Raw genomic sequence first — 45,669 nt, 5'->3', positions numbered from 1 at the left:
AACGAAAAACGTCGCGCATCCTGCGCGCCGCCCTTCGGGTATTCGCCCGCCGGGTCTGCCGCGCTGAGGGGGCCCGGCAGATCAAACGCAAAGCAACAGCAACAGCTGGCGACTGCAGCCTTCTCGATCCGCCATCGCAAACAAGGGCTGACTCACACGTTCAACAACAGGAACTCCCGCTCCCACGAACTGATCACCCGGAAGAACGTCTCGTATTCCTTGCGCTTGACCGAAATGTAGGCGCGCACGAAACGCGGCCCCAGCATCTCCTGCAGCGGCGTACACCGCTCCAGCTCGTCCAGCGCCTCGCCCAGCGAACGCGGCAACTGATAGCCCATCTCCTTGCCGTTGCCGCTGATCGGCTCGGTCGGCTCCAGCTTCTCGCGAATGCCCAGCAACCCGCAGGCCAGCGTCGCCGCCATCGCCAGGTACGGATTGGCGTCGGAGCCGGCGAAACGGCTCTCCACCCGCATGTTCTCGATCGTGTCGATCGGCACCCGCAGCCCGCAGGTGCGGTTGTCGAAACCCCACAGCACGTTGCTCGGCGACACCTCGCCGAACATCAGCCGGCGGTAGGAATTGACGTTCGGCGCCAGCACCGCCATCGCCATCGGCACGTACTTCTGCAGGCCGGCCAGATAATGCGCGAAGGTGCGGCTGTACTCGCCGGCGCGGCGCCCGCTGAACACGTTCTTGCCGTGCTTGTCGACCAGGCTCTGGTGGATGTGCATCGCGCTGCCTGGCTCGTTCTCCATCGGCTTGGCCAGGAACGTGGCGTAGACGCCGTGGCGCATCGCCGCCTCGCGCATCGTGCGCTTGAACAGGAACACCTGGTCGGCGCGCGACAGCGCATCGGAATGGGTGAAGTTGACCTCCAGCTGCGCCGCGCCGGATTCGTGGATCAAGGTGTCCACGTCCAGTTCCATCGCGTCGCAGTAGTCGTACATCAGGTCCAGGATGGGGTCGAACTCGTTGACCGCGTCGATCGAGTACGACTGCCGCGCCGTCTCCGGCCGCCCCGAGCGGCCGGCCGGCGGCAGCAGCGGAAAGTCCGGATCGGTGTTCTTCTGCACCAGGAAGAACTCCAGCTCCGGCGCCACCACCGGCTTGAAGCCGATCGCCGCATACGCCTGCAACACGCCGCGCAGCACGTTGCGCGGCGCCAGGTCGTGCGGCTGGCCGTCCTTGGTGTAGCAGTCGTGGATCACCTGCGCGGTCGGGTCGGTGGCCCACGGCACCATCCGCACCGTATCCGGGTCCGGGCGCAGCTGCATGTCCGAGTCCGACGGCGAGGTCAGGTCGTAGTAGTCGTCGGGATACTCGCCGGTGACGGTGGTGGCGAAGATGCCCTCGGGCAGGCGCGTGCCGTAGTCGTGGGAGAACTTGGCCGCGGGAATGATCTTGCCGCGCGCGTTGCCGGTGATGTCCGGCACCAGGCACTCGACTTCGGTGATGTGGCGATCCTTCAGCCAACGGCGCAGCGAGCTTTCCTGCTGTTCGGGGGTGTTCTTGCGGGAGCGCGGTCGGCTGGCCATGGGGGAATTCGATTCAGTGCGTGCGGCGAGCCGCGTAGTGGCGACAGGCATCGCCGAAGGATTGGAAGATGCCCAGGTAGAACGGGTCGTCGAGGACGCGCCATTCCGGATGCCACTGTACGCCCAGCAGGAAGCCGGGACCGATACCGCGGAACGCCTCGATCAATCCGTCCGGCGCGCGCGCCTCCACGATCAGGTCGCCGCCGAGCCGCGCCACGCCCTGCCCGTGCAGCGAATTGACCCGCACCCGCTCCCTGCCGGCGATGTCCGCCAGCCAGCCGCCTTCGCTCAGGGTCACCTCGTGCACCGGCGCGTACTGCAGGTCCAGCGCGGCCTGGGTGTCCTCGCGATGGTCGGACAGGCCGGGCACCGCATGTACTTTCTGGTGCAGGCTGCCGCCCAAGGCCACGTTGACTTCCTGGAAGCCGCGGCAGATCGCCAGGATCGGCAGGCCGAGCGCGATCGCCTGCGGGATCAGGTCCAGCGTGTTGGCGTCGCGCGCCGGATCGTGCGGATTGCCGAGCCAGCTGGGTTCGTCGCCGTAGTGATGCGGTTCGATGTTGCTGACCGCGCCGGTCAGCAACAGGCCGTCCAGCCGCGCCAGCCAGTCGCGCGGTGCGACCGGCGGCTGCAGCGACGGCAGCAGCACCGGCGTCACGCCGGCGCCATCGACCGCGGCACGCAGATACTTTTCTCCAGCGACCAGGAACGGATGCTGGCCGATGAGCTTGCGATCGGTCGACAGGCCGACCAGGGGCGATACAGCCATGCGAAGAACTCGTGTGGCGTCGTCGCAAGTTACCCCGGGCGTTTTATTTTTACAACACGCCACGGCGGCGCACGGCAGCCAGCACGGACGCACGGCCACTGCCCGTATCCGGCGCAGCGCGCTTTGTTACAGGATCGGGACGGCGGGCGCGCAGACGCGGCGCCCGTCGCGTCCACGCTGCCGGCGCATCGGCCTGTTGAGTATTCTTGACGCGAACCCGGCTCTGCTAAGCTCGTCGCACTCCCGCAGGCCGCCACCATGACCCGCACCCACGACGCTCCGCCCCTGCCCCCGGACGCCGCCCAGGCCCTGCAACGCGTCCCCGGCTGCGAACAGATCGACCTGCTGCTGCCGGACAGCAATGGCCTGCTGCGCGGCAAGCGCATCGCCCGCGACGCGCTGGAAAAGGTCTATCGCGACGGCGTATGCCTGCCGATGTCGCTGATCGCCACCGACATCACCGGCAATACGGTCGAGGAAACCGGCCTGGGCTACGACATCGGCGACGAGGACCGGCTGTGCTTCCCGGTCCCCGGCACGCTGCAGCCGGTGCCGTGGGCCCCGGTGCCCTCGGCGCAGCTGCTGCTGGCGATGCGCGACGGCGCCGGCGACCCGCTGGACATCGCCCCGCGCGAAGTGCTGGCGCGGGTGCTGGCGCGGCTGCGCGCGCGCGGGCTGACCCCGGTGATCGCGGTGGAGCTGGAGTTCTACCTGTTCGATCCGCGCGCCGACGCCGACGGCCGGCCGCAACCGCCGCTGCAGGCGCACACCGGGCTGCGCAACGACAGCACCCAGGTCTACTACATGCAGGAGCTGGACGACCAGCGCGGCTTCACCGACGCGGTCGCGCAGGCCTGCCGCGCGCAGGGCATCCCCGCCGATACCGCGGTCGCCGAGTACGCGCCCGGCCAGTTCGAGATCAACCTCAAGCACCGCGGCGACGCGCTGGCCGCCTGCGACGACGCGCTGATGCTCAAGCGCGCGATCAAGGCGATCGCGCAGCAGCAGGGCCTGCTCGCCAGCTTCATGGCCAAGCCGTTCGCCGCGCAGTCCGGCAGCGGCCTGCACCTGCACGTGAGCCTGCTCGACGACGCCGGCGACAACGTCTTCGCCGGCACGCCGCAGGCGCCGGCCGACGCATTGCGCCATGCCATCGGCGGCCTGCAGCGCAGCGCCGACGACTGCCTGCTGCTGTTCGCCCCGCACGCCAACAGCTACCGCCGCTTCGTGCCCAATGCGTTCGTGCCGCTCAACGACAGCTGGGGCTTCAACAACCGCACCGTGGCGATGCGGGTGCCGTACAGCGATCCGGCCAATACCCGCATCGAGCACCGCATCGCCGGCGCCGACGCCAATCCATACCTGGTCGCCGCGGCGGTGCTGGCCGGCATCGAGCACGGCCTGCAGCATGGCTTCGACCCGGGTCCGCCGGTACAGGGCAACGCCTACGCACAGACCGAGATCCGCCATCCGGACTGGCGCGGCGCGATCGCCGGATTCCTCGCCAGCGACTTCGTCGCCGAGCGGTTCGGCGCCCGCTTCCGTCACGTCTACGGCCAGCAGAAACGCCGCGAGATGCTGGATTTCCATGCGCAGGTGAGCGATCTGGATTACCGGTGGTATTTGCGTACGGTGTGAAAAGCCGGGAATGGGGAATCGGGAATGGGGAATCGAAAAAGCAAACGCCAAGCATCCGGAGGCTGCCCCCCATGATCCCCCTTCCCAGCAACTCGCCACCATGACCCGCTCTTCCACGCTTCCCGATTCCCGACTCCCGATTCCCGGCTCTTCCTGGTACACCGACAGCGCCACGCCACTGCCGCCGCAGCCGCCGCTGCGCGGCCAGGTGCGGGCCGACGTGTGCATTCTCGGCGCCGGCTATACCGGGTTGAGCGCGGCGCTGGCGCTGGCCGAGGCCGGTTATCAGGTCGCGATCGTGGAAGCGCAGCGTGTGGGCTGGGGCGCGTCCGGGCGCAACGGCGGCCAGGCCATCGTCGGCTACGGCTGCGAGCAGCACACGCTGGAAACGCTGCTCGGCAGCGCCGAGGCGCGGCTGCTGTTCGATTTCTCGCGCGACGGCATGCAGCTGCTGCGCGACCGCATCCAGCGCCACGCCATCGCCTGCGACTGGCGCGACGGCCATGCGCACGTGGCGATCAAGCCGCGCCAGGTGCGCGCGTTGCAGGCAGGCATCGTCGAGATGGCGCAGCGCTACGACTATCCGCTGCAGTGGTGGGACCGCGACCAGTTGCGCGCACACCTGCGCAGCGAGCGCTACCTGGGCGCGATGTACGACCCGGCCAGCGGCCACCTGCACCCGCTCGAATACGCGCACGGGCTGGCGCGCGCGGCGCTGGCCGCCGGCGTGCGCATCTACGAGCACTCGCCGGTGACCGCGCTGGTGCGCGGCGCGCAGCCGGTCCTGCGCAGCGCGCACGGCGAGGTGCAGGCCGATTTCGCGGTACTGGCCGGCAACGCCTGGCTGCGCGGCATCGCGCCGGAACTGGAATCGCGGATCATGCCGGTCGGCACCTACATCGGCGCCAGCGCGCCGCTGGGCGCGGCGCTGGCGCGCGAACTGATCGGCAACGACATGGCGGTGGCCGACGTGAACTGGGCGCTGGACTATTTCCGCCTCAGCCGCGACCACCGCCTGCTGTTCGGCGGCCGCGCCAGCTATTCCTCGCTGCCGCCACCGGGCCTGCGCGGGGTCATGACCCGGCGCATGCGCCGGGTGTTCCCGCAGCTGCGCGAGGTCGCGCTGGACTACGTGTGGGGCGGCTATGTCGACATCACCCGCAACCGCGCCCCGCACTGGGGCCGGCTGACCCCGAACGTGTACTTCGCGCAGGGCTTTTCCGGCCATGGCGTGGCCGCCACCGGCCTGGCCGGCGACGCCATCGCCGCGGCCATCGCCGGGCAGTCGCAGCGCCTGGACCTGTTCGCCAGGATTCCGCACGCGCCGTTCCCCGGCGGCCGTGCGTTGCGCACGCCGCTGCTGGTGGCGGCGATGTCCTGGTACAAGCTGCGCGACGCGCTGTGGTGAGCGCGCCGCGGCGGCGGCATGTCCGCGCCGCCGGACGGCCTAAAGTTGCCTGCGGCACGGCCGCTAACTGAGGTCTACTCCCCAAGGGCGCCTTGCGCGGCTCGCATGCTGCAACCGTTGCCGGCCTACCCGATCGCCAGCGAAAGCGCGGCCGTCCAGCAGCGCATCCTGCTGGTGGAGAATTCGCGCACGTTCACCGGCCTGCTGCGCGAAGCGATCGAGCAGCGGGTGGAACTGCCGGTCACCGTGGTCTCGACCCTGGCCGAAGCGGCGCACGCGCTGGACGACGGCGGCTCCTGGTTCCTGGCCCTGACCGGACTGGTGCTGGCCGACGGCGACCGCGACACGGTGGTGGATTTCTTCGTCGCCCGCGGCCTGCCCACGGTGGTGGTCAGCGGGGTCTACGACGAGAGCCTGCGCAAGCGCGTGCTGACCCAGCAGATCATCGACTTCGTGCTGAAGAACGCGCCCGGCAGCATCGACTACCTGGCCTGGCTGGTGCAGCGGCTGGCGCGCAACCGCAGCATCGCCGCGCTGGTGGTGGACGATTCGCGCTCGGCCCGCGCCTACGCCGCGAGGCTGCTGGCGATGTACGGCTACCAGGTGGTGGAAGCCGCCGATGGCGCCGCCGGGCTGAAGGCGGTGGAGGCCAATCCGGCGATCCGCCTGGCGGTGGTGGACCAGGAAATGCCGGGCATGGAAGGGGTGGAATTCACCCGCCGGCTGCGCGCGATCCGCGCCCGCGACAAGCTGGCGGTGATCGGCCTGTCCGGCAACAGCGACCCGTCGCTGGTGCCGCGCTTCCTCAAGAACGGCGCCAACGATTTCCTGCGCAAGCCCTTCTCGCGCGAAGAGTTCTTCTGCCGCGTGTCGCAGAACGTGGACCAGCTGGAACTGATCGGCACGCTGCAGGACCTGGCCACGCGCGACTTCCTCACCGGCCTGCCCAACCGCCGGCATTTCCTGGAACAGAGCCAGCGCCTGCTGCCGCAATGGCTGGCGCGCAGCGACACGGTCAGCGTGGCGATGCTCGACATCGACCACTTCAAGCACATCAACGACAGCTGGGGCCACGAGGCCGGCGACGACGCGCTGCGCGCGGTGGCGGCGACGGTGGCCGCGCATGCGCGCCCGCAGGATCTGGTGGCGCGCTTCGGCGGCGAGGAATTCTGCATGCTGGTGCCGGGCCTGGACGCGGCCGCGGCCGGCGCCTATTTCGAGACCCTGCGCCAGCGCATCGATACGCTGCAGGTGCAGGTGGGCGGGCAGGCCCTGCGCATCACCATCAGCATCGGCGTATGCACCAGCGACGAGCGCCGCGATGCGCTGCATCCGCTCTTGGCCGAGGCCGACAAGCACCTGTACCTGGCCAAGGCCGGCGGCCGCAACCGGGTCGAGCACGCCGCCTGAGCGCGCGCGTGCGGCCTCAGCGGCGCCTGGCGCCGATCACCAGCAGCGCCAACAGGCTCAGCGCCGCGCCGGCACTGAGGTAGTAGCCGACCCATGGCAGGCCGTAGTGCTTGGCCAGCCAGCTGGCCACGTACGGCGCCGGCGCCGCACCGATGATGCCGGCCAGGTTGAACGACATCGAGGCGCCGGTGTAACGCACCGGCACCGGATACAGCTCGGCCAGCAAGGTGCCGCAGGGCCCGTAGGTCAGGCCCATGAACAACGACCCCAGCGACAGGAACGCCAGCAGCTGCCACGGATGCGCAGCGCTGAACAGCGGCGCGAAGCCGAGCCCGAACAGGACGATGACGAGCCCGGCCGCGATCATCGCGCGGTGCGTGCCGTAGCGGTCGCCGTAGTGCGCCGACAGCGGAATGCCGGCGGCGAAGAACAGGATGCCGACCATCTGCAACAGCAGGAACTGCTCGCGGCCGTAGCCGAGCACCGCGGTGCCGTAGCCCAGCGCGAACACCGTCATCAGGTAGAACAGCATGAAGGTCGCGAACACGCCGAAGGTGCCGAGCAGCAGCGCGCCGGCATGCCGCGACAGCACCGTCCACATCGGCAACGCCACCCGCTCCTTGCGTTCCAGCGCCTTCTGGAAATCCGGGGTTTCGTGGATGCGCAGGCGCACCCACAGCCCGGTCACCACCAGCAGCGCGCTGGCCACGAACGGGATGCGCCAGCCCCAGCCCATGAACTGCGCATCGTCCAGCACCGCATCCAGCAGCAGGAAGATCCCGGAGGACAGCAGGAAGCCCAGCGGCGCGCCCAGCTGCGGGAACATGCCGTACCAGGCGCGCTTGCCCGGCGGCGCGTTCTCGGTGGCCAGCAACACCGCCCCGCCCCATTCGCCGCCCAGGCCCAGGCCCTGGCCGAAGCGGCACAGCGCCAGCAGCGCCGGCGCCCACATGCCGATGCTGGCGTAGCTGGGCAACAGCCCGATCACCACCGTGGACAGGCCCATGGTCAGCAGCGCCGCGACCAGCGTCGCCTTGCGCCCGATGCGGTCGCCGAAATGGCCGAACAGCGCCGAGCCGACCGGCCGCGCCACGAACGCCACCGCGAACGTGGCCAGCGACTGCAGCCGCGCCGCGTCGGCGTCGCCCTCGGGGAAGAACAGCTTCGGGAACACCAGCACCGCGGCGGTGGCGTAGATGTAGAAATCGAAGAACTCGATGGTGGTGCCGACCAGGCTGGCCAACAGCACGCGGCGCGGCGAATTGACGGGCGAAGCGGGAAGCGCGGCAGCGGTCATGGAAGCGGCATCGACGGGAAACCGCCCGATTCTGGCAGATCGGCCGCGGCGCCGCAGCGCCATGCCGCTTCGCGCTCAGCGCGGCAGTTGCGCGCGACCGGCGGCGGTCAGCACCGCCACCTCGCGCTCGCCGCGCGTCTCCACCCGGATCCAGCCCGGCCCCGCGTGCCCGTCGAGGGTGGCCTCGCCCAGCCAGGCCAGGGTCCGCAGCAGCACGCTCATGCGCACGCCGAGGCGCTTGCACAGCCGCGCCAGGGCGATCCCCTCCGGCTCCGGCGCCAATGCCTCGAACAGCGCCCGGGTCAGCGCCGGATCAGCGGACAAGCGCCACGCCGATGTCGCGCGGTGCCGCGTCGGCGGCCTCGGCCAGGTGCGGCGTCACCACCACCGGGATCGACTTGGAGGTCGGCGTGCGCGCCTCGTCGGCGAAGCTGGACAACGGCACCAGGCCGTTGGTTTCCGGGTAGTACGCGGCCAGGCAGCCGCGCGGGATGTTGTACTCGACCAGCAGGAAGCGCTTGGCCCGGCGCTGCACGCCATCCTCGACGAGGCTTTCCAGGTCCACCCAGGCGCCGGCCTGCAGTCCCAGGTCGGCGATGTCGGCGGCGTTGATGAACAGCACCCGGCGCTCGCCGAACACGCCGCGGTAGCGGTCGTCCAGGCCGTAGATGGTGGTGTTGTACTGGTCGTGCGAGCGCGTGGTGGCCAGGGTGAACACCGGTTGCTCGGGACGCTGGCGGCGCGCGCGGTGGATCGGGTTGTCGGTGGGCACCGCGTGCGCCTTGAACACTGCGCGCCCTTCCGGCGTCTCCCACACGCGGTCGCGTGCGGTGTTGGACAGGCGGAAACCGCCGGGCACCCGCACCCGCGTATTGAAGTCGGCGAAATCCTCGAACACCTGCGCGATCAGGTCGCGGATGCGGTCGTAGTCGGCGACCAGCCAGCGCCAGCGGATCGCGCTGCGCGTGCCGAGCGTGGCCTCGGCCAGGCGCGCGACGATCGCCGGCTCCGACAGCAGCTCCGGCGACGCCGGCGGATTGATGCCGGCCGACAGGTGCACCATGCTCATCGAATCCTCGACGCTGACGCTCTGCGGACCGCCCTCCTGGATGTCGATCTCGGTGCGCCCCAGGCACGGCAGGATCAGCGCGTCGCGGCCGTGCACCAGGTGGCTGCGGTTGAGCTTGGTGGTCACGTGCACGGTGAGGTCGCAGCGGCGCAGCGCGCGATGCGTGGCGTCGGTGTCGGGGGTGGCGGTGGCGAAGTTGCCGCCCATGCCGAAGAAGGTCCTGGCGCGGCCGTCCAGCATGGCCTCGATCGCGCCAACGGTGTCGAAACCGGATGCGCGCGGCGGATCGAACCCGAACACCGCCTGCAGCCGGTCCAGGAACGCGGCCGGCGGCTTTTCGTAGATCATCATCGTGCGATCGCCCTGCACGTTGCTGTGGCCGCGCACCGGGCAGGCGCCGGCGCCGGGGCGGCCCAGATGGCCGCGCAGCAGCAGCAGGTTGGCGATCATGTGGATCGTGGCCACCGAATGCTTGTGCTGGGTGATGCCCATGCCCCAGCAGGCGATCAGCCGTTCGGATTTCAGGTAGATCTCGCCGGCGCGGCGCAGCTCGGCCTCGCTCAGCCCGGACTCCTCGACGATGGTCGCCCACGGTTCGGCGATCACGTCCGCGGCGAAGGCGTCGAAGTTGGCGGTGTGCTGGGTGATGAACTGCAGATCCAGCAGGCGCGGTTGCGCCGCGCGCGCGGCCTCGGCATCGCGCTCGAGCACGTGCTTGATGATGCCCTTGACCGCGGCCAGGTCGCCGCCGATCTTCAGCTGGAAATAATCCGACGAAATCCGCGTCGAACCGTTGTGCAGCATCTGCAGCTTGTCCTGCGGATCGGCGAACTTCTCCAGGCCGCGCTCGCGCAGCGGATTGAACGACACGATCGCCGCGCCGCGCTTGGCCGCCTGGCGCAGCTCGCCGAGCATGCGCGGGTGGTTGGTGCCGGGATTCTGGCCGAAGATGAAGATCGCGTCGGCCAGCTCGAAGTCGTGCAGCGACACGGTGCCCTTGCCGACCCCGATCTGCGACTTGAGCGCGGTGCCCGACGGCTCGTGGCACATGTTCGAACAGTCGGGGAAGTTGTTGGTGCCGAACTCGCGCACGAACAGCTGGTACAGGAACGCGGCCTCGTTGCTGGTGCGCCCGGAGGTGTAGAAGATCGCCTCGTCCGGCGAGGCCAGGGCGTTGAGGTGCGTGGCGATCAGCGCGAACGCCTCGTCCCAGCCCACCGGCACGTAGTGGTCGCTGGCGCTGTCGTAGCGCAGCGGATGGGTCAGCCGGCCCTGCCCTTCCAGCCAGTAGTCGCTGTACTTGGCCAGCTGCGCGACGCTGTGCTGCGCGAACAGTTCCGGCGTGGCGCGGCGCGCGGTGGCTTCGGCGGCCACCGCCTTGGCGCCGTTCTCGCAGAACTCGAAGGTCGAGGTGTGGTCGCGGTCGGGCCAGGCGCAGCCGGGGCAGTCGAAGCCGTCGGGCTGGTTGGCATGCAACAGGGTCTTGGCTCCCTGCACCGCCACGTCCTGCTGCAGCAGGTGGGTGGCGACGGCGCGCAACGCGCCCCAGCCGCCGGCCGGCTGCGTATAGGGTTGGATGGTTTTCTTGCTCATGCGGGCTCTCCGGCGTGCTCGGCCTGGTGCAGGCGCTGCGGATGGCTGTAGACGACGTAATCGTGGTCGCGGGCGAAACCGATCAGGGTCAGGCCGGCGCTGTCGGCCAGCGCGATCGCCAGCGCGGTGGGTGCGGAAATGGCGGCCAGCAGCGGGATGCCGGCCTGGGCGGCCTTCATCGCCATCTCGTAGCTGGCGCGGCTGGTGACCACGGCGAAACCGCTGGCCGGGTCCAGGCCGGCGCTGGCCAGCGCGCCGATCAGCTTGTCCAGCGCGTTGTGCCGGCCCACGTCCTCGCGCGCCAGCTGCACGCATCCGTCGGCGTCGGCCCATCCGGCGGCGTGGGTGGCGCCGGTGATCGCGTTGAGCGGTTGCTGCTGGCGCAGCTCGCGCAAGGCCCGCGCCAGCGCCGCCGGCGCGATCGCGACGCCGGCCGGCAACGGCCGCGGCGCGCGCAGCACCGCCTCGATCGATTCGCTGCCGCACACCCCGCAGCCGCTGCGGCCCTGCAGGTTGCGGCGCCGCGACTGCAGGGCCGCGGCATGTGCGGGCGGGATCTGCAGTTGCAGCGAAACCCCTTCCAGGAAGGTATCCACGCTGGCGATCCGCAACTGCGCCGGATCCTCGACGATGCCCTCGCTGAGCGAAAAGCCCAGCGCGAAGTCGTGCAGGTCTTCCGGAGTGGCCATCATCACCACGAACGGCTCGCCGTTGTAGGCGAACGCCACCGGCACCTCGGCCGCCACCAGGTCCTGGGTGAGCGCGGTGCGCCCGTCGCGATGGCGGCGCACGCCGCGCGCGACGGCGCCGGGCCGGGAAGACGCACGCGAGTACATGGTGACGCCTCCCTTCCGCAAATTCAGTGGAACAGCACGAACGCCTTCTGCAAGGTGACCCAGATGCCCCACAGCATCGGCACCCCGACCGCCAGCCAGGCCAGCGCCACCAGCAGCGGATTGCCGCCGTGGCCGACCTGCGCCAGCTGCGCCGCATCCAGCGCCGCGCCGCCGTTGCTGCCGACCTTCTCGTGCGCCAGCTGCTTCTCCGCAGCCAGTTCCTGCGCGGTCATGAAGTGCCTGGCGGCCACCGGCCGCACCAGCAGGTTGCAGATCAGGCCCAGCACCAGCATCCCGGCCAGGATGTACATGGTGGTGTTGTACACCTGTGACGGCGGCACGCCCAGGCCCAGCTGGTATTCGCGCATGTAGCCCACCACCACCGGGCCGAGGATGCCGGCGGTGGCCCAGGCGGTCAGCAGGCGGCCATGGATCGCGCCGACCATCTGGGTGCCGAACAGGTCGGCCAGGTAGGCCGGGATGGTGGCGAAGCCGCCGCCGTACATCGACAGGATCACGCAGAAGATGCCGACGAACAGCGCGCTGCCGCCGACCTTGCCGGCCCACGGCGCCGCCGCGTACAGGGCGATGCCGAGCACGAAGAACACGCTGTAGGTGTGCTTGCGGCCGAGCTTGTCGGACATGCTGGCCCAGAAGAAGCGCCCGCCGATGTTGAACAGGCTGAGCAGGCCGGTGAAGCCGGCGGCGATCGCGGCGATGGCCGCCAGCTGCGCGGTGTCCAGGCTGCCGAAGCCGGCGTCCACGCCGATCAGGCGTCCGCCGAACACTTCCTGCAGCATCGGCGAGGCCATGCCGATCACGCCGATGCCGGCCGACACGTTCAGGCACAGCACGCCCCACAGCAGCCAGAACTGCGGGATGCCCCAGACCTTCTTCACGTGCACGTGGTGGGCGGTGATCATCGCGTTGGCGCTGGCCGCCGGCGCGGTCCAGCCGGCCGGCGTCCAACCGCTCGGCGGCACCCGGTAGCCGAACGCACCGGCCATCATGAACACGAAATACAGCGCCGCCATGACCAGGAAGGTCTCCTTCACCCCGACCGAGTCGGGGCCGGCGAAGTGGCGCATCAGCGCATCGGCCAGCGGGCTGCCGATCATCGCACCGCCGCCGAAGCCCATGATCGCCATGCCGGTGGCCATGCCGCGGCGGTCCGGGAACCACTTGATCAGGGTCGACACCGGCGAGATGTAACCCAGCCCCAGGCCGATGCCGCCGATCACGCCCGAGCCCAGCCACAGCAGCCAGATCTGGTGCAGGTGGATGCCCAGCGCCGAGATCACCAACCCGCCGCACCAGCACAGCGCCGAGACCACGCCGGCCTTGCGCGGCCCGGCGCGTTCCAGCCACCCGCCCCACAGCGCCGCCGAACAGCCCAGCAGCACGAAGAACAGCGTGTACATCCACTGCAGCTCGCTGATCTTCCAGTCGCAGCTGGCCGACACGATCCGCGCCAGGAAGCCCATGTCCGCCGGGCACGCCACCGCTTCGGTGATCCCCAGCGCCTTGGACAACGGCAACCAGAACACGCTGAAGCCGTAGGCCATGCCGATGCACAGATGAATCGCCAGCGCGGCCGGCGGCACCAGCCAGCGGTTGAAGCCCGGCCCGGCGACGATGCGTTCCTTCGCCAGCAGGCCGGTATGGGCCGTGTGCGCGGCGCCGGCCGCGCTCCTCGAGTCGCTCATTCGATTCCCCTCCGGTGCAGCGGCGTCTTATGTGATGGAGCGCATATCGGCGATCGGACATGGCCTCTTCGGCGGCACGGCCGGCGCAAGGCGCGCGGCGAGCGTAGTACGAAAGCACGATGGCGCCGAGCGTCGGATGGTCTAATAATCGGCTGTAGAAAGCCTATTGCGAGCCGCAACCCGCGTGTACAAGGTGACCATCCAGCCGCAATGGGAACTGCACACCGAGGATGGGCAGCGCCTGCCGCCGCGGCTGGCGGAACTGCTGCTGGCGATCCGCGACACCGGCTCGCTGGCCGCGGCCTGCCGCCAGACCGGGCTGTCCTACCGCTATGCCTGGGGCACGCTGCGCGAGGCGCGGCGCCTGTTCGGACAGCCGCTGCTGCGCGCCACCCGCGGCCGCGGCGCCAGCCTGGCGCCGATCGGCGAGCGCCTGGTGTGGGCCGAGCAGCGCATCGCCGCACGCCTGGCGCCGACCCTGCAGAGCCTGGCCAGCGAGCTGGAGACCGAACTGGAGCGCGTGTTCCGGCAGGAAGCGGCGCCGCTGCGCCTGCACGCCTCGCATGGCTTCGGGGTGGAGACGCTGCGCCGCTGCATGGTCCTGGCCGGCGCGCCGCTGGAACTGAAATACCGCAGCCCGGACGATGCCCTGGCCGCGCTGCGCAACGACGCCTGCGACCTGGCCAGCCTGCACCTGCCGATCGGCGAACTGGAGAACGAACTGCTCGCGCACTACCGCGACCGGCTCGATCCGCACGGCGATTGCGTGCTGCACCTGGCCACGCGCACCCAGGGCCTGGTGCTGGCGCCCGGCAATCCCAAGCGTATCCATGCCCTGCCCGACCTGTTGCGCGCCGACGTGCGTTTCATCCATCGCCAACCCGGCTCGGGCACGCGCCTGCTGCTGGAATGCCTGCTGGCGCAACAGGGCCTGCCGCTGAGCGCCCTGCATGGCGCCGACATGGAGGAACTGACCCATGCCGCGGTCGCCGCCTACGTCGCCAGCGGCCTGGCCGATGCCGGCTTCGGCCTGGAACCGCCGGCGCGGCGCTACGGCCTGGACTTCATCCCGCTCGCCAGCGAGCGCTATTTCCTGCTGTGCCGCCGCGAGGCGCTGGACAGCGGCCGCCTGGCGCCGATCGTGGACCTGCTGCGCAGCGACACGTTCCAGCACGAACTCGGCCTGCTGCCCGGCTACGACGCGCACGATTGCGGGCGGGTACAGGGAGTGGCGGAAGCCTTTGCCGGGCTGGTGTGATTCGGGATTCGGGATTGCGAAGCAGGCGGCGGGGCGCCTGCGCCCGGGCCGTTCGGCGCTTCTTGGGGGAGGGACTTCAGTCCCGACGCTCTTGCCGGCCACGCCTGCTCGGCACCAGGACGCTGCGGCAGATCCGCGCAGGAAACGACATCGCGCAGCGGCGCGCTGGCGGCGCCATCCGGCCGTTCGCGTGCCGCGTCGGTTAGGCTTTGCGCCCCTCAACATCCGAAACGCTCCCATGCCAATGCCGATGTCGCTCCGCGTCGCCGCAGCTGTCGGCCTCCTGCTTCTCGCCACGCACGGCGCCCGCGCCGCCGACCTGCCCGCCGACCTGCTGCGCCAGTTGCCGGCCGGCTACCTGCCGCTGGAACAGCTGCGCACCGACCTGGACGGAGACGGCCGCACCGACTACCTGGTGGCACTGCAGCAACGCGGCGAAGCCGAGCGCGAACCGGCGCCGGCACGGCCGCTGCTGATCTTCGTGCAGCAGGCCGACGGCCACTACCGGCTGGCCGCGCGCAACGACCACGTGGTGCTCAAGCGCGACGATGGCGGCCAGTGCGATCCGTTCACCGACAGCGACGATCCGTTCGCGGCCAAGGGCCGCTACTTCACCGTGCAGAACGGCGTCTCCTGCGGGCAGCACTGGACCGACTTCATCACCTTCCGCTACGTGCCCGAGCGCAAGACCTGGCTGTTCCACAAGCGCATCCAGCAGAGCTGGCAGCTGAATTCGGATCCGTCGCCGGACGCCGACGCGCTGAAGAAATCCGCGGACAAGGTGCACGCCGCCGATCCCAAACATCCGCTCACCTTTGCCGAGTACGTGCCGGACTGAGTCCGCACGCGACCGCCACGCGTGCCCCTGTCCGCGCTCTTTCGCTACCGGCTCGGGACGCAGCGATGGCGCAGCTGCGACCGGCATCGTGCCCGATCGAGGCGCTCGCGTGCGGCGGCCGCTGCCGTGTCCGAATCCGGCCGGCGCGGCGCCGCGGCGGCGCGCACGCTATGCGCCCGATCTTCTCTTGGAGCGCATATGTCCAGCTTCGTCTGCGTCGGCCTGCCCGCCGCACCGTTCGCACCGCTGTTCGACCTCGACGATGCGCAGTTGCACGCGCACGGCGCGCGCCGCGTCCGCGCCGACCAGACCCCGGGCTTCCCATGCCGGATCAGCCTGGAAGACGCGCAGCCCGGCGAGGACCTGTTGCTGCTGCACTACCTGCACCAGCCGGCCGACACGCCGTACCGTGCCGCCGGGCCGATCTACGTACGCCGCCACGTGCAGACCGCGACGGTGGCACCGGGCCAGGTGCCGGACGCGATCCGCAGGCGGCTGATCTCGCTGCGCGGCTACGATGCGGCCGACATGATGATCGCCGCCGACGTGCATGCCGGCGAAACGATCGCAGCCGCGATCGTGCAAGCCTTCGCCGATCCGCACGTGCGTTATCTGCATCTGCACAATGCGCGCCAGGGCTGTTTCGCCTGCCGCGTGGAGCGGGTTTCCGAGCCGGGATTTCGGGAGTCGGGAGTCGGGATGTGACCGGCCGCGTCCTGCAGGAGGGGCTTCAGCCCGACGCGTTACCGGCAAGGCGTCGGAGCTGAAGCCGCTCCTACAGAAAAGCGCAATGCTGCGCACTTGCCAATCCCCACTCCCGAATCCCCAATCCCGGCTCAAACCGCCAGATTGATCCAGGTCGCCTTCATCTCGGTGTACTTGTCGAAGGCATGCAGCGACTTGTCGCGGCCGTTGCCCGATTGCTTGTAGCCGCCGAACGGCGCGGTCATGTCGCCGCCGTCCCAGTAGTTCACCCACACGCTGCCGGCACGCAGCTTGCGCGCCACCCGGTGCGCGCGGCCGATGTCGCGGGTCCACACGCCCGCGGCCAGGCCGTAGTCGCTGTCGTTGGCCATGCGCAGCGCGTGCGCCTCGTCGTCGAAGGCGATCACCGACAGCACCGGGCCGAAGATCTCCTCGCGGGCGATGGTGTGCTCGTGGCCGACCTCGTCGAAGATGGTCGGCTCCACGTAGCAGCCGCCGGCGACCACCTCCACGCGCTTGCCGCCGAGCAGCAGCCGCGCGCCTTCCTCGTTGCCGCGCGCGATGTAGTCGAGCACGCGGTGGGTCTGCGCCTCGTCCACCAGCGCGCCCATCGCCGCGTCGTCGTCGAACGGATGCCGCGGCTGCAGCGCGCGCCCGGCGGCGACCACGCGGGCCACGAACTCGTCCTTGATCGAGCGCTCCACCAGCAAACGCGAGGCCGCGGTGCAGACCTCGCCCTGGTTGTAGAAGATCGCGCCGGCCGCGGCCTGCGCCGCCTGCTCCAGGTCCGGCGCGTCGGCGAACACCAGGTTCGGGCTCTTGCCGCCGCATTCCATGTAGGCGCGTTTCATGTTCGACAGCCCGGCGCATTGCAGCAGGCGCTTGCCGACCGCGGTGGACCCGGTGAACACCAGGCCGTCCACGTCCATGTGCAGCGCCAGCGGCTCGCCGGCGCCCTTGCCGAAGCCGGGCACCACGTTGAACACGCCGTCGGGGATGCCGGCCTCGGCCACCAGTTCGGCCAGGCGCAGCGCGCTCAGCGGCGATTTCTCCGAGGGCTTGAGCACCACCGAATTGCCCGCCGCCAGCGCCGGGGCGATCTTCCACGCGGCCATCAGCAACGGGAAGTTCCACGGCACGATCGCGCCGACCACGCCCAGCGGTTCGCGGGTGATCAGGCCCAGTTCGTCCTGCCCGGTCGGCGCCACCTCGCCGTAGAGCTTGTCCAGCGCCTCGCCGGTCCAGGCCAGGCAGCGCACCGTGGCCGCCACGTCCACGCTGCGCGCATCGCGCACCGGCTTGCCCATGTCCAGCGACTCCAGCAGCGCCAGCTCGTCGGCATGCTGCTCGACCAGCTGCGCCAGCTTGATCAGGGTTTTCTTGCGCTGCGCCGGCTTGACCTGCGACCAGTGCCCGGCATCGAAGCTGCGCCGCGCCGCGGCGACCGCGCGCTCGATGTCCTCGGCCTCGCCCTCGGCGACCTGGCCGAGCACGCGGCCGTCGATCGGGCTGATGCAGTCGAAGGTCTTGCCGCTGGCCGCAGCGACATAGCGGCCGTCGATGAAGGCCTGGGTGCGCAGGTGCAGCGCGTCGGCCATCGCCTGCCAGGCGTCGCGGGTGCGGGGTGCGGTCATCGGAAGCTCCGGGTCGGGAGGAAGGAACGGATCGGCGGGTCGTACGGTCGCGGCGAGGCGGGCGCGCGCGCCGCGGCGCAGGCGGCGCTCAGAACGTGGCCGGGGTGTTGGCGCTGACGATCACCACCGCCTCGCTGCCGACGTTGCGGAACCGGTGCGGCACCCGGCTCTCGAAATAGTACCCCTCGCCGGCGCGCAGCACGCGCACCTGCGTGCCGACGGTGATCTCCACTTCGCCCGCCACCACCACGCCGCCTTCCTCGCCCTCGTGCACCAGCATCGCGGTGCCGGTGTCGCTGCCCGGCGGCATCACCTCGCGCAGGATGCACATCTGCCGCTGCGGGCGGTGTTGCCCGACCAGGTAGTAGTGGATGCCGTCGCTGCCGACATCGGGCAGTTCGTCGGCGGCATAGAACGGCGCGTCGGCCGGCCCGATCTGCAGGTCCTGGGTGAAGAAATCGGCCAGCGAGATCGGAATGCCGTCCAGCACCTTTTTCAGCGAACTCACCGAGGGGCTGACCTTGTTCTGTTCGATCAGCGAGATGGTGCTGTTGGTCACGCCCACCCGCTTGGCCAGCTCGCGCTGGCTCAGTCCGTGGGCGGTGCGAACCCGATGCAGGCGGGCGCCGATATCCATCGCGTGATCAGGAAGGCCTTGGCGGTGTTGCCGGATACTTTACACAGCCGGCCCTCGCGGTCAATTTGCCGGTCGCCGCGCGAGGCGGCCGGCATGCGCGCCTGCACGGGCCTGTCGTGGCGCCGTTTCGTGCGTTCCGGCGCTGTGCAGCCGGCGGCGGCACGGCGGAGAGGCGCCGGCGCCGCGGCGGAGGCCCGCCCGCCACCACACGCCCGGTTGGTGTAAAGTTTTTTCAACACTTCTCTCGCGTGGAGCCTGTGATGAGCACCGAGTCGCCCCCCTCCTCCCAGGCGCTGGCCGATCGCTACGCCACTCAGGCCACGCAGGCGCCGGACGGCATGGACGCGTTCTGGATGCCGTTCACCGCCAACCGCCAGTTCAAGGCGCGGCCGCGGCTGCTGGCCTCGGCCGAGGGCATGTACTACCGCAGCGTGGACGGGCGCCAGATCCTCGACGGCACCGCGGGGCTGTGGTGCTGCAACGCCGGACACGCACGGCCGCGCATCGTCGAGGCGGTGTCCAGGCAGATCGCCACGCTGGATTTCGCGCCGACCTTCCAGATGGGCTCGCCGCTGCCGTTCGTGCTCGCCGAACGCCTGGTCGCGCTGGCTCCGCCCGGCCTGGACCGCGTGTTCTATACCAACTCCGGCTCCGAGTCGGTGGACACCGCGATGAAGATCGCGCTGGCCTACCACCGCGCCCGCGGCGAGGGCCAGCGCACCCGCTTCCTCGGCCGCGAGAAGGGCTACCACGGCGTCGGCTTCGGCGGCATCTCGGTCGGCGGGCTGCCCAACAACCGCAAATGGTTCGGCCCGCTGCTGCCGGGCGTGGACCATCTGCGGCATACCCTGGACATCGAGCGCAACGCGTTCTCGCAAGGGCTGCCGGCGCACGGCGTGGAGCTGGCCGAGGACCTGGAGCGGCTGGTCGCGCTGCACGACGCCTCGACCATCGCCGCGGTGATCATCGAGCCGATCTCCGGCTCGGCCGGCGTGGTGCTGCCGCCGCTCGGCTACCTGCAGCGCATCCGCGAGCTGTGCGACAAGCACGGCATCGTGCTGATCTTCGACGAGGTGATCACCGGCTTCGGCCGCGTCGGCAAGGCCTTCGCCGCGCAGCGCTTCGGCGTCACCCCGGACCTGATGACGACCGCCAAGGGCCTGACCAACGGCTGCGTGCCGATGGGCGCGGTGTTCGTCTCGCACGCCATCCACGATGCGTTCGCGCACGGCCCGGCCGGCGCCATCGACCTGTTCCACGGCTACACCTATTCCGGCCATCCGCTGGCCTGCGCCGCCGCGCTGGCCACGCTGGACACCTATGCCGAAGAGAAGCTGTTCGACAAGGCGATCGAACTGGGCGACTACTGGCAGCAGGCGATCCATGCGCTGAAGGGCCTGCCGCACGTCGTCGACATCCGCAATTTCGGCCTGATCGGCGCGATCGAACTGGCGCCGCGCAAGGATGCGCCCGGCGCCCGCGCCTACGAGATCTTCGAACGCTGCTTCCACGACGCCGGCCTGCTGATCCGCGTCACCGGCGACACCATCGCGCTGTCGCCGCCGCTGATCGTGGAGCGCGAGCACATCGACCGCATCTTCGCGGTGCTCGCCGACATGATCCGCAGCACGCCCTGATCCCCGCCCTCACCCCAACCCGCTCCGCGCTCCCCACGCGCGCCGCATGCCTGGAGAACCGCTCATGCTGGTCGGCGTCCCGAAAGAGATCAAGAACCACGAATACCGGATCGGGCTGACCCCGGCCGGGGTCCGCGAACTGGTGCTGCACGGGCACCAGGTGCTGGTGCAGCGCGACGGCGGCCAGGCCATCGGCCTGACCGACGCCGACTACGCACGCGCCGGCGCGCGCCTGGCCGACGACGCGGCCAGCGTGTTCGCGCAGGCCGACATGATTGTCAAGGTCAAGGAACCGCAGCCGGACGAATGCGCGATGCTGCGCCCGGGGCAATTGCTGTTCACCTATCTGCACCTGGCGCCGGACCCGGCCCAGGCCGGCGCGCTGCTGCGCTCCGGCTGCACCGCGATCGCCTACGAGACCGTCACCGACGGCCACGGCGGCTTGCCGCTGCTGGCGCCGATGAGCGAGGTGGCCGGGCGCATGGCGATCCAGGCCGGCGCGCATGCGCTGGAAAAGGCGCAAGGCGGTTCCGGCGTGCTGCTCGGCGGCGTGCCCGGGGTCAAGCCGGCCGAAGTGCTGGTGATCGGCGGCGGCGTGGTCGGCATCAACGCCGCGCGCATGGCGATGGGCCTGCATGCGCGGGTGACGGTGCTGGACCGCTCGCTGGAACGGCTCAAGTATCTCGACGAACTGTACGGGCACCAGCTGACCACCCTGTATTCCACCCGCGATGCGATCGAGCAATGCCTGCCGCACACCGACCTGGTGATCGGCGCGGTGCTGATCCCCGGCGCCGCCGCGCCCAAGCTGGTGTCGCGCGCGCAGCTGGCGCTGCTGCGGCCGGGCTCGGTACTGGTGGACGTGGCGATCGACCAGGGTGGCTGCTTCGAGACCAGCCACGCCACCACCCACCAGCAACCGACCTACGAGGTCGACGGCATCGTCCACTACTGCGTGGCCAACATGCCCGGCGGCGTGGCGCGCACCTCCACCTTCGCCCTGACCAACGCCACCTTGCCGTTCGTGCTGCAGCTGGCCGAACACGGCCTGCAGGCGCTGCGCGACGACCAGGACCTGCGCAACGGCCTCAACGTGCACGCCGGCAAGCTCACCCACCGCGCGGTGGCGCAGGCGCTGGGCGAGGATTTCGTGCGGCCGCTGGATGCGCTGGGCTGAGCTTTTCCTTCGAGGAACACCGACCATGACCGACTCCCTGTCCCACTACATCGGCGGCCGCCGCGTCGATTTCCGCGGCGGCGACTACGCCGAGGTGTTCGACCCGGCCAGCGGCGCGGTGGCGCGGCGCGTGCCGCTGGGCGGCGCGCATGCGGTCGACATGGCGGTGACCGCCGCCGCACAGGCGTTCCCGGCCTGGGCGGCGACCCCGCCGCTGCAGCGCGCGCGGGTGATGTTCCGTTTCCGCGAACTGCTCGAACGGCATGCCGACGCCCTCGCCCGCTGCATCAGCGCCGAACACGGCAAGGTGGTGTCCGACGCGCGCGGCGAGGTCACCCGCGGCATGGAGGTGGTGGAATTCGCCTGCGGCATCCCGCACCTGCTCAAGGGCGAGCACTCGGTCGATGTCGGCCGCGGCGTGGATTCGTGGAGCGAGTACGCGCCACTGGGCGTGGTCGCCGGCGTCACCCCGTTCAACTTCCCGGCGATGGTGCCGCTGTGGATGCTGCCGGTGGCGCTGGCCTGCGGCAACAGCTTCGTGCTCAAGCCGTCCGAGCGCGATCCGTCCGCCTCGCTGCTGCTGGCCGACTGGCTGCACGAGGCCGGCCTGCCGGACGGCGTCTTCAACGTGGTGCACGGCGCCAAACCGGCGGTGGACGCGCTGCTCGCGCACCCGCAGGTGCAGGCGCTGAGCTTCGTCGGCTCCACCCCGGTCGCGGCCGACCTGTATGCGCGCGGCAGCGCGCTGGGCAAGCGCGTGCAGGCGCTGGGCGGGGCCAAGAACCACCTGGTGGTACTGCCCGACGCCGACCTGGACGACGTGGTATCCGCCCTGCTCGGCGCCGGCTACGGTTCGGCCGGCGAACGCTGCATGGCGATCTCGGTGGCGGTGTGCGTGGGCGATACGGTGGCCGATGCGCTGGTCGCCAGGCTGGCGCCGCGCGTGGCCGCGCTGCGCCTGGGCGCCGGCGCCGACGAACCGGACATGGGCCCGCTGATCAGCGCCGCGCATCGCGAACGCGTGCGCGGCTACATCGACAGCGGCGTGGCCGACGGCGCCACGTTGGTGGTCGACGGCCGCGCCGCGCACACGCCGGCCGCGGCCGCTGGCTTCTTCCTCGGCGGCAGCCTGTTCGACCACGTGCGTGCCGACATGCGCATCTACCGCGAAGAGATCTTCGGCCCGGTGCTGTGCGTGGTCCGCGTGGCCGATGCCGAGGCCGCGCTGCACCTGATCGACGCGCACGAATACGGCAACGGCGCGGCGGTGTTCACCCGCGATGGCGGCGCGGCGCGCGCCTTCGCCCGCCGCGTGCAGGCCGGCATGGTCGGGATCAACGTGCCGATCCCGGTGCCGATGGCGTTCCACAGCTTCGGCGGCTGGAAACGCTCGCTGTTCGGCCCGCTGCACGTGCATGGCCCCGACGGCGTGCGCTTCTACACCCGGCTCAAGACCGTCACCGCGCGCTGGCCGGCGGCCGCGCGCGACGCCGAGTTCGCGATGCCGACGATGCGGTAACAGCGCACCCCATGCCGAAGAACTTTTTTGTTCGCGTTAAAGGCGCCGGAATTATCGACGAACGCCATGACGGAATCACCGGGCGCATTCCCCTGCCAGATGGCTGCGCATCGTGCTACGGTCGGATTCGTTCGCCCGCCAAACTGCCCCTATGTCCATCGTTCACGTATTCGTATCCAGTGGCAGATTCGCCACCATGGAAGAATTGCGAGGCTACATCGATCGGACCTACACCGAGGATGGCGACGGCGTAGCGTCGCCATTCATGCGTGAGATCGGGCTGAGCCGTTGCGAACCCGCTTGCATCGAGGCGGTCATTTCCGCGTCGGGAAGTCCGGAAGCATTGAACGAACTGCTGTCCGACGCTTCGTACTGGGATCAATGGCGGCACGAAGTGGATGGCACCCTCCTGGCGGATGCGGCGATCTGCGTGTTTGCGCCAAACCAGCCGCACCATCCCGCTGGCGCCTCGGTGAGACATATCGGTTCGTTCGACTACGCAGCCACCTGACCATTCGGGCCAGCGCGGCGCCTTGGCCGGATTCGATCCTGCGCGAAATTTTGGGCGAGTCTTCGTTTCGACGACGCGCAGCCGCAAGACGACATGGCACACATGCGATCGTCGAGGCAGATCGCAGGGCCAGGTGATCGCAGCAGCATGCCATCGCTGAAGCTGCTGGCCATGAGGCGCAGATGGACCGGTTGGATGCCGCGCTCTACACGAATGGAGACGAACTTTCTTTGCCGATCAATGCCGATGTGGCCCGGCAGCGGCATCCCGATGCATCCATTCGGGCCTGAGCGTCCTGACGCGAGGACGCGACAACGGTGACGGCCGAGGCGGCGAATCCCGCAGCGCAGCACGGGCGTACAGTGCGACGGTGTAGCCTGGCGCGACTTACGGAGCATGCCCCCTTTCCGCCGCAGCCACAGGAGTCGTTCCATGATCAAGGTCAGCGTGATGTACCCGTATACGCCCGGCGCCCGTTTCGACCACGCCTACTACCGCGACACGCACATGCCGCTGCTGCAGGCGCGCATGGGCGCGGCCTGCAAGCGCTACACCGTGGACAAGGGCCTGTCCGGCGGCGCCCCCGGCACCGACCCGACCTATGTCGGCATGTGCCACATCTTCAGCGACTCGGTGGAAGCGTTCCAGGCCGGCTTCGGCCCGCATGCCGACGAGATCCTCGGCGACATCAAGAACTACACCGACCTGACCCCTGTGATGCAGATCAGCGAAGTAGTGGTCGACTGAGCGCTGCGGCCGCTTCGCGCCGGCGCGTCGGCCCTCCCCTTGCGGTCACCGCTCGGGGGTTCAGGCACTCGTGGAACAGCGCGAGTTTCCTGGGGTTTGCGGCGCGTTGCGGCAGGGATGCGTATCCATGCATTGTGAAGCCGGCGGCCACAGCGTCGGTGATGGCTTTCCGCGGATCCTGGCCCGCGTTCACCGGCGCGTGCAGCGCAGGTCGAGCCATGCGCCGGCGGTGACGCCCACCGCGTAGGCAAGCAGGTCCATCCACACGAACGTGGACCCCAAGGCCAGGTGCCCCAGCGTGGTGGCGCGCAGCGCGTCGAGCCAGGGCGCACGGTACAGCTGCGAAGCTTCCACCAGCCAGCATATGGCCAGTGCCAGCGCCGCCAATCGCAACGGCCGCGCGCGGGGTGCGAGCCACGCCAGGCCGAGGTAGACCATCAGCGCCCACAGCGTATCGCCGGGAAACTTGCCCAGCCACGACGGCAGCAACCATGGGAACTGCCGCGACGCCAACCCGGCGGCGATCGTCGCCACGATGGCGGCGCTCAACCACAGACGGCGGCGTCCAGTTGCGGAAACGGGCATGGCGAAGTGTCGGCGGCAGGGCCGAGCATTACAGCAGAACTGGCGTGGCGCTGACGACGGCAGCCTGGCGCGACCGCTAGGCGCTGCTACCGTGCAGCAGTACCGCCACAGCGATCAGCACCGCCAGCACCAACATCACCAGCCACCCCCAGCGCTGGTGGAACGGGATCGGCACGGCCTGCAGCTTGCTCTCGGCGCTGGCCTGGTTCAGCAGCCAGCCGTGACGGCACACCGGACACACCAACTGGTACTGCTTTTCGCGCACCCAGCCGAACAGATGGTAGAAGTGCCCATACGAGTAGTGCAGGCGCATCGCAAACGCCTGCTCCTGTTCGCAGTTCCTGCAGAACTCGCGTTCTTCCACGCCACAGGCGACGTTGCGCTCGCCCCAGCCCCACAAGATCATCGTCGCGCCTCCATCGGCCGGGCCGCGATCCCCCGATCGCCAGGCCGTGCGGATTCTGTGCCCGCTCCGGGGCAGCGTCAACGACGCCTGCTGCCAGGCGCGACCGCGCGCAAGTCTCTACAATGCCGGCCCCCTCGCAACACCGTGCCGCGCCCCGATGAACATCGTCGTCAAAGAAGACCTCAAGGCCTACATCGATCCGCTCACCGCCGACGAATACGCGGCGCTGGAGCGCAGCCTGCTCGCCGAAGGCTGCCGCGATGCGCTGGTGCTGTGGGGCGACATCCTGGTCGACGGGCACAACCGCTACGGCATCTGCCAGAAGCACGGGCTGCCGTTCCAGACCGTGCAGAACACCCGTTTCCAGTCGCTGCAGGACGTGCACCTGTGGATGATCGACCAGCACCTGGGCCGGCGCAGCGTGTCCGATTTCCAGCGCGGCGTGCTGGCGCTGCGCAAGCGCGAGATCCTGGCCGAGCGCCGCAGCCGCGCCGCCGCGCCGGCCGCCGAATCCGCCGAATCCGCCGACGGCGCCGCTGCCGCAGCGAGCGATGCGCACGACGATGCCGCGCCCTGGGCCGATGCGCCGGCCGGCGCGGACGGCGCCAGCGTCGAGGCGATGCCGGCGCCGCTGAGCCGCGCCGACCTGGCGCGTGCCGCACGGCTCAGCAACAGCCAGGTACTGCAGATCGAGAAGATCCAGAAACAGGCCACCGCCGAAGTGGTGGAAGCGGTGAAATCCGGCGCGATCTCGATCAACGCCGCCGCGGCGGTGGCCAGCCTGCCCGAGGACGAACAGCGCGCCGCGGCGATCGCCGGCAAGGACGAACTCAAGCAGGCGGCCAAGCGCGCCCGCGAATCCAAACGCAAACCGCGCGAGACACCGGCCACCGAGCAGGACCGCGATGGCGACGCCATGCGCGGCGACACCGAACTGGCCGCACTGCGCCAGCGCGTGGCCGAGCTGGATGCCGAGAACCAGGCGCTGCGCGAGGAAGTGGCGGCCCTGCGCGCGCGGCTGCAGGGCTGATCCGGGCGCTGCAGCTCGCGCGATCCGGCCCGTTGCGCAGGCCGCGGTGCCGACACGCCTCAGGCGTGCTGGGCAAGCGACAGGGTGTTGCCGTCCGGGTCGCGGAACCAGGCCACCCTGTCGCCGTTCGGCGCGGTCCAGATGCCTTGCGCGTCCTGGCTGTCGGCGAAGAACGGGTAGCGGATGAACGCAACGCCCTTGGCCGCAAGGGCGGCCACATCGGCACCGATATCGGCGCTCTCCCAACCGAACACGGTGTAGTCGGCGGCGACGCGCGCCGGCGGCTTGACGATGCGCAGGTTGATCGGACCGGCCGCGAATTTCAGGGCGAAGCCGTCGAAGCCCTGGCAGCGCAGGCCCAGGATGCCCTCGTAGAAGGCGCGCGCGCGGTCGATGTCGTCGACGGCGATGAAACCGGCAGGGGTGTGATCGGCGAGCATGGCGCGCGTCCGGCAAGTGGCCCGGAGGCGACCCTAGCATGCCGTCCAGCTCCCGCCCATGCCGCGCGACGGCGCCGTGTCGGAGCGGCGCGCTGGGCATGCCGGCGTTGGACGATCGCACTCACGCCGGTGGCGGCCGCTCCGATGAAACCGTCCTAACCGCGCGCTGCGTAAACTCGCCCACATGAGCGCGTCTCCCGAACCGACCATGCCGCCCGATCCGCGCCGCGCACAGCTGCGGCGCATGAAACTGCTGGCCGCGCTGCTGCTGCTGGCGATGCTGGCCGGCTTCCTGCTCAGCCACGTCATGGGCATGCACGGCGCCTGGGCCTGGATCGGCGCGTTCTGCGAGGCGGCCACGGTCGGCGCGCTGGCCGACTGGTTCGCGGTGGTGGCGCTGTTCCGCCATCCGCTGGGGCTGCCGATTCCGCACACCGCGATCATCCCGCACGGCAAGGCGCGCATCGCCGACAGCCTGGCGGTGTTCGTGCGCGATCATTTCCTGGAACCGGCGGCGCTGCTGACCAAGCTCAGCGCGTTCGATCCGGCCAAGCGGCTGGGCCAGTGGCTGGCCGAACCGGCGCAGGCCGGCAAGCTGGCCGAGCTGGCGCGCGGCTGGGCGCTGCAGGCACTGGACCTGCTCGACGAGGCCGCGGTGCGGCGCCGCATCCATGGCTTCGTGGTGGCGCGCCTGCGCGAATGGAACGCGGCCGCGACCGCCGGCGAGATCCTCGGCCTGCTCACCGCCGATGGCCGCCACCAGGCCCTGCTCGACGAAGCGCTGACCCGGCTCGGGCGGCATCTGGACGATGCGACGGTGAAGCAGCGCGTGTCGGCGATGATCGTCAAGTACGCGCGCCGCGAATGGCCCAAGCTGGTCGGCACGGTGGAATGGGTCAAGCCGGTGGAAGGCATCGCCGACACCCTGGCCGAGCGCCTGGCACATGCACTGCTGGACGAACTGCAGGACGTGCTGTCGCAACCGCAGCACCCGCTGCGCCAGGACTACGAACGCTGGCTCGGCGGCTACGTGCAACGCCTGCGCAGCGACCCGGCCACCGCCGACAAGCTGCAGGCGATGAAGCAGCGGCTGATCGAGCATCCCGGCGTGCAGGACTACGTGCAAGGCCTGTGGGACCAGATCCACGCCAGCCTGCGCGAGGACCTGTCGCGCAGCGACGGTGTGCTGGTGCAGCATTTGCAGCGCTCGCTGGCCGCGCTCGGCGAATCGCTGTCCCAGGACAGCGCGTTGCGCGACGCGCTCAACCAGCACCTGCTGGGCGGCGCGGAGAAGCTGACCCAGCGCCTGCGCAGCGGCGTCACCGACCACATCGCGCAGACCGTGAAGGGCTGGGACGAACGCCATCTGGTGGAACAACTGGAATTGAGCGTCGGCCGCGACCTGCAGTACATCCGCTTCAACGGCACCCTGGTCGGCGGCCTGATCGGGGTCGCGCTGCACGCAGCCGTCACGCTGATTCCATGAAGGTCGTAGACGGTCGCTCCCGCAATACGCCGCGGGGGCTGGTGCGGCCGCAACGATCGCGCTAGCGTGGGATGCGCGGTCGGGGCAGGACCGTCGCTTCAATCGTGAAAGCCATCCCGTACGGACCGGAGGGACGCCGATGCCGGTGCATCGCCAGCGTTCGCCAAAGGAAAGGGGCGCATGTCGAAGAACCGCTGGACACCCGCTGCCGGCCCTGCACGGTCGGCGCTCGGCGCCGCGTTGGCGGTGCTGCTGCTGGGGTTGCTGGCCGCGGCGCTGCTCGCCCGCGGCCTGCACGAGCGCAATCGCCAGCAGGCCAGCGACCGCTTCCAGCAACTGACCACGCACGTCACCGGCGAGCTGCAGCAACGCCTGAATGTCTACGAACACGGCCTGCGCGGCGCGCGCGGCGCGGTCATCGCCGCCGGCGGCGTCCATATCTCGCGCGAGCGCTTCGACCGCTACAGCGCTTCGCGCGAGTACAAGCGCGAATTCCCCGGCGTGCGCGGCTTCGGCTATATCCGCCGGGTGGCGCCGGCCGACGAGGCCGCGTTCCTGCAACAGGCACACAGCGACGGCGCGCCGTCGCTGCAGATCCACCAGCTGACGCCGCACGACGGCGAACGCTTCGTGATCCTGTATATCCAACCGCGGCGGCTCAACAATCCTGCGCTGGGATTCGACATCGCCTCCGAGCCGGCGCGGCGCGCGGCGGCGATCGCCGCCGCGCGCTCCGGCAACCCGACCATCACCGCACCGATCCGCCTGGTGCAGACGCCGGGAGTCGGCAACAGCGGTTTCCTGCTGTTGCTGCCGATCTACCGCGAAGACCTGCCGCTGCAGACCCCGGAGCAACGCTGGCAGGCCACCACCGGCTGGGCCTATGCGCCGCTGAACATCGCCGAAGTGCTGGTGGCCTCGCCCAACCACGCCCACGAGCTGCTGCTGACCCTGGCCGACAGCGAAAACAGCACCCAGCCGTTCTATCGCGGCGACGGCAATGCCCAGGCGGCGGCCACCGGGCTGCGCGCCGAACGCAGCATGCCGATCTACGGCCGCCGCTGGCTGCTCAACGCGCAGGCGACGCCGGGCTTCGTGCGCTCGCTCAACCAGACCTCGCCGCTGCTGGCCGGCGGCCTGGCCGGCGGCATCTCCGTGCTGCTCGCCGCACTGCTGTACCTGTACCTGACCGGCCGCCACCGCCGCGACCTGATCCTGCGCGAGCAGAGCCAGCTGGCCGCGCTGGTCGGCGGCTCCAGCGAAGCGATCGTGGCCGAGGACCCGGATGGCCGCATCACCCACTGGAATCCGGCCGCCGAGCGCATCTTCGGTTACCCCGCGGCGCAGGCCATCGGCCAGCCGTTGCAGGAGCTGCTCGGCAACCAGATCCGCGACGCGGCCGGCAACGGCACGCAGGTGCGGGAACTGCGCCATCGCGACGGCCATCGCGTCAGCGTGCTGGCCAGCGCCTCGCCGATCCTGGACAACGACGGCGACATGGTCGGCCACTCGCACCTGCTGCACGACGTGTCCGAACGGGTGCGCGCCGAAGCGCGGGTGCTGGAACTCAATGCCACCCTGGAACAGCAGGTGGCGCAGCGCACCAGCGAACTGGTCACCTATTCGGCGCTGCAGCGCGCGATCCTGGCCAACGCCGGCTACGCGATCGTGGCCACCGACCCGGACGGCACCATCACCCTGTTCAATCCCGCCGCCGAAACCATGCTCGGCTATCCCGCGCACGAGATGATCGGGCGCAAGGCCACCGGCCTGTTCCTGGATCCTGAGCAACTGGCCAGCCGCGCCGAAAGCATGGCCGCGCAATCGGGCATGGCGGTGGCGCCGGCGTTCGAATCGGTGGCAGCGCTGTCCACGCTGGGGCGCAGCGACACCCGCGAATGGACCTACATCAGCAAGGACGGCCGCCCGTTCCCGGTGCTGCTGACGCTGAGCACGCTGCGCGACGACAACGACCAGGTGATCGGCTACCTCGGCATCGCGGTGGATCTGACCGAGCAGAAGCGCCACGAGCGCGAGCTGCGCCTGGCGATCGACGCGGCGGAAACCGCCAACCAGTCCAAGAGCGATTTCCTGGCCAATATGAGCCACGAGATCCGCACGCCGATGAATGCGATCCTGGGCATGCTGTACCTGCTGCAGCACAGCGAACTGCCGCAGGCGGCCAAGGACATGATCCAGAAGAGCGACGCGTCGGCGCGCGCGTTGCTGGAGATCATCAACGACATCCTCGACTTCTCCAAGATCGAATCCGGGCGCATCGACCTGGAATCGGAACCGTTCGACCTGAACCAGTTGCTGGAGAACATCGCCGCGCTGATGACCTCGGCGATCAGCGCCAAGCCGGTGGAGATGATCGTCGAACCGTTGCCGGCCGGCTGCCGCTGGCTGCGCGGCGATGCGCTGCGCCTGAACCAGGTGCTGATCAACCTGGTGGGCAATGCCATCAAGTTCACCGAACAGGGCGAAGTGGCGCTGTCGGTGCGCAGCTTCCCCAGCGGCGAACCGGGCAAGATCAAGCTGTTCTTCTCGGTCCGCGACACCGGCATCGGCATCGCGCGCGACAAGCAGAGCCTGATCTTCTCGCCGTTCCTGCAGGCCGACACCTCCACCAGCCGCCGCTACGGCGGCAGCGGCCTGGGCCTGACCATCAGCCGGCGCCTGGTGGAACTGATGGGCGGCCAGCTCGAGGTGCAGAGCACGCCGGGCCGCGGCAGCGATTTCTATTTCGCGATCAGCTTCCCGGTGTTGCCGGCGCCGGCCGCCGAGGTCGAACATCCCGAAGCGCGGCGGGTGCTGATCGCCGACGACCACGACCTGGTGCGCAGCAACCTCAGCAGCATCGCCAGCGGCTTCGGCTGGCAGGTGGAAGCGGTGGCCAACGGCACCGACGCGATCGCCGCGGCCGGCCCGGAACGCGAGGGCTTCGACGTGATCCTGCTCGACTGGCGCATGCCCGACCTGGACGGGCTGCGCGTGGCGCAGCGCATCCGCGCGCAATCGGCGCCGGACCGGCAACCGATCATCGTCATGGTCACCGCCTACGAACGGCGGCTGCTGGAAGAGCAGCACTACGCGCCCAGCGACGTGGACGCGGTGATGACCAAGCCGGTCACCGCCTCGGCGCTGTACCGCACCATCGCCACGCTGCTGGCGCGACGCCGCGGCGACGGCCCCTCGCCCTTGCTCAGCGGCGACGGCACCCCGCGCCTGGCCGGCGCTCGGCTGCTGGTGGTGGACGACAGCGAGATCAATTGCGAGGTCGCGCAGCGCATCCTCGAAGGCGAAGGCGCGCTGGTGGAACTGGCCCACGACGGCGAGCAGGCACTGCAGCGGCTGCAGCGCGATCCCAGCCGCTTCCACCTGGTGCTGATGGACGTGCAGATGCCGACCCTGGACGGCTACGAGGCCACCCGCCTGCTGCGCGAGGACCCGCGCCTGGCCGGCCTGCCGGTGATCGCACTGACCGCCGGCGCCTACCGCCAGCAACAGGAGCTGGCGCTGTCCAGCGGCATGAACGGCTTCATCGCCAAACCGTTCCAGGTCGAGGAACTGATCGCGATCATCCGCCAGTTCCTGCCGCTGCGCCTACCGCTGCCGCTGGAGCCGCTGCCGGCCTTCGCCGGAGAGGTCTGGCCCGACGCCGATCCGCAGTTGCTCGACGCCGCGCAGGCGCAGCGCCTGTGGAACGAGCGCGTGCCCTATCAGCGCTACCTGCTGAAACTGCTGCAGGACAACCCCGACCCGGCGGCGACGCTGCAGACCCTGCTGGATGCGCAGGCGCCGGCGGCGGCGATCTCCTACGTGCACAAGCTGCGCGGTTCGGCCGGCTCGCTGGCGCTGCCGGCGCTGGTCGCGGCCAGCGCCGCGCTGGAGGAACGGCTCGGCGATGCGCCGGGCCAGGCCGAGGCCGCGATCGCGGCCTTGGGCACGGCCATGAGCGCCACCGCCACGGCGATCCGGCGCTTCGTGGCCGAGGCCGAGGCGTTGCCCGCGGCGGTGCCGCCGGCCGCCCCCGCCGCGGACGCCGGCGCCGCGGCCGCGGTCCCGCTGCAGCAACGGCTGCAGCACCTGCTGCAGGCCCTGGACAGCGACGACCCCGACCGCGTGGAGCGGGTGCTGCACGACCTGGCGCCCTCGCTGCCCCCGGCGCTGGCGACGGAACTGCGGCAACTGGTGGAGAGTTTTTCCTTCCGCGAGGCCGAAGCTCAAGTCAGGCGCTGGCAGGCCGATGCATCCCCATAGCATTCGCCGCGCCGGCCCTGGAGGCCGCCGCGGGTGAACCCGACAAGGAACCACGATGGTCCAGCCTCCCATCCTGTGCGTAGACGACGAAGCCAGCAACCTGGCGCTGATCCGCCAGATCCTGCGCGAGGACTACGCCCTGGCCTTCGCCAAGAACGGCGCCGAGGCGCTGCGCGCGGTGGTCAAGCATCGCCCGGCGCTGATCCTGCTCGATGTCGACCTGCCCGACCTGGACGGCTACACCATCGCCCGCACCCTGAAACAGGACCCGCGCACCGCGGCGATCCCGATCATCTTCGTCACCGGCAAGGACAAGGACGCCGACGAGAGCATCGGCTTCGAGGCCGGCGGCGTGGACTACATCACCAAGCCGTATTCGCCGAGCATCCTGCGCGCGCGGGTGCGCACCCACCTGTCGCTGGTCACCGCCGCCAGCCTGGCCAGCAGCCACCGCGACGCGATCCAGATGCTGGGCATGGCCGGCCACTACAGCGACTCGGACACCGGCACCCACATCTGGCGCATGGCCGCCTATGCGCGCGCACTGGCGATCGCCGCCGGCTGGTCGCGCGAGGACGCCAACCTGCTCGAGCAGGCGGCGCCGATGCACGACACCGGCAAGATCGGCATCCCCGACGCGATCCTGAAGAAGCCGGGGCCGCTGGATGCGGACGAATGGGCGGTGATGAAGCGGCATCCGCAGATCGGCTACGACATTCTCAGCCGCAGCAGCGCGCCGCTGTTCCGGCTCGCCGCCGAAGTCGCGCTGTACCACCACGAGCATTGGGACGGCAGCGGCTACCCGGCCGGCCTGGCCGGCGAACGCATTCCCGAGTCGGCGCGGATCGTGGCCCTGGCCGACGTGTTCGATGCGCTGACCACGCAGCGCCCGTACAAGGACGCATGGCCGCTGGCGAAGGTGATGAACCTGTTCCAGCAGCAGGCCGGCACCCAGTTCGAGCCGCGCCTGGTTGGCCTGTTCACCGAGATCCTGCCGCAGATCCTGCAGATCCAGGACTACTGGAGCGAACGCGAACCGGGCGACGACGTGCCGCACCGCGCCAGCGCGCAGGCCTCGACGCGGCATCGCGATGGTTGAGCCGTCCGCACGCTGTCCGCACCAATGTAGGAGCGGCTTCAGCCGCGACAGAGCCTATCCGTAGAGCCTGTCGCGGCTGAAGCCGCTCCTACAACGAGCGCCGCGGCGCGCGTCGCCCCCTCAGCGCCGCTGCAACCGCCAGGCGCGATGGATGCGCGGATTGCGCTCGAAATCCGGCGCGATGGTCTGCGCGGTGATCTCCTCGCACGACGCGAAGTCGGCCAGCGCGTCCTCGTCCAGCTTGAAGCGGCGGAAATTGTTGGAGAAGTACAGCACGCCCTCCGGCATCAGCCGCGCCACCGCGGCGCGCAGCAGCCGCACGTGCTCGCGCTGCAGATCGAAATCCTCGGCGCGCGCGGAATTGGAGAAGGTCGGCGGATCGCAGAAGATCACGTCGTAGCGGTTCTTCTCCGCCTCCAGCCAGGTCAGCGCGTCGGCCTGCACCAGCCGGTGCTGGGCACCGCCCTTGCCGTTGAAGCCCAGATTGTCCGCACACCACTGCAGGTAGGTGCCGGACAGGTCCACGCTGGTGGTGGAATCGGCGCCGGCCACCGCCGCCTGCACGCTGGCCACGCCGGTGTAGCAGAACAGGTTGAGGAAGCGCTTGCCGCGCGCCTGCTGCGCCATCGCCCCGCGCAGCGGGCGGTGGTCCAGGAACAGGCCGGTGTCCAGATAATCGAACAGGTTCACCCGCAGCAACGCGTCGTGTTCGCGCACTACCAGGAACTCGCCGCGCTGCTCGAAGCGCCCGTATTTGCTGCCGCCCTTGCCGCGCTCGCGCGACTTCAGCGCCACCCGCTCGGCCGGCACTTCGAACACCTCGCGCGCAGCGGCCAGCAACTCGTTGCGGCGGCGGCGCACGTCGGCATCGGGAATCTCCTCCGGCGCGGCGTATTCCTGCACGTGCAGGTAGGTGCGGGCCTGGCCGCCGTCTTCCTGGTACACGTCGATCGCCGCCGCGTATTCGGGCAGGTCGGCGTCGTAGGCGCGGAAGCAGCTGACCTGTTCGCGCGCGCGCCAGTTCTTGAACTTGCGCAGGTTCTTGCGCAACCGGTTGGCGACCATCTGCGCGCCGTCGCTGAGCGCGCGCGGCGCCTCGGCCGGCTCGCGCTGCGCGACCGCGATCGGGTCGCAGACGATCAACGGACATTCCAGCGCGCCATTGAACATCTGGTATTTCTTCGCCGCGCGCAGGCCGGTGGCATAGGCCAGGTCGGCATTGCCGCACAGCAGGCTGGCGCGCCACTGCGGCACCGCGCGCTTGAGCGCCTCGCCCAGGCGCCGGTACAGCGCGGTGTCGGCGGCCAGACGCTCGTCGTACGGCGGATTGCACACCACCGTGCCCAGCGCCTGCGCCGGCGTGCGCAGGTCGGCGACATCGCGCACCTCGAACACGATCGCCGCGGCAACCCCGGCCGCCTGCGCGTTCTCGCGCGCGGCGCGGATCGCATGCGGATCGATGTCGCTGCCATGGATCACCGGCCGCAGCGCGGCGCGGCCGGCCGCCTCGCGCTGCCGCGCCTCGGCCAGCAGGGCGCGCCAGGCCTCCTGGTCGAAGCCCAGCCAGCGGCTGGGCGCGGCACTGAATTGCAGCGGGCCGGCGTCGCCGCGGCGTGCGGCGGCCAGATCGCCGCGCAGCAGCCCCGGGGCCACGTCGGCGGCCATCAGCGCACCTTCGATCAGCAGCGTGCCGCTGCCGCACATCGGATCCAGCAGACCGCCGCCCTGCGCGTACAGCTGCGGCCATTGCCCGCGCAGCAACACCGCCGCGGCCAGGTTCTCCTTCAGCGGCGCGGCGTTCTGCACCTGGCGCCAGCCACGCCGGTGCAGCGAGCCGCCGCCCAGGTCCACCGACAGCGTCGCGCGGCCCTTGCGCAGCGACAGGTTCAGGCGCAGGTCCGGATCCTCCACGTCCACCGACGGCCGCTCCAGGCCTTCGCCGCGCAGCGTGTCCACCACCGCGTCCTTGACCCGCTGCGCGGCATAGCGCGCATGCGTGATCGCGGTGCCGGACACGTGCGCGTCCACCGCCAGGGTGTGCTGCGAGGTCAGGTGCTCGCGCCACGGCAACGCCGCCACGCCGGCATACAGCGCGGTCTCGTCGGGGCAGTCGAACTCGTCCAGCGGCCACAGCACGCGGCTGGCCAGGCGCGACCACAGCACCGCGCGCTGTGCATCGCGCAGCGTGCCTTCGCTATTGACCCCGGACACGGTGGCGGTGGCTTTGGCAACGCCGAGCGCGAGCAGCTCGTCGACGAGCAGGTATTCCAGGCCCTTGGCGCAGGAGACGAAGAATTTCACGGGAATGCGGACCACACGAAGAAGGAGGGATGCGCGGGCGGGCGCCAGGCCCGCCCCGCGCGTATCGCGGCAGCGCGGCCCACGGCGGGCGGGCGGCGGCAACGGACGGGAAGACGCGAATGGTCGGCCATCGCGCCCGCCATTACCAGCCCGGGGCGCGGTGCACGCCCGGCGCTTGGCACCCACGGCGCGCGGCGCGCGCTCACCACGGCGCCAGCCGCCAGCCGTCCGGATCGGCCTGCAGGCGCGCGTCCAGGCGCAGGCCGTCGAGGAACGCGGCATCGTGCGACACCACCAGCAGCGCGCCCGGGTACTGCAACAGCACCTGCCGCAGCGCCTCGCGCGCGTCCAGGTCCAGGTGGTTGTCCGGCTCGTCGAGCAGCAACAACTGCGCCGGCGGATCGCGGTAGAACGCGCAGGCCAGCGTCGCCTTCAGGCGCTCGCCGCCGCTGAGCCGGCCGCTGGGCACGCCGATGCGCTGCGCGTCCAGGCCGAGCAGGGCCAGCCGCGTGCGCAGGTCGGCCACGTCGGCCACCGCATTGGCCGCCTGCAGCTGCGCCAGCGGCGGCTGTGCCGGATCGAGCAGCTGCAACCCCTGGTCCAGGTAGGCACTGGGCACATGCACCTCGCAGCGTCCGGCCAGCGGCGCCAGTTGGCCGTCCAGCACCCGCAGCAGGGTCGATTTGCCGCTGCCGTTCGGCCCGACCACGCCGATCCGCTGGCGGCCGCCGATGCACAGCTCCAGCGCGGCGCGCGCCGGCGGCGCGTGCGGCAGCCGCAGGCCACGCAGTTCGGCGACCCGGCGCCCGGCCGCCGCAGCCGGCATCGGCGCGAACAAGGCGACCGGCGCCGCGGCCTCGACCGCGTGCGCGGCCTCGCGCACCTGCGCGGACAGCCGTGCGTGCGCGGCGGCCGCTTGCTGCCGGTGCCTGCCGGCGCTGTGTTCGCTGCGCTGCTTCTGCCGGCCGAGCAGGATCGGCGCCTGGTTGGCGTCCTGCGCCTGGCGGCGGCCATGCGCGCTGCGCCGCTGCTGGCGCGCCTGCTGCTCGCGCAGCGCATCGCCCTGGCGCCGGCGCTCGTGTTTGCAGCGTTCCAGCTCGGCCAGCGCCTGCTGTCGCTCCTGCGCCTTGCACTGAGCGTAGAACGCGTAACCGCCGCCATAGTCGCGCAGGCCCAGCGACGACAGTTCCACGATGCGCTGCATGTCCTGCAGCAGCGCGTGATCGTGGCTGACCACCAGCAGCCCGTGCGGCCAACGCCGCAGTTGCTGCTGCAGTTGCCGGCGCTGCTCACGGTCGAGATGGTTGCTCGGTTCGTCCAGGATCAGCACATCGGCGTCGGACAGCCAGGCGCCGAGCAGCGCCACGCGCATCGCCTCGCCGCCGCTGAGTTCGGCCGCCGGCCGCTGCGGCGTCACATGGCCGAGTCCGCACAGTTCCAGTTCGGCGCGCAGGCGCTGGGCGATATCCCAGCGCTCGCCGAGCGCGTCGAAGTCGGCCGGATCGGCGCTGCCGGCCTCGATCCGCGCCAGTGCGTCCAGCGCCGGGCGCACCCCGGCCAGCGAGGCCACCGTGGCGTCGGCGGCGCGCACGATCTGCTGCGGCAGGTAATGGATGCGGCCGTGGCGCTGGCAGTGCCCGGCGCTCGGCGCCAGCTGGCCGGCGAGCAGGCGCGCGAACACGCTCTTGCCGACGCCGTTGCGGCCGACCAGGCCGGTGCGGCGCGCATCGAGTGCGAAATCGAGATCGGAAAACAGGGTCCTGCCGTCGGGCAGGACATACGACGCGCTGTCCAGCGCGAGCAAGGGATGCGTCATGGGAACTCCACAGATGCCGGTCACGCCCGCCGCAGTCGGCAGGAACGGACAAGGCCGTCGAAGACGGCGGCATCAATGGCGCATCGGCGGAATCCTCGGCTCGCGGATCTGAAGCGCGATGGTAACCCGCGTGTCCGCGGCCCGGCAAAGGCGCGGCGGCGGCGCTCAGCCGCCGGCCAGGAACGCGTCGTGGTATTCGGCTTCCGCCACCGGCGGCAGGCGGTCGCCGAAACCGATCGCCTGGAAGTACCCGGCCGGCACCCCGGGCAACACCAGTCCCGGTTCCGGCGCGAAGCCGAAACGCGCGTAGAACGCAGGCTCGCCGAGCACCACGCAGCCGGCCGCATCCAGCGCCTGCAGCTGCGCCAGCGCCTCGCGCACCAGCCGCGTGCCCAGCCCCTGGCGCTGGTGGCCCGGCCCCACCGACAGCGGCCCCAGCGCGTACCAGCCGCGGCTGCCATCGGAGAGCCGCACCGGCGACACCGCCACATGGCCGACGATGTAGCCGTCGTGCTCGACCACCAGCGACAGGGTCAGCGCGCCGTCCGCGCGCAGCCGTTCGATGATCTGCTGCTCGTCGTGGCGGCTGTGCGCGACGCGGAAGAACGCGACCAGGGTCAGCGCCTCGATCGCGGCGTGGTCGGCCTGGGTCTCGGCGCGGATGTTCAGTTCCATCGGGGGCTCCGGTTGATGCGGCCTGCTGCGCGCGACACGCCGCTCACAGCGTTTCCAGCAATTCGGCGAACGCGCGCGCCGAGGTCTCGACGTGGTCGCCCAGGCGGTGCAGGTCGTCGACCAGCAGCAACCGCGCCGCGCGCGCCTGCGCCCAGGCGATCACCTCGGCCGCGGGGATCAGTTCGTCGTGCCAGGCATGCACGATCGAGATCGGCACCGGCGCCGCATCCAGCGCCGGCATCCAGCCCATCCGCGTCGGCGGCACCATCAGGAACAGGCCGCGCACCGGCACCTGCAGCGACACCTGCGCGGCGATGTAGGCGCCCAGGCTGGAGCCGGCCAGCACCACCGGCCCGCGCTGCGCGGCCGCCTGCGCCAACCCGAGCAGACGCTGCAGCCGCGCCGGCACGTCGCCGAGCTGGCTGACCTCGCGGCGCGCATCCAGGTCGGTGAAGTCCGGGCGCTCGTGGCTCCAGCCCAGGCGCTGCGCGACCTCGGCCAATGCCGCGACCTTGATCGCGTCCGGGCCGCTCTCGAAGCCGTGCGCGAGGATGCAGTGGCCGCGGCTCACAGCGCCACCACCGCATCGCCGAGCCGCAGCGTGCCGCCGTGCACGATCCGCGCGCACAGGCCGCCATGGCCGCGCATCGCGTTGTAGCCGCCCGGGCCCAGCGCGTCCTCCATGCGCGAGCACGGATCGCATGGCGCGATGCCTTCCAGCTCGACCTCGCCGATGCGGAAACGGCGCCCTTTCAGCGCGATCAGCGGGATGCCGGAGACGACCAGGTTGCGCCGCAGCGTCGCCGGCGCCACCTGCGCATGGCCGGCCAACGCGGCGATCGCCGGCAGGTGCTCGGCCTGGATCAGGGTCAGCCCGCGCATGCCGTTGCGGCCGGCGTAGCGGTCGCCGAACAGGCCGCCATCGGCGCGCGCCACCGCCTGCGCCACTTCGAGCATCGGCACGTCGCGCGCCGGGCGCAGGCCTATCCAGTCCACGCGTCCGGCGCGCGGCAACGTGGCGAGCAGCGTCGCCAGCGGGCTATCGGGATTCAGAGTCATCGGCGAATGCTAGCATCCGTGCATGTCGCAGACCCCGCCGTTGCCGATCCACGATGCGCCCCTGCCCTACGTCGAACGGCTGCAGGCGCGCACCCTGGATGCGATCGATCTGGCGGTGATCCATTGCACCGAACTGCCCGACCTGGCCAGCGCGCGCGCCTACGGCGAACGCGTGCTGTATCCGTCCGGCACCGGCAACAGCGGCCACTTCTACATCGACCGCGACGGCAGCGTGTACCGCTACGTGCCGCTGCAGCGGGTGGCGCACCACGTGCGCGGCTACAACCCGCGCTCGCTGGGCATCGAACTGGTCAACCGCGGCCGCTATCCGCATTGGCTGGATTCGCGCCACCAGGCGCTGGACGAAGCGTATCCGCCGGCGCAGATCCAGGCGCTGATCGCGCTGCTGCACCAGTTGCAGGCGCAGTTGCCGCAGCTGCGCCACATCGCCGGCCACGACGCGCTGGACCGCAGCCGCGAAACCGCCAGCGACGATCCGGCGCTGCAGGTGCAGCGCAAGCTCGATCCCGGCCCGCTGTTTCCGTGGGCGCAGGTGCTGGAGGCGGTCGCGCTGGCGCCGTATGCGCCCTCGGCAAATGAGCTTTCAGACCGCTGACACCGCCCCCTGTAGGAGCGGCTTCAGCCGCGACAGGCACCCTGATGGCGCGTGTCGCGGCTGAAGCCGCTCCTACAAAGGCAGCAGCCACGCCGCGCCCCACTGCGCCAGCGCCGCAGGCTCAGCGCGGACCGACGTAGTTCTTCTCGCCTGCGGTCACCGCCAGTTCCAGGCGATTGCCGACCGGCGCCAACGGGCACACCACGTGGACGGTGAACGCGCACGGCGGGTTCTGCGCCAGGTTGAAGTCCAGCACGATGCGCTCGCCCTGCGGCGGCTCCACGAACAGATAGCGCGCGCCGCCATAGCTCTCGCGGCCGCTGGTGCGGTCGGTGAACGGGAAGAACAGCCGCTTGCCGTCGTCGTCGCGCAGCGCCTGCAAGCGGTAGCGGCGGCCGTCCAGGGTGAACGCGGCGCTGCCCGCCAGCGCCAGCGGCTGCGGCGTGCCGATCGAGGTGAGCAGTACGATCGCGCGCGGCAGCGGGGCCGGATGCCAGTCGGCGACCACGCGCCAGCGCGGATCGATCGGGAAATAGTCGATGCCGCGGAAGCTGCCGCGCGCGGCCGCATGCGGATCGCGGAAGCGCCAACCGAACAGGTTGCCGGTGCGCACCACGTAGAACTCCTGCTCGCCCAGCGCCAGCCGCGTCTCGCTGCCGTGCGCCGCATCGGTGCCGAGGCGGCCGGCGCGGAACGGTTGCCCGCGCACCGTCGGCGCGGCGCCTTCGGCAGCTTCGAACGACACGCCGGCATCGGCATCGATGCGCAGGCTGCCCAGGTGCGCGGGGCCGGCCGGCAGCTGCACGTCGTTGCCTGCGGCGCTGCCCACCTGGTGCACGCCGCTGCGCAGCCGGCCGGAACCGGTATAGCTGAGCCAGCCGCCCGGCGCGCGCAGCCGCGCCACGCGTTGCGCGCGGCGCTGTTCCACCGCCATCCGGTAGTGCGCGCCGGACTGCGAGCGCGGCGAGGCATCGGCGCCTGCGGCGCGCGGCCGCTCGCCGCAGGCGGCCAGGCTCAGCGCCGCTGTCAGCATCCACATCCCACGCCAGCGCATCGCCTCAGCCCCTGTAGTTGCCACCCATGTCTCCTCCACGCCACGCCGACGCGCCACGGCGCCCCCGCGGTGGCGGCTAGCCGCTGGCGCGCGGCAGCGCCGGATCGGCGATCCAGCCGCTCCACGATCCGGCATACACGCGCGCACCGTGCAGGCCGGCATGCTCCAGCGCCAGCAGCAGATGGCAGGCGGTCACGCCCGACCCGCACATCAGCACCACCTCGCGCGGATCGCGCCCCTGCAGCAGCGGCTCCAGCTCGGCGCGCAGCTCCTGCGGCGGACGCAGGCGCCCATCGCGCAGGTTCTGGCCCAGCGGGCGGTTGATCGCGCCGGGCACGTGCCCGGCGACCGGATCGATCGGTTCGACCTCGCCGCGGAAGCGCTCGCCGGCGCGCGCATCCAGCAGCCAGCCCGGCGCCTCGTGCAGGCGCGCGGCGATTTCCTCGGCATCGGCGATACGGCCGGCGTCGAAGCGTTGCGGATACGGCGGCTGCGGCGCATGCGTTGCGGCGGCATCGGTTTCCGGCAGGCCGAGCCGGCGCCATTCGGCCAGGCCGCCGTCGAGCACGGCGACGCGGCGATGCCCGAGCAGGCCCAGCATCCACCACAACCGCGCCGCGGCCATGCTGCCGTCGCCGGCGTCGTAGACCACCACCTGGGTGTGCGGCGCGATGCCCCAGCGCCCCAGCGTCTGCGCGAACGCCTCGGCGTCGGGCAAGGGATGCCGGCCCAGGCCGCGGCGGCCGAGGTCGGACAGATCCGTGTTGAGATCGGCGTACACCGCACCGGGCAGATGCGACTGCGTGTAGGCCTGGCGCGCGAGCTGCGCGGCCTGCGGATCGGCGAGCGCGGCAGCGGCGAAACGCGCATCCACGAGGCGCAGGTCGGGATGACCGAGCGCGGCGGCCAGCGCCGGCGCATCGACCAGGTGCTTCCACTCGGGGAAGGGTTCGCTCATGCGGTTTGCTCCAGTCGTCGGCGCAGGTTGAGCAGGATCGCCGCGGTCGCGCCCCAGATCCGCTGCCCCGGCCAGCCGTATTCCAGCACCACCCGCGGCCGTCCGCGGTAGTCGGTCTCGATGCTGCGAAGATTGTCGGGCGCCATCAGGTAGGCCAGCGGCACGTCGAACACGTCCGCCACTTCGTCGGGATGCGGCTGCGGCACGAACGCCGGATCGATCGCGGCCACCACCGGCATCACCCGGAAACCGCTGATGGTCACGAACGGATCGAGGTAGCCCAGCGGTTCCACCTGCGCCGCGGACAGCGCGATTTCTTCCTCGCTCTCGCGGATCGCCGCGGCCACCGCATCGGCGTCGTCGGCTTCGATGCGGCCGCCGGGAAAACTGACCTGGCCGCCATGGTGGCGCAGGCTGTCGGTACGCCGGGTCAGCAGCACGTGGGTGCCGTCGGCACGCGGCAGCAGCCCGACCAGCACCGCCGCTTCGGCCAGTGCGCCGTCGGGCAGCAGGTCGTGCAGTTCGTGGTGGTTCCAGCCGGGGCCGTCGGGCGGCAGCTGCAGCGGATGCAGCGCGCGCAGCAGCCGCGTGCGCTCGGCCAGGCGCTGGCCCGGCGTCGGCGACCAGCCGCGTGCCGGCAGCACCTCCTGCATGTAGCGCTGGCGCTCGGCGTCGCTCATGCCGCGCCAGCGCGCGATCTCGTCGCCGCTGCGCAGGCAGCCCGCGCAGTAGCCCTGCGCGTCGAGCGTGCACAGACCGATGCAGGGCGTGAGCAACGCATGGGGGACGGGATCCATCGGATTCGACACCTGCTCAGACTAGCGCGATTCGCGGGCAGCGGCACTTTCCCCGCCGCAAAAAAAATTGCGCCGGCGTTGCCGCCGGCGCAATCGTCATGCACTGGACAGCGCGCTTACTTGACGCTGATCAGCTTGATCTCGAACTGCACCGCCACGTTCGGCGGGAACGGCGTGCGCGGGTCGGCGCCATAGGCCTTGTCCGGCGGCAGGGTCACTTCCCACTTGGAACCGGCCGGCATCTGCAGCAGCGTGTCGCGCATGGCCTGCATCTCGACTTCGCTGACCTTGATCGACGGGATCTGCTGCGCCGGACGCGCCTGCGCCGGGCGCTGGCCGAACGGGTACGGACCGGCCACTTCCAGCTGCACGGTGCTGGCCTGGGTCGGCTTGGCGCCCTTGCCGGCTTCGATCACGCGGTACTGCACGCCGCTGGGCAGCGTCTGCACGCCGGCCTTGGCCTTGTTCTGCGCGATGAACTGGTCGCTCTTGGTCTTGTTCTCGGCAGCGGCCTTCTCGTAGTCGGCCTTGGCCTGCTGGGCACGGGCCTGCTCGCGCTTCTGGAACGCTTCGACGGCCGGCTTCAGCTGGTCGGCGGCGACCGCCGGCTGCTTCTTGGCGTAGGCATCCTGCAAGCCCTTCACCACCGCATTGATATCGAGCTGCTCGCCGCGGCCGGACAGTTCGGCAAGGTTGTTGCCGTAGTCGTAACCGAAGTAATAGCTCAGCTTGCCCTTCTCGGACGAGGTGTCCTGGGCGAACGCATTGCCGCTCAGGGCTAGGGCCGCCACGGCGACCGCAATAGAACGCAACTTCATCAAACAATTCTCCAGGGTGGTGGCACAGGACGGCCTGTGCCGCCTGAGATGACGCGTTAGGATAGCCGCCGCGGCGCATAACCGCTACCGACGACGCAACTCTGACAAACCAGCGCCGCCGGAGTTCCCTTCACTCTTTTTTTACATCTCAGGAATGGCCATGTCCGGCACGCCGGTCGTCACCACGACCCAGGATGCGATCCGCATCGTCACCGTGAACCGCGCTGACAAGCTCAACGCGTTGAATCGCCAAACATTACAGGCGCTGGATGCGGCCTTCGCCGAGGCCGAGGCCGACCCCGGCATCCGCGTCGTGGTGTTGACCGGCGCCGGCGAGAAGGCCTTCGTGGCCGGCGCCGACATCGCCGAAATGAACGAACTCACACCGGTTCAGGGTCGCGACTTCTCGCAGCTGGGCCAGCGCCTGATGCGCCGGATCGAGCGCCTGTCCAAGCCGGTGCTGGCGATGGTCAACGGGTTCGCGCTCGGCGGCGGGCTGGAACTGGCCATGGCCTGCCACCTGCGCGTGGCCGCCGACAGCGCCCGGCTCGGCCAGCCGGAGATCAACCTCGGGCTGATTCCCGGCTTCGGCGGCACCCAGCGCCTGGTGCGCCTGGCCGGCCGCGCCGCGGCGCTGGAACTGTGCCTGCTCGGCACGCCGATCGATGCGGCGCGCGCGCTGCAGTTGGGCCTGGTCAACCGCGTGGTCCCTGCGGCCGAGTTGCGCGAGGCCACGCTGCAGCTGGCACGGCAACTGGCCGCGGCTGCGCCGCTGGCGTTGCGCGGCATCCTCGACGCGATCCAGGTCGGCGCCGAATCGGCGATCGAGCAAGGCCTCGAGTACGAGACCGCGCAGTTCGGCCTGCTGTTCTCCAGCGAGGACATGCGCGAAGGCACGCGCGCATTCCTGGAGCGGCGCCCGCCGCTGTTCCGCAATCGCTGAGTCGCGCGCCCGATGCCCGACCTGCCCTCCCCCGCATCGCCGCTGCACCTGTTGCGCTGGGTGCTCGACGACGATCTCGACGCGGCGATCGATGCCGGCCTGATGGACTACGTCGGCACCGCCGACGACGACCTGCTCGATCCGGCGTATCCGCAGCTGCACGCGCAGCTGCTGGCGGCGCAACAGCGCCTGCGCGAGGCCTGGGCCGCGCGCGAACGCTACCGCGCACGCAGTGCACGCCTGGCGCGTCGCGCCGCCGCGCGCGAAGCCCGGCGCGCGCCGCCGGCGACCGTCGCCGCCGCGGCGCCGTCGCTGCCGCCGGCCGCGGCCGCGATCCTGGCGCGGGCCAAGGCCAGGGCCGCCGCGCGGGGTCCGCAATGAGCGCAGCGGTCGCCGCGCCGCGGCGTGGACCCACCTTGAGCAAGGCCGAGATCCACGAACTGTTCTCGCGCCTGTCCGAGCTCAATCCCACGCCGACCACCGAGCTGGACTACAGCACGCCGTTCGAGCTGCTGATCGCGGTGATCCTGTCGGCGCAGGCCACCGATGTCGGAGTCAACAAGGCCACGCGTCGTCTCTATCCGGTGGCGAACACGCCGGCGGCGATCCTGGCGCTGGGCGAGGATGGCCTGAAGCGCTACATCTCCTCCATCGGCCTGTTCAACGCGAAGGCCAAGAACGTGATCGCCACCTGCCGCATCCTGGTCGAGCAGTACGCCGGCGACGTGCCACGCGACCGCGCGGCGCTGGAGGCCTTGCCCGGGGTCGGCCGCAAGACCGCCAACGTGGTGCTCAACACCGCCTTCGGCGAGCCGACCATCGCCGTGGACACGCACATCTTCCGCGTCGCCAACCGCACCGGCCTGGCCCCGGGCAAGGACGTGCGCGCGGTCGAGGACGGCCTGCTCAAGCGGGTGCCGGCGCAGTTCATGCACGATGCGCACCACTGGCTGATCCTGCACGGCCGCTACGTGTGCAAGGCGCGCAAGCCGGAGTGCCCGCGTTGCGTGATCCGCGACCTGTGCCGGTTCAAAGACAAGACACCGGCGTGAGGCCGTTCCAACGACAGCCGTCGTAGTAGCGCCGCTGAGCTTCACTGTAGGAGCGGCTTCAGCCGCGACAGCGTCCGAGGCCGGAACTCCCACCGCGTCCCTCGTCGCGACTGAAGTCGCTCCCACAAGGGTTTCCGCGGCGCAATCGAGGTGCGAGGCCTCTTGTGGGGGAGACTTCAAGTCCCGACTGCATGCCAGTTCGGAACGTCCACCGCTTCGCTCGTCGCGGCTGAAGCCGCTCCTACACCAGCTTGCGCATCGCCAGCCGGGTGCACTGTAGGAGCGGCTTCAGCCGCGACCGCTCGCGCAACCGGAAGACCCATCGCCGCGTTCGTCGCAACCGAAAT

General features: G+C 70.6%; 40 protein-coding genes. 19 read left to right on the top strand and 21 right to left on the bottom strand.

The genetic code is table 11. The features are described from left to right. Positions 1–152: 152 nt before the first annotated feature. Both JR064_RS20705 and JR064_RS20700 read right to left on the bottom strand, forming a co-directional pair. Positions 153–1,535 (bottom strand): glutamine synthetase family protein, encoded by a 1,383-nt coding sequence (locus JR064_RS20705; RefSeq protein ID WP_191825549.1) that lies wholly within the window; start codon positions 1,533–1,535, stop codon positions 153–155. Between the two features lie 13 nt (positions 1,536–1,548). Beyond that, positions 1,549–2,304 carry a gamma-glutamyl-gamma-aminobutyrate hydrolase family protein gene (locus JR064_RS20700; protein ID WP_179565701.1) on the bottom strand — a complete coding sequence of 252 codons (756 nt, stop codon included), beginning with the start codon at positions 2,302–2,304 and terminating at the stop codon, positions 1,549–1,551. Between the two features lie 258 nt (positions 2,305–2,562). On the opposite strand from JR064_RS20700, the gene JR064_RS20695 reads away from it, so the two are divergent. The 3 genes from JR064_RS20695 (at position 2,563) to JR064_RS20685 (ending at position 6,760) form a co-directional block, all read left to right on the top strand. After that, positions 2,563–3,942 carry a glutamine synthetase family protein gene (locus JR064_RS20695; RefSeq protein WP_206230983.1) on the top strand — a complete coding sequence of 460 codons (1,380 nt, stop codon included), beginning with the start codon at positions 2,563–2,565 and terminating at the stop codon, positions 3,940–3,942. A 100-nt stretch (positions 3,943–4,042) separates the two neighbouring features. After that, a complete protein-coding gene (locus JR064_RS20690; protein WP_206230982.1) occupies positions 4,043–5,350 on the top strand; it encodes an NAD(P)/FAD-dependent oxidoreductase in 1,308 nt (435 codons plus the stop codon). 105 nt (positions 5,351–5,455) lie between these two features. Beyond that, a complete protein-coding gene (locus JR064_RS20685) occupies positions 5,456–6,760 on the top strand; it encodes a diguanylate cyclase (protein ID WP_206230981.1) in 1,305 nt (434 codons plus the stop codon). 16 nt (positions 6,761–6,776) lie between these two features. Here the strand turns inward: JR064_RS20685 and JR064_RS20680 are convergent, their stop codons facing one another. The 5 genes from JR064_RS20680 to JR064_RS20660 form a co-directional block, all read right to left on the bottom strand. Continuing rightward, complete coding sequence (locus JR064_RS20680) at positions 6,777–8,057, bottom strand: MFS transporter (protein ID WP_179565707.1); 1,281 nt, start codon at positions 8,055–8,057, stop codon at positions 6,777–6,779. 75 nt (positions 8,058–8,132) lie between these two features. Further along, positions 8,133–8,381, bottom strand: coding sequence for a hypothetical protein (locus tag JR064_RS20675; RefSeq protein ID WP_206230980.1), 249 nt, complete (start codon positions 8,379–8,381; stop codon positions 8,133–8,135). Continuing rightward, positions 8,371–10,719: an FdhF/YdeP family oxidoreductase gene (locus JR064_RS20670; protein ID WP_206230979.1), complete on the bottom strand. Its 2,349-nt coding sequence runs from the start codon at positions 10,717–10,719 to the stop codon at positions 8,371–8,373. The genes JR064_RS20675 and JR064_RS20670 overlap by 11 nt, the downstream gene beginning before the upstream one ends. Then, positions 10,716–11,555, bottom strand: coding sequence for a formate dehydrogenase accessory sulfurtransferase FdhD (gene fdhD, locus JR064_RS20665; RefSeq protein WP_179565713.1), 840 nt, complete (start codon positions 11,553–11,555; stop codon positions 10,716–10,718). Before fdhD ends, JR064_RS20670 begins: the two co-directional genes overlap by 4 nt. 23 nt (positions 11,556–11,578) lie before the next feature. After that, positions 11,579–13,261, bottom strand: a complete 1,683-nt coding sequence (locus tag JR064_RS20660; protein WP_206230978.1) for an OFA family MFS transporter — start codon at positions 13,259–13,261, stop codon at positions 11,579–11,581. 184 nt (positions 13,262–13,445) lie between these two features. Between JR064_RS20660 and JR064_RS20655 the strand changes: the two genes are divergently transcribed. From JR064_RS20655 to JR064_RS20645, 3 genes are all read left to right on the top strand, one after another. Beyond that, positions 13,446–14,519, top strand: a complete 1,074-nt coding sequence (locus tag JR064_RS20655; RefSeq protein WP_206230977.1) for a substrate-binding domain-containing protein — start codon at positions 13,446–13,448, stop codon at positions 14,517–14,519. 244 nt (positions 14,520–14,763) lie between these two features. Beyond that, a complete protein-coding gene (locus tag JR064_RS20650; protein WP_241093199.1) occupies positions 14,764–15,357 on the top strand; it encodes a hypothetical protein in 594 nt (197 codons plus the stop codon). 198 nt (positions 15,358–15,555) lie between these two features. After that, positions 15,556–16,062 (top strand): DUF1203 domain-containing protein, encoded by a 507-nt coding sequence (locus JR064_RS20645; protein WP_206230976.1) that lies wholly within the window; start codon positions 15,556–15,558, stop codon positions 16,060–16,062. Between the two features lie 131 nt (positions 16,063–16,193). Here the strand turns inward: JR064_RS20645 and JR064_RS20640 are convergent, their stop codons facing one another. Together JR064_RS20640 and JR064_RS20635 are read right to left on the bottom strand one after the other, a co-directional pair. Continuing rightward, complete coding sequence (locus JR064_RS20640; protein ID WP_206230975.1) at positions 16,194–17,696, bottom strand: aldehyde dehydrogenase; 1,503 nt, start codon at positions 17,694–17,696, stop codon at positions 16,194–16,196. A gap of 88 nt (positions 17,697–17,784) precedes the next feature. Beyond that, the gene (locus JR064_RS20635; protein WP_185815986.1) at positions 17,785–18,333 is read right to left on the bottom strand and encodes a cupin domain-containing protein; all 549 of its coding nucleotides are present in this window, start codon (positions 18,331–18,333) and stop codon (positions 17,785–17,787) included. 248 nt (positions 18,334–18,581) lie between these two features. On the opposite strand from JR064_RS20635, the gene aptA reads away from it, so the two are divergent. The 5 genes from aptA (at position 18,582) to JR064_RS20610 (ending at position 23,924) form a co-directional block, all read left to right on the top strand. Next, positions 18,582–19,970 carry an omega-aminotransferase AptA gene (aptA, locus tag JR064_RS20630; protein WP_425510320.1) on the top strand — a complete coding sequence of 463 codons (1,389 nt, stop codon included), beginning with the start codon at positions 18,582–18,584 and terminating at the stop codon, positions 19,968–19,970. 64 nt (positions 19,971–20,034) lie between these two features. Then, a complete protein-coding gene (gene ald / locus JR064_RS20625; RefSeq protein ID WP_191825560.1) occupies positions 20,035–21,147 on the top strand; it encodes an alanine dehydrogenase in 1,113 nt (370 codons plus the stop codon). A gap of 25 nt (positions 21,148–21,172) precedes the next feature. After that, positions 21,173–22,666: a CoA-acylating methylmalonate-semialdehyde dehydrogenase gene (locus JR064_RS20620; protein WP_241093198.1), complete on the top strand. Its 1,494-nt coding sequence runs from the start codon at positions 21,173–21,175 to the stop codon at positions 22,664–22,666. A 151-nt stretch (positions 22,667–22,817) separates the two neighbouring features. Continuing rightward, on the top strand, positions 22,818–23,177 hold the full coding sequence (locus JR064_RS20615; RefSeq protein WP_206230974.1) for an immunity 22 family protein: 360 nt from the start codon (positions 22,818–22,820) through the stop codon (positions 23,175–23,177). Between the two features lie 432 nt (positions 23,178–23,609). Then, positions 23,610–23,924, top strand: a complete 315-nt coding sequence (locus JR064_RS20610; RefSeq protein ID WP_185815981.1) for an EthD family reductase — start codon at positions 23,610–23,612, stop codon at positions 23,922–23,924. A gap of 189 nt (positions 23,925–24,113) precedes the next feature. Here the strand turns inward: JR064_RS20610 and JR064_RS20605 are convergent, their stop codons facing one another. Further along, complete coding sequence (locus JR064_RS20605; protein WP_206230973.1) at positions 24,114–24,473, bottom strand: ribosomal maturation YjgA family protein; 360 nt, start codon at positions 24,471–24,473, stop codon at positions 24,114–24,116. A 112-nt stretch (positions 24,474–24,585) separates the two neighbouring features. Next, positions 24,586–24,915: a hypothetical protein gene (locus JR064_RS20600; protein WP_206230972.1), complete on the bottom strand. Its 330-nt coding sequence runs from the start codon at positions 24,913–24,915 to the stop codon at positions 24,586–24,588. Between the two features lie 157 nt (positions 24,916–25,072). Here JR064_RS20600 and JR064_RS20595 point away from each other — a divergent pair, with 157 nt between their 5' ends. Then, on the top strand, positions 25,073–25,945 hold the full coding sequence (locus JR064_RS20595) for a plasmid replication/partition related protein (RefSeq protein WP_206230971.1): 873 nt from the start codon (positions 25,073–25,075) through the stop codon (positions 25,943–25,945). Positions 25,946–26,004: 59 nt separating this feature from the next. Here the strand turns inward: JR064_RS20595 and JR064_RS20590 are convergent, their stop codons facing one another. Continuing rightward, the gene (locus JR064_RS20590) at positions 26,005–26,385 is read right to left on the bottom strand and encodes a VOC family protein (RefSeq protein WP_179565742.1); all 381 of its coding nucleotides are present in this window, start codon (positions 26,383–26,385) and stop codon (positions 26,005–26,007) included. A 244-nt stretch (positions 26,386–26,629) separates the two neighbouring features. On the opposite strand from JR064_RS20590, the gene JR064_RS20585 reads away from it, so the two are divergent. The 3 genes from JR064_RS20585 to JR064_RS20575 all read left to right on the top strand — a co-directional run bounded on the left by JR064_RS20585 (position 26,630) and on the right by JR064_RS20575 (position 33,233). Next, complete coding sequence (locus tag JR064_RS20585; protein WP_179567902.1) at positions 26,630–27,871, top strand: DUF445 domain-containing protein; 1,242 nt, start codon at positions 26,630–26,632, stop codon at positions 27,869–27,871. Between the two features lie 180 nt (positions 27,872–28,051). Beyond that, positions 28,052–32,134 (top strand): CHASE domain-containing protein, encoded by a 4,083-nt coding sequence (locus JR064_RS20580; RefSeq protein ID WP_206230970.1) that lies wholly within the window; start codon positions 28,052–28,054, stop codon positions 32,132–32,134. 55 nt (positions 32,135–32,189) lie between these two features. Further along, complete coding sequence (locus JR064_RS20575) at positions 32,190–33,233, top strand: HD domain-containing phosphohydrolase (RefSeq protein WP_206230969.1); 1,044 nt, start codon at positions 32,190–32,192, stop codon at positions 33,231–33,233. A 120-nt stretch (positions 33,234–33,353) separates the two neighbouring features. Here the strand turns inward: JR064_RS20575 and rlmKL are convergent, their stop codons facing one another. From rlmKL to JR064_RS20550, 5 genes are all read right to left on the bottom strand, one after another. Next, on the bottom strand, positions 33,354–35,534 hold the full coding sequence (gene rlmKL / locus JR064_RS20570; protein WP_191825567.1) for a bifunctional 23S rRNA (guanine(2069)-N(7))-methyltransferase RlmK/23S rRNA (guanine(2445)-N(2))-methyltransferase RlmL: 2,181 nt from the start codon (positions 35,532–35,534) through the stop codon (positions 33,354–33,356). Between the two features lie 202 nt (positions 35,535–35,736). Beyond that, positions 35,737–37,350: an ATP-binding cassette domain-containing protein gene (locus JR064_RS20565; protein ID WP_206230968.1), complete on the bottom strand. Its 1,614-nt coding sequence runs from the start codon at positions 37,348–37,350 to the stop codon at positions 35,737–35,739. 165 nt (positions 37,351–37,515) lie between these two features. Next, positions 37,516–38,025, bottom strand: a complete 510-nt coding sequence (locus JR064_RS20560) for a GNAT family N-acetyltransferase (RefSeq protein WP_206230967.1) — start codon at positions 38,023–38,025, stop codon at positions 37,516–37,518. A gap of 43 nt (positions 38,026–38,068) precedes the next feature. Beyond that, on the bottom strand, positions 38,069–38,596 hold the full coding sequence (locus JR064_RS20555; protein ID WP_206230966.1) for an alpha/beta fold hydrolase: 528 nt from the start codon (positions 38,594–38,596) through the stop codon (positions 38,069–38,071). Then, the gene (locus JR064_RS20550; protein ID WP_206230965.1) at positions 38,593–39,084 is read right to left on the bottom strand and encodes an MOSC domain-containing protein; all 492 of its coding nucleotides are present in this window, start codon (positions 39,082–39,084) and stop codon (positions 38,593–38,595) included. The genes JR064_RS20555 and JR064_RS20550 overlap by 4 nt, the downstream gene beginning before the upstream one ends. 22 nt (positions 39,085–39,106) lie before the next feature. On the opposite strand from JR064_RS20550, the gene JR064_RS20545 reads away from it, so the two are divergent. Beyond that, complete coding sequence (locus JR064_RS20545; protein ID WP_206230964.1) at positions 39,107–39,700, top strand: N-acetylmuramoyl-L-alanine amidase; 594 nt, start codon at positions 39,107–39,109, stop codon at positions 39,698–39,700. Positions 39,701–39,821: 121 nt separating this feature from the next. Here the strand turns inward: JR064_RS20545 and JR064_RS20540 are convergent, their stop codons facing one another. The 4 genes from JR064_RS20540 to JR064_RS20525 form a co-directional block, all read right to left on the bottom strand. Beyond that, positions 39,822–40,754, bottom strand: coding sequence for a DUF1684 domain-containing protein (locus tag JR064_RS20540; protein ID WP_206230963.1), 933 nt, complete (start codon positions 40,752–40,754; stop codon positions 39,822–39,824). A gap of 76 nt (positions 40,755–40,830) precedes the next feature. Further along, on the bottom strand, positions 40,831–41,712 hold the full coding sequence (locus tag JR064_RS20535; protein ID WP_206230962.1) for a sulfurtransferase: 882 nt from the start codon (positions 41,710–41,712) through the stop codon (positions 40,831–40,833). Further along, a complete protein-coding gene (locus tag JR064_RS20530; RefSeq protein WP_179565764.1) occupies positions 41,709–42,509 on the bottom strand; it encodes an NUDIX hydrolase in 801 nt (266 codons plus the stop codon). Before JR064_RS20530 ends, JR064_RS20535 begins: the two co-directional genes overlap by 4 nt. Positions 42,510–42,625: 116 nt before the next feature. Beyond that, the gene (locus JR064_RS20525) at positions 42,626–43,327 is read right to left on the bottom strand and encodes an FKBP-type peptidyl-prolyl cis-trans isomerase N-terminal domain-containing protein (protein ID WP_145707454.1); all 702 of its coding nucleotides are present in this window, start codon (positions 43,325–43,327) and stop codon (positions 42,626–42,628) included. A 160-nt stretch (positions 43,328–43,487) separates the two neighbouring features. On the opposite strand from JR064_RS20525, the gene JR064_RS20520 reads away from it, so the two are divergent. The 3 genes from JR064_RS20520 to nth are packed head-to-tail and all read left to right on the top strand — an operon-like array spanning position 43,488 to position 45,322. Then, a complete protein-coding gene (locus JR064_RS20520) occupies positions 43,488–44,270 on the top strand; it encodes an enoyl-CoA hydratase-related protein (RefSeq protein ID WP_191825575.1) in 783 nt (260 codons plus the stop codon). 12 nt (positions 44,271–44,282) lie between these two features. After that, complete coding sequence (locus JR064_RS20515) at positions 44,283–44,651, top strand: hypothetical protein (RefSeq protein ID WP_206230961.1); 369 nt, start codon at positions 44,283–44,285, stop codon at positions 44,649–44,651. After that, positions 44,648–45,322: an endonuclease III gene (nth, locus tag JR064_RS20510; RefSeq protein ID WP_206230960.1), complete on the top strand. Its 675-nt coding sequence runs from the start codon at positions 44,648–44,650 to the stop codon at positions 45,320–45,322. The genes JR064_RS20515 and nth overlap by 4 nt, the downstream gene beginning before the upstream one ends. The last annotated feature ends 347 nt before the right edge of the window (positions 45,323–45,669 follow it).

Origin of the sequence: Xanthomonas bonasiae (assembly GCF_017163705.1) — a bacterium.
Classification (GTDB): Bacteria; Pseudomonadota; Gammaproteobacteria; order Xanthomonadales; family Xanthomonadaceae; genus Xanthomonas_A; species Xanthomonas_A bonasiae.
Note: the sequence above shows the minus strand (reverse complement) of the source record. Positions and strands in the feature narration are given on the sequence as shown.

Coding starts and splice junctions, on each gene's coding strand:
- JR064_RS20705 (WP_191825549.1), bottom strand. CDS start 1,535: ATGGCCAGCCGACCGCGCTCCCGCAAGAACACCCCCGAACAGCAGGAA.
- JR064_RS20700 (WP_179565701.1), bottom strand. CDS start 2,304: ATGGCTGTATCGCCCCTGGTCGGCCTGTCGACCGATCGCAAGCTCATC.
- JR064_RS20695 (WP_206230983.1), top strand. CDS start 2,563: ATGACCCGCACCCACGACGCTCCGCCCCTGCCCCCGGACGCCGCCCAG.
- JR064_RS20690 (WP_206230982.1), top strand. CDS start 4,043: ATGACCCGCTCTTCCACGCTTCCCGATTCCCGACTCCCGATTCCCGGC.
- JR064_RS20685 (WP_206230981.1), top strand. CDS start 5,456: ATGCTGCAACCGTTGCCGGCCTACCCGATCGCCAGCGAAAGCGCGGCC.
- JR064_RS20680 (WP_179565707.1), bottom strand. CDS start 8,057: ATGACCGCTGCCGCGCTTCCCGCTTCGCCCGTCAATTCGCCGCGCCGC.
- JR064_RS20670 (WP_206230979.1), bottom strand. CDS start 10,719: ATGAGCAAGAAAACCATCCAACCCTATACGCAGCCGGCCGGCGGCTGG.
- fdhD (WP_179565713.1), bottom strand. CDS start 11,555: ATGTACTCGCGTGCGTCTTCCCGGCCCGGCGCCGTCGCGCGCGGCGTG.
- JR064_RS20660 (WP_206230978.1), bottom strand. CDS start 13,261: ATGAGCGACTCGAGGAGCGCGGCCGGCGCCGCGCACACGGCCCATACC.
- JR064_RS20650 (WP_241093199.1), top strand. CDS start 14,764: ATGCCGATGTCGCTCCGCGTCGCCGCAGCTGTCGGCCTCCTGCTTCTC.
- JR064_RS20645 (WP_206230976.1), top strand. CDS start 15,556: ATGTCCAGCTTCGTCTGCGTCGGCCTGCCCGCCGCACCGTTCGCACCG.
- JR064_RS20640 (WP_206230975.1), bottom strand. CDS start 17,696: ATGACCGCACCCCGCACCCGCGACGCCTGGCAGGCGATGGCCGACGCG.
- JR064_RS20635 (WP_185815986.1), bottom strand. CDS start 18,333: ATGGATATCGGCGCCCGCCTGCATCGGGTTCGCACCGCCCACGGACTG.
- ald (WP_191825560.1), top strand. CDS start 20,035: ATGCTGGTCGGCGTCCCGAAAGAGATCAAGAACCACGAATACCGGATC.
- JR064_RS20620 (WP_241093198.1), top strand. CDS start 21,173: ATGACCGACTCCCTGTCCCACTACATCGGCGGCCGCCGCGTCGATTTC.
- JR064_RS20615 (WP_206230974.1), top strand. CDS start 22,818: ATGTCCATCGTTCACGTATTCGTATCCAGTGGCAGATTCGCCACCATG.
- JR064_RS20610 (WP_185815981.1), top strand. CDS start 23,610: ATGATCAAGGTCAGCGTGATGTACCCGTATACGCCCGGCGCCCGTTTC.
- JR064_RS20600 (WP_206230972.1), bottom strand. CDS start 24,915: ATGATCTTGTGGGGCTGGGGCGAGCGCAACGTCGCCTGTGGCGTGGAA.
- JR064_RS20595 (WP_206230971.1), top strand. CDS start 25,073: ATGAACATCGTCGTCAAAGAAGACCTCAAGGCCTACATCGATCCGCTC.
- JR064_RS20590 (WP_179565742.1), bottom strand. CDS start 26,385: ATGCTCGCCGATCACACCCCTGCCGGTTTCATCGCCGTCGACGACATC.
- JR064_RS20585 (WP_179567902.1), top strand. CDS start 26,630: ATGAAACTGCTGGCCGCGCTGCTGCTGCTGGCGATGCTGGCCGGCTTC.
- JR064_RS20580 (WP_206230970.1), top strand. CDS start 28,052: ATGTCGAAGAACCGCTGGACACCCGCTGCCGGCCCTGCACGGTCGGCG.
- JR064_RS20575 (WP_206230969.1), top strand. CDS start 32,190: ATGGTCCAGCCTCCCATCCTGTGCGTAGACGACGAAGCCAGCAACCTG.
- JR064_RS20565 (WP_206230968.1), bottom strand. CDS start 37,350: ATGACGCATCCCTTGCTCGCGCTGGACAGCGCGTCGTATGTCCTGCCC.
- JR064_RS20560 (WP_206230967.1), bottom strand. CDS start 38,025: ATGGAACTGAACATCCGCGCCGAGACCCAGGCCGACCACGCCGCGATC.
- JR064_RS20550 (WP_206230965.1), bottom strand. CDS start 39,084: ATGACTCTGAATCCCGATAGCCCGCTGGCGACGCTGCTCGCCACGTTG.
- JR064_RS20545 (WP_206230964.1), top strand. CDS start 39,107: ATGTCGCAGACCCCGCCGTTGCCGATCCACGATGCGCCCCTGCCCTAC.
- JR064_RS20540 (WP_206230963.1), bottom strand. CDS start 40,754: ATGCGCTGGCGTGGGATGTGGATGCTGACAGCGGCGCTGAGCCTGGCC.
- JR064_RS20535 (WP_206230962.1), bottom strand. CDS start 41,712: ATGAGCGAACCCTTCCCCGAGTGGAAGCACCTGGTCGATGCGCCGGCG.
- JR064_RS20530 (WP_179565764.1), bottom strand. CDS start 42,509: ATGGATCCCGTCCCCCATGCGTTGCTCACGCCCTGCATCGGTCTGTGC.
- JR064_RS20525 (WP_145707454.1), bottom strand. CDS start 43,327: ATGAAGTTGCGTTCTATTGCGGTCGCCGTGGCGGCCCTAGCCCTGAGC.
- JR064_RS20520 (WP_191825575.1), top strand. CDS start 43,488: ATGTCCGGCACGCCGGTCGTCACCACGACCCAGGATGCGATCCGCATC.
- JR064_RS20515 (WP_206230961.1), top strand. CDS start 44,283: ATGCCCGACCTGCCCTCCCCCGCATCGCCGCTGCACCTGTTGCGCTGG.
- nth (WP_206230960.1), top strand. CDS start 44,648: ATGAGCGCAGCGGTCGCCGCGCCGCGGCGTGGACCCACCTTGAGCAAG.